Here is a 55,663-nt window from a genome sequence, read left to right on the forward strand (position 1 = left end):
CCAAGGTTGTCTCCGTCTTGGTAGAAAGCCCACAATGCGGGGAAAGGGACCCCCACTAGGACCCCAAAGGGAACAAAACCGCCGGGGAGGGAATCCCCCCCCCCCCCCCCCCCGGCTCTCGTCGTCTGTCCTCGACGTCCTCGACGTCCTCGACGTCCTCGACGTCCTCGACGGGTCCTGCGGCTCAGAACCCGCCGGTCTGCTCGTCCCGGCGGCGCTGCCAGCGCTGCTCCACCCGGTCCATCATCCCGGCCTTGCGGCCCGGGGCCGCGGCCTGCCGGGGGCCGGAGCCCTGGCCCGCGGGCGCCCGGCGCCAGCCGGTCACCGCGAACACCGCGCACCCGAGCATCACCAGGAAACCGACGACGCTGACCCAGATCTGGTCCGGAACGACCATGCCGCCCATCAGCAGGCCGATCCCCACCACGAAGCCGGCGACGGCCAGGTAGACCCGCCGACGGGTAAAGGTGCGCAGCCCGGTTCCCTCAAGCGCTGACGCGAATTTGGGATCTTCGGCATACAGCGCTCGCTCCATCTGGTCGAGCAGTCGCTGCTCGTGCTCCGAGAGCGGCACGGAGTCCTCCTACTCGTCGGTCGCGGGTGCGACCGGTCCGCCTCCCCGGTCGGGGAGGCCAGTCCAATCAGCCTTGGGCACACGGTCGGACGCCCGTGCGGGGGACCCGGCCCGTGTCGTCCATATGCCCCACGCATCCGGCTGTCATGCTTACCGGCTTTACCCAGATCATACGGTCCGTGGGCCCGTTACGGGGTGGTCTGCGCCGCGTGGGACGGGCCACTTCGACCGGGCGGGGCCGCACCCGGGTCAACGCCGGACGGCTCGGACAAGTGCCCGACCGGATGGAATCGGCCCGGAGCTGGGGAGGACCCGGAGCACACCCGGGCGAGGGGCGGGCGTCCGGGGATCGTCCGGGGGTCGTCCGGGAGTCGTCCGAGGGTCGTCCGGGGGGCGAACCGCCGCCGGACGGTGCGCGGACCGGACGGCGGCGGACGGGTGCCGCAGGGGCTCCGGGCGGGGTCAGGCCAGGGTGGCCAGCAGGTGCAGCTGGGTGGCCACGGCGTGGAAGGCGGGCTGCGCGGCGACGGCCTCCTCCAGCTTGAGCAGCGCCTCCATGGCGCCCGGCTCGGTGTCCACCAGCACCCCGGGCACCAGGTCCGCGAAGACCCGGACGCCGTGCACCGACTCCACCCGCAGGCCCGCGCCCTCGGCCAGTCGGCCCAGCTCCTCGCCGGTGAAGCGGCGCGGCATCGGGTCCTGCTCGCCCCAGCGCCCGTCCTCGGCGGAGAGCACCGTACGGGCCTCGTTGAAGTGGCCGGCCAGCGCGCGGGCCAGCACGGCGCCGTTGCGGTTGGCGGCCAGCAGGCTGACCAGGCCCCCCTTGCGCAGGGTGGCGGCCAGGCTGCCGAGCGACTCGGCCGGGTCGTCCACGACCTCCAGCACGCCGTGGCAGAGCACCGCGTCCACGGTGCCGGGGGCGACCAGCTCGGGCAGCGTCTGGGTGTCGCCCTGGACGGCCCGGACCAGGTCCGTCACCCCGGCCTCGGCGGCCCGGCGCTCCAGCGCGAACAGCGCGTCCGGGCTCGGGTCGACCACGGTGACCCGGTGGCCGAGCTTGGCCACCGGCACGGCGAAGTTTCCGGTGCCGCCGCCGGTGTCGACCACGTCGAGCACCGGCTGGTCCAGCTCGGCCGCCCGCTTCTCCAGGGCTGCCCGCACCACCTCCCAGACCACGGCGGTACGCAGGGCACTGCGGGGACGCGTCGGGTACACGGTCGGGCTCCTTGGCACGTGCAGATCGATCAGGATGCCTCCACCTTAAGCCTGCCGCGCGGCCGCTCCGCCCCCGCCGGGCAGCTCGTCCCCGTCGAGCGGCAGCCGGGGTGCGGGCGGGGCCGGGCGCAGGCCGAGGAGCCGCTCGACCAGGCGCAGGAACAGCGCGGAGTTGCGGATCAGGTCGTCGGCGTCGCGGGCGGAGGCGGCGCCCCGGATGCCGGCCTCGGCGGCGGCCCGGCGGCGGGCGCCGGCACCGTAGTAGAGCGCCCACTCGGCCAGTTCGGGGGCGACCTCGGGCAGCACCTCCCAGGCGCTGCGGATGGCTTTTCGCCTGCGCGGGTTCTTCTCCGGCCGGCCGCGGACCGCCAGCACGGCCGCCACCGTGCGCAGCGCGGCCAGGTGCGCGGTGGCGTAGCGCTCCAGCGGGTCCTCCAGCGCGCGGGCGCGGACCAGCGTGCGGTGGGCGTCGGCGAGCAGGTCGAGGGCGGCCGGCGGCGCGGCGGCCCGGCGCAGTACGGGGTGGACGTCCCCGGCGGAACGGCCGCCGGCGCGGCCCGGGGTGGTCGGGGTGTCCGGGGCGGGCGGCAGGGCGGCGGAGTGGAGGCGGGCGGTGACGGGCTCAGGATGGCTGATGGTCATGGTCTCCCCCGTTCCGAGGCAGCGCGCGGACCGGGTGGTCCGTGCTCCTCCATCGTGACCGGCACCACTGACAACCGGCCCCGGGAACGGACGCAGCGGCGGCGGGCGCGGTCCCCCCGGTCCGCACCCGCCGCCGTCTGCCGTCGCCCCGCCCACCCCCCACCGGGCGGCGGTGCGATCTCCCCCGTTCCCCCGTTCCCCCCGTTTCCCCCGTTCGGTCACCGGTCTCCCCCCGGCCCGCTCCGCCGCCCCGTGCCGGCGGTGCGGGGTCCGTGACCGGCACCCGACGCGGACCCGGCACCACCCCCCGGGCCTTCCCGGCCAGGGGGACGGACGGATCCGCCACCCGGGCGGCCGGCGCCCGACGCGCCGTCCTCCCGGGTGCCACCACTCTCCCGTCCCAGCAGGTCGGAGGCCATCCGCTGACGTACTCAACCGCGGAACTGAGTACCCGTACTCAGTCGGCCGCGGCACCCCCGGAGCGGAACCGCGGCGGCGGCCCGGGGCGTCCCGGCTCCGGGTACGGTACGGCGGGGCCGAGGCGGCCCGGACGGGGTCGCGAGGCCCGCGAGAACGAGGAGGGGGACGCGATGACGGTCCTGCCGCTGATCTTCACCAGCGGTCTGGCCAGCGGCATCAACGCGTACGCGGTGGTGCTGCTGCTCGGCCTGCTGGGCCGGTTCGCCGGCGCGGAGTCGGTGCCGCACGCGCTGGAGCGCACCGACGTGCTGGTCGCGGCGGCCGTGCTGTTCCTGCTGGAGGCGGTGGCCGACAAGATCCCGTACGTGGACACCGTCTGGGACGCCGTGCACACCGTGATCCGGCCGATCGCCGGCGCCGTCGTCGGCGTGCTGATCGCGAGCGCCGACCCGGGTTCGCTCAGCGAGGTCGCGGCCGGGGCGATGGGCGGCACCACCGCGCTGGTCACCCACCTGGTGAAGGCCTCGCTGCGGATGGCCGTGAACACCACGCCGGAACCGTTCAGCAACATCGCGATCAGCCTGACCGAGGACCTCTCGGTGGCCGGTCTGGTCACCCTGGCGATCTTCCACCCCTGGCCGGCCGCCTCGATCGCCGCCGTCCTGCTGCTGGTCGGTCTGCTGCTGGTCTGGCTGGCGGTCAGCAGGATCCGCGCCTTCCGGGCCCGCCGCCGCGAGCGCAAGGCCGCCAGGGCCCTGGCCGGAACGTACCCGGGCGGGTCCTAGGGCGGGTCTGACAATTCGCGTCGGATCAGCGTGCGGCGTTGGGGTGCGTGCATCGCAAGGCGGAGGAGGGAGTCCATGCGGAGCATCGGCGACTGACGACAACGCGGCGAGGTGCGTGCCCCGGCGTCGCGCGCCCGGCGGGAATTGTCAGACACGCCCTAGGATCGGGTCCCATGGCACGGATCGTCATCATCGGCGCAGGAATGAGCGGGCTCGCGGCGGCCTCCAGGCTGGCGACCGTCGGTCACCGGGTGACGGTCTGCGAGGCGGGCGGCGGCTACGGCGGCATGGTCGGCCGGTACGAGCGCGACGGCTTCGCCTTCGACACCGGGCCCGGCCTGCTGTCGCTGCCGGCCGTCTACCGCGACCTCGCGCTCAAGACCGGCAAGGAGCCGCTGGAGCAGCTGGTCGAGCTGGCGCCGGTGGACCCGGAGAGCCGGCACCTGTTCCCCGACGGCACCGCCGTCACCCTGCCCAACGCCTCCCGCGGCGGCGTCAGCCAGGCCCTGGACACCGCCTTCGGCGCGGGCTCCGGCGCCCGCTGGAGCGCGGTGATGAACCACGGCCGGACGGTCTGGGAGGCGACCCGCCGCCCGCTGCTGGAGGAGCCGCTCCCGGCCGACCACGCCTTCCTGGGCACCGACCCGTACCCCGTCCCGGCGCCCACCGGCCTGGCCCGGCTGCGCCGCCCCCGGCCGTGGACCCTCCGGGACGTGGCCGCCCGTGAGCTCGGCGGCCACCCCGGGCTGACCGCCCTGCTCACCGAGGCCGCCGTCCGGTACGGCTTCGCCCCCGGCGACGCCCCGGCCGGGGCCACCGTGCTGCCGTACATGGAGCAGTCCTTCGGCGTCTGGTACGTCCGGGGCGGCCTGCGGGCCCTGGCCGACGCCGTGTTCCGGCGCTGCGAGCTGCGCAAGGTCGACTTCCGCTTCGACACCCCGGTCACCCGGGTGGTCGTCGAGGACGGCCGGGCGTGCGGGGTGGAGACGGCGGACGGGCGGATCGACGCCGAGCTGGTGGTCTCCGCGATGGACGCGGGCGCGCTGCACCGCGACGGCCTCGCCGAGTGGCCCGGCCGGCCGGCCGGGCAGTGGGAGCCGCGCGGGGTGCCCGGCCGGTTCGGCGTGCTGCTGGCCCTGCGCGGGGCGCGCCCGGAGGGCGCCGCGCACCGGACGGTGGTGCACGCGGCCGACCCGGCGGCGGAGCAGGCCGCGCTGACCGGCGCCGGCCCGCTGTGCGACCGCCCTACCGTGCAGGTGCTGCGCCCGGACGACCCGGCGCTGCGCCCCGACGACGCCCACGAGTCCGTGGTGCTGACCGCGACCGTCCCGGCCCTGGACGGCTTCGACTGGACCGCCCCCGGGGTCGCCGACCGCTACGCCGACCAGCTGCTCGCCCACGTCGACGCGGCCGGTCTCGGCCTGCGCGAACGGGTCCTGTGGCGGGTTGTGCGCACGCCCGAGGACACCCAACGGGAGACCGGTGCCCCCGCCGGGGCCGTCGCCCGGCCCGCCCTGGCCGGTGCCGCGGGCCGGTGGCTGCGCACCGCCAACGAGTCGCCCGTCCCCGGCCTGCTGCTGGTCGGCGGCAACGCCCACCCGGGCGGCGGCCTGTCCCGGGCCGGCATGTCGGCCTGCATCGCCGCCGGGCTGATCGGCCCGGCCTGACACCGGCCCGGGCCGGTCAGCCCTGGTGCCAGGTGTTCTGCTGCTGGTAGCCGTAGTTCTGGTCGTAGGCCGGCTGCTGCGGGATGCCCTGGCCCTGCTGGTCGGGCTGGGGCTGCCACTGCTGCTGTTCGTGCGGCTGGTGCTGCTCGTGCGGCTGGTGCTGCTGCTGGGCGTTCGGGTCCCAGGCCGGCTGGTGCTGCTGCTGGTAGCCCGCGTACGGGTCCTGGGCCTGCTGGTAGCCGCCGTACGGGTCCTGCTGCTGTTGCGGGTAGCCGCCGTAGGACTGCTGGTCGTAGGCGTAGGCGGGCCGCTGCTGGGGCTGCCACTGCTGCTGCTCGTAGCCGGGCTGGTAGGCCGGGGCGTACGGGTCCTGCGGCTGCTGCTGGGCCTGCGGCTGCTCGTAGTACGAGGGGGCGTAGACGCCGTCCTGGGCCAGTTCCCGCATCTCGAAGGCGGCGGTCTGCTCGACCTCCGGGACGTCCTCGGCGACCGGTGCGGTGTCCGGGACCGGGGCCGGGGTCTCCTCGACCGCGCTGACCTCGCCGACCCGCTTCTCCTCGGCCGCCGCGGCCGCGACCGCCGCGCCGCCGGTCAGGGCGCCCAGCAGGGGCACCTTGGCGAGTGGACCGGGCAGGCTGCCGTCGGCCTTCCGCAGGGACCAGCCGGCCTGGTAGCCCTTCTTGACCGAGAGGGTGACGAAGGTCTGGCCGACCGCGAACAGGCCCGCTCCGGCGCCGATCACCAGGACCGAGTCGAGGCCCATGCCGACGGCCACCCCGAGGAAGCCGACCAGGGCGAGCACCCGCCAGTGCACCGGCGCCCGGTTCTGCAGCAGCACCTCGGCGACCAGCCAGAGCGCCACCACCGCCAACGCGACGTACAGCAGCAGGTATCCGATGCCCATCCGCGCGCTACCTCCAGTCGCGTGCCCGCGCGAGCCGCGCGTGTGCGGCGACTGTACCGGTTCAACGGCCGGGGTACCGCATCGCGTTCCCGCCGTCGGCGGTACCGGCCGCACACGACCGGGCCCGCCACCGGACAGCGGTGACGGGCCCGTGAACAGCGGTGATCAGCGCTGGTGCAGCCCCAGGTTCTGGTAGATCTCCAGCGTCGCCGTCGAGTGGTTGAGCGTGATGAAGTGCAGGCCGGGCGCACCCTCGGCGAGCAGCCGCTCGGCCATCGTGGTGGCGTGCTCGATGCCGATCGCGCGCAGCGCCGCCGGGTCGTCGATGACGGCCCGCAGCCGGGCCTCCAGCTCCTCCGGGAAGGCCGAGCCGCTGAGCTGCGGGAAGCGCTCCAGCTGCTTGGCGTTGGTCACCGGCATGATCTCCGGGATGATCGGCGTCGCGCAGCCCGCGGCGGCGACCCGGTCGCGGTAGCGCAGGTAGTCGTCGACCTCGAAGAACATCTGGGTGATCGCGTAGTCCGCGCCGGAGCGGACCTTGGCGACGAAGTGCCGGATGTCCTCGTCCCAGTCGGCCGAGCGCGGGTGCATGTTCGGCGAGGCCGCGACGCCGACGCAGAAGTCGCCGATGCCCTTGATCAGCTCCACCAGCTCGTAGGCGTAGGTGACGCCGTCCGGGTGACGGACCCACTCGCCCATCGGATCGCCGGGCGGGTCGCCCCGGACCGCGAGGACGTTCCGCACCCCCTGGTCGGCGTACTGGCCGATGATGTTGCGCAGTTCGGCGACCGAGTGGTCCACCGCGGTCAGGTGGGCGACCGGGGTGAGTGTGGTCTCGGTGGCGATCCGGCCGACCATGTTGACGGTGCGTTCGCGCGAGGAGCCCCCGGCGCCGTACGTCATGCAGACGAAGTTCGGGTCCAGCGGTTCGAGCCGACGGATGGCGTCCCAGAGCTTCTGCTCGCCGACCTCCGTACGCGGCGGCATGAACTCGAAGGAGAAGGAGCGCTTTCCGGCCGCCAGGAGCTCGCGGACCGTCTGTGCGCGGTCCGGTCTCGTGGAAGCGATGCCGAGTGCCATGCTGGCAGGTTATCCGGCCCCCGAAGGGGCCGGACAACTCGATTCCACGATTCGGGACAAGTAGTGGACGTGCCTCCGCTTCCGCACCGGACGCCCCGCACGCCCCCGGCCGCCCCGCTCGCACATCCGTTCCCGGCCGCCCCGCTACGCTTGCTGCACCCCAGCGAACCAGCGGAGCATCATCGTGACCTCGTCCAGCACCCGGCCGGCCAACCCCATGGACGTGGAGGACGTCCGCACCCGCGTCAACGCGGCCCTCGCCGCGTTCATGGACGGCCAGTCGGCGCTGCTCGGCACGATCTCGCCGCAGCTGGTGCCCGCCGCCGACGCCCTGCGCGACTTCCTGCTGGACGGCGGCAAGCGGCTGCGCCCGGGCTTCTGCTACTGGGGCTGGCGCGCCGCGGGCGGCCCCGCCGACGGCGAGGGGATCGCCAACGCGGCCGCCGCGCTGGAGCTGCTCCAGGCCAGCGCCCTGGTGCACGACGACCTGATGGACCGCAGCGACACCCGCCGCGGCCTGCCCTCGGTGCACCGCCGCTTCGAGGCGCTGCACCGGGACAGCGGCTGGCGCGGGGACCGCGAGCAGTACGGCGCCTCGGCCGCGGTGCTGCTCGGCGACCTGCTGCTGATCTGGTGCGACGAGCTGTTCCTGCGCTCCGGCCTGGACCCGGCCGCCGTGCTGGCCGCCAAGCCGCGGTTCGACCTGATGCGCACCGAGGTCATGCTCGGCCAGTACCTGGACGTGCTGGAGCCGGTGGCCGGCGACTCCGCCGACGAGGGCGCGCCGGAGCGGGCGCGGACCGTGCTGCACTACAAGTCGGCGAAGTACACCATCGAGCGGCCGCTCCAGGTCGGCGCCCTGCTGGCCGGGGCCGGGCCGGAGCTGGTCGAGGCGCTCGGCGCGTTCGGGCTGCCGCTGGGCGAGGCCTTCCAGCTGCGGGACGACCTGCTCGGCGTCTTCGGCGACCCGGCCGTCACCGGCAAGCCCGCCGGGGACGACCTGCGCGAGGGCAAGCGCACCCTGCTGGTCGCGCATGCGATGCGGGGCCTGCCGCAGGCCGACGCCCGGCACCTGGACGCCCGGCTCGGCGCGCCGGACCTGGCCCCCGAGGAGGTCGCCGGGCTGCGCGAGTTGGTCGCCCGCAGCGGGGCGCCGGAGCTGGTGGAGGCCCGGATCGACGAGCTGATGCGGGAGTCGCTGGCCGCGCTGGCGGCGGCGCCGCTCGCCGACGAGCGGGCCCGCACGGTGCTGCTGGCGCTGGCCGAGGCCGCCACCGTCCGCAAGTACTGAGGGACGGCGACGGCCCCGGGGGCCGTCAGCCCGCCGCGCGCACCCGGCGGGCGAGTTCGGCGGCGGCGGCCCGCGGGTCCTCGGCCGCCGTGACGGCCCGGACCACGACGATCCGGCGGGCGCCGGCGGCCAGCACCTCGTCCAGGTTGCCGAGGTCGATCCCGCCGATCGCGAACCACGGCCGGTCGGTGGCCTGCTTCGCCGCGTACGAGACCAGGCCGAGGCCCGGCGCGTGCCGGCCCGGCTTGGTCGGGGTCGGCCAGACCGGGCCGGTGCAGAAGTAGTCCACGCCGGGCTCGGCGACCGCCGCGTCCACCTCGGACTCGGCGTGGCAGGAGCGGCCGATCAGCACGTCCTCGCCGAGGATCGCCCGGGCGGCCGGCACCGGCAGGTCGTCCTGGCCGAGGTGCAGCACGTCCGGCCGGGCCGCGTGGGCGACGTCGGCGCGGTCGTTGACGGCCAGCAGCTTGCCGTGGCGGCGGCAGGCGTCGGCGAAGACCTCCAGCGCCGCCAGCTCCTGCTTGGCCTCCAGGCCCTTGTCGCGGAGCTGGACGACGTCCACCCCGCCGGCCAGTGCCGCGTCCAGGAACTCGGCCAGGTCGCCCTGCTCGCGCCGGGCGTCGGTGCACAGGTAGAGCCGGGCGTCGGCCAGGCGGGCGCGCAGCGTGTCCGCCGCCATCAGATCAGCATCGCCTGGGCGCGGCGCTTGACCTCGGTGCCGCGGTTCTCCCGGAGCGCCTGGATCGGGCTGCCGGGCAGCGACGGGTCCTCGGTGAAGAGCCACTCCAGGATCTCCACGTCGTTGTACCCGCAGTCCCGCAGCACGGTCAGGGTGCCGGACAGGTGCTTGACCAGCCCCTGGCCGTCGATGAACGCCGCCGGGACCTGCAGCGACTTGTTCGGGCCGCGCCGGACGGCGATCAGGCCGCCGTTCTTGAGCAGGTCACGCACTTCGGTGACCCGGACCCCCCACTGCTCCGAGATGTCGGGCAGGTACATCCACTCGGTGACCAGGGCTTCAATCTTGCTTTCGATCTCACTCACGCCACCAGACTGCCACCTCCGCGGCCCACCGCGCACCAAGCGCTACCCCGCGACGGCTCCCTTGAGCGCCACCGCGGGGTCCGCGGCGAGCGCCCGGTCGAGCACCGCGCCGCGTTCGATCAGCTTCCGGCCCTGGGTGAGGTCGCGCGGCCGGTCCACGGCCAGCAGCGCGCTCGGCACCCCGTCGCGCAGCCAGAGCACCGACCAGGCGGCCTCCTGCGGGCTGCCGCGCCACAGCAGTTCGTCGCCCTCGGCGTGCCGGCCGGCGTACTGGACCATCCGCCCGAACTGCTCGGACCAGAAGTACGGCACCGGGTCGTACGGTGCGTCCGCCCCGAGCACGGCGGCGGCCGCGGCGGAGCCGGACTGCAGCGCGTGGTCCCAGTGCTGGACGGCCAGCCGGTCGCCGGAGCGGGCCGACGGGTAGCTGACGCAGTCCCCGGCCGCGAACACCCCGGGCAGGCCGGTCCGCAGCCGCCCGTCCACCACGACCGCTCCGGAGGCGTCCAGCTCGACGCCCGAGCCGGCCAGCCAGCCGGTCGCGGGCCGGGCGCCGATGCCGACCACCACCTCGTCGGCCGGCAGGTGGGAGCCGTCGGCCAGCAGCACCGCCCCCGGCTCGACGGCGGCCACCCCGACCCCGCAGCGCAGGTCGACCCCGGCCTCGGCGTACCAGGCGGCCATCGCCGAGCCGACCGCGGTCGGCAGCGCGCCCGGCACCGGCGCCGGACCGGCCTCGACCACGGTGACCTCGCAGCCGGCCTGCCGCGCGGCGGTGGACACCTCGGCGCCGATCCAACCCGCGCCGACCAGCACCAGCCGCAGCCCGGGGCGCAGCAGCGCGCGCAGCGCCAGGGCGTCGTCCAGGGTGTGCAGCAGGTGGGCGCGCTCGGCCCCGGGCAGGGCGCGCGGGGTGGCGCCGGTGGCGATCACCAGCGCGTCGTACGGGAGGTCGCCGCCGTCGGTGCGCAGCACGCCCGGGGCGAGCCCGGTGGCCCGGCGGCCGGTGAGCAGCTCGATGCCGAGCCGCCCGTAGTCGATGTCCAGGGTGGTGGCGTCGGCCTTGCCGAGCAGTACGTCCTTGGAGAGCGGCGGCCGGTCGTACGGCGCGTGCCGCTCCTCGCCGACCAGGACGATCCGCCCCGGCCAGCCGCCCTGCCGCAGCTGCAGGGCGCACTGCGCCCCGGCCAGCCCGGCTCCGACGACGACGACCACCCGATCCGTTCCGCTCAGCTCTGCCACGCCCGTCACTGTACCCAGCAGCGCTGAACCGGCTCTGAGCCGCTCGCTCCCGGACCGGTCGCCCGCCCGGCGGCCGGGGCCGCCGCCCCCGTCCCACCCCTCACACGGCCCTTCGGCCGGGCCGACCCCCGGCGTTAAGGTGGACGCACCACACGGGAGCCCGGCGGACCGGGCTGAGAGGCGGGCTGGCACGGCCTGCGACCGTCCGAACCTGATCCGGGTCATACCGGCGAAGGGAGAAGAGCAGCTTTGTCACGCATGCCATCAGGCAGCCGCGCCGACGTGCTGGTGATCGGCGGGGGCGTCATCGGCCTCGCGGTCGCCTGGCGCGCCGCGCAGCGCGGGCTGCGGAACGTGATCGTGGTCGACCCCGGCCACGGCCGGGGGGCGGCCGGGGTCGCCGCCGGGATGCTCGCCCCGGTCACCGAGCTGCAGTACGGCGAGGAGCCGCTGCTGCACCTGGGGACGGCCTCCAACCGGCGGTACGGGTCCTTCGCCGCCGAGCTCACCGAGGCCAGCGGCGGCCTGGACACTGGCTACCGCCGGTGCGGCACCATCGCCGTCGCACTGGACTCCGACGACCGCGCGGAACTGCGCGAACTGCACGCCTTCCACCAGCGGCTGGGCCTGGATTCCAGCTGGCTGACCGGCCGGGAGGCCCGTCGGCTGGAGCCGATGCTCGCCCCCGGCGTGCGCGGCGGCCTGCACGTCGCGGACGACCACCAGGTGGATCCGCGCCGGCTGCTGACCGCCCTGGTCGCCGCGTGCGAGCGGGCCGGCGTCCGGCTGCACCGGGCCGAGGCCGTCGAGCTGCTGGTGGACGGCGGCCGCGCGGCCGGCGCCCGGCTGGGCGACGGGGAGTCCCTGGCCGCCGAGCAGGTGGTGCTCGCCGCCGGCCCGCACAGCCACCGGCTGCCCGGGCTGCCCGAGGGGGTGCTGCCCGCGGTGCGCCCGGTGAAGGGGCAGATCGTCCGGCTGCACGTCCCGGAGGCCTACCGGCCGTTCCTGTCCCGCAACGTCCGCGCGGTGGTGCGCGGGCAGCACCTGTACCTCGTGCCCCGGGAGAACGGCGAGCTGGTGATCGGCGCGACCACCGAGGAGCAGGGCTACGACACCACCGTCACCGCCGGCGGGGTGTACGAACTCCTGCGCGACGCGCACGAGTTGGTACCGGGCATCACCGAACTCCCGCTGCGCGAGACCTCCGCCGGGCTGCGCCCCGGCTCGCCGGACAACGCCCCGCTGCTGGGCCCGACCGCACTGCCCGGCCTGGTCGCCGCCACCGGCCACTACCGCAACGGCGTCCTGCTCACCCCGGTCACCGCCGACCTGCTCGCCGACTACCTGGCGACCGGCGAAGTCCCCGACCTGGCACGGCCGTTCACGCCGACCCGGTTCTCCCCCGAAACCCCCGTCGCGAAGGCCTGCGCATGACCGAGACCGCCCCGAACGAGACCGCCCCGAACGAGATCGCCCTGACCGTCAACGGCGAGCCCCGCCGGCTGCCCGCCGCCACCACCCTCGCCGACCTGGTGGCCACCGTCAGCGCCGCCAACTCCGGTGTCGCCGCCGCCCTCAACGAGGCCGTGGTGCCGCGCAGTTCGTGGCCCGGGACGACGCTGGACAGCGGCGACCGGATCGAGATCCTGACCGCCGTCCAGGGAGGCTGAACCATGGCCGACGACCTGCTGACCATCGCCGGGACGACCTTCTCCTCCCGGCTCATCATGGGCACCGGCGGCGCGCCGAGCCTGGAGGTCCTGGAGCGCGCCCTGCTCGTCTCCGGCACCGAGCTGACCACCGTGGCCATGCGCCGGGTGAATGCGAGCACCCAGGGCTCCGTCCTGGACGTGCTGACCCGCAACGGCATCCGGGTGCTGCCCAACACGGCCGGCTGCTTCACCGCCGGCGAGGCGGTGCTGACCGCCCGGCTGGCCCGCGAGGCGCTCGGCACCGACTGGGTGAAGCTGGAGGTGATCGCCGACGAGCGCACCCTGCTGCCGGACCCGATCGAGACCCTGGAGGCCGCCGAGACGCTGGTCGACGACGGCTTCACGGTGCTCCCGTACACCAACGACGACCCGGTGCTGGCCCGCAAGTTGGAGGACGTCGGCTGCGCGGCGATCATGCCGCTGGGCTCGCCGATCGGCTCCGGCCTGGGCATCCGCAACCCGCACAACTTCCAGCTGATCGTGGAGAGCGCGGGCGTCCCGGTGATCCTGGACGCGGGCGCCGGCACCGCCTCCGACGTCGCGCTGGCGATGGAGCTGGGCTGCGCCGCGGTGATGCTCGCCTCCGCGGTGACCCGGGCCCAGGACCCGGTGCTGATGGCCGAGGCGATGCGGCACGCCGCCGAGGCGGGCCGGCTCGCCCACCGGGCCGGGCGCATCCCGCGCCGCTTCCACGCCGAGGCCTCCTCGGCGATGGCCGGCCGGGCCGACCTGGACACCCGCGAGCGGCCGGCGTTCTGAACCCGTCGCGGATGTCACAAGCCGGTCCCGGAGGCGGTGTCCGCCGGGACCGGCCCGCGCCCGCCCCACTAGACTCCCCCGGGTGGACATGGCACTGCACGACCCCCTGATCGGTACCGTGCTCGACAACCGGTACCGGGTCGAGCAGCGCATCGCCACCGGCGGGATGTCCACCGTGTACCGGGGCACCGACACCCGGCTGGACCGGGTGGTCGCCCTCAAGGTGATGCACCCCCAGCTCGCCGGGGACGAGGGCTTCACCGCCCGCTTCATCCGCGAGGCCAAGGCGGTCGCCAAGCTCACCCACCCCAACGTGGTCAACGTCTTCGACCAGGGCGCGGACGGCGGAAACGTTTTCCTCGCCATGGAGTACGTGCCCGGCCGCACCCTGCGCGACCTGCTGCGCGACCGCGGCGCGCTGTCCGTCCGGGCCGCGCTGGACGTGCTGGAACCGGTGCTCGCCGCGCTCGGCGCCGCCCACCGGGCCGGGCTGGTCCACCGGGACGTCAAGCCGGAGAACGTGCTGATCACCGAGAGCGGCCTGGTCAAGGTCGCCGACTTCGGCCTGGTCCGGGTGCTCGGCAGCGCCGACGGCGCGCCCACCTCGACCAGCACCGCCACCGGCGGCACCGTCATGGGCACGGTCTCCTACCTCGCCCCCGAGCAGATCCTCCCGGACGCCCCCACCGACCAGCGGGTCGACGTCTACGCGGCCGGCATCCTGCTGTACGAGATGCTCACCGGCCGCCGCCCGCACACCGGCGACAACCCCGTCCAGGTCATGTACAAGCACCTGCACGAGGACGTCCCGGCCCCCTCGCTGACCGCCCCCGCCGTCGCCCCGGCGCTGGACGCCATAGTGGCCGGTGCCTGCGCCCGGGCCGCCGACGCCCGCCCGTACGACGCGGTGGAGCTGCTCGCCGCCCTCCAGCGGGTCCGCCGCACGCTCACCCCGGAGGAGCTGGACGCCGAGCCGCCGGCCTCCACCCGACCCAGCCCGCGCTACCCGACCAGCGAGCCGACCTCGGTGATCCAGCCGCTCCCCGGGCCCGCCGACGCCCCGCCGGCGGAGCGCACCAGCGTGCTGGACGTGCCGGCCGAGCTGATGGACCAGCTGCTGGTCGAGCCCCGCCCGTACGACGAGCCGACCCCGGTCCGGGCCCGCCGGCCCGGCCGCTCGCGCCGTCTCCCGCGCAAGCCGCTGCTCTGGGCGGCCGCGCTGACCGCCCTGGTGCTGGCGGTGGGCGGGGTCACCTACGGGATCTCGGAGGGGCTGTACGGCTCGGTGCCGGGCGTGCTCGGCAAGGACCGGTCGCAGGCGCAGCGGATCCTCGACGGCGAGGGCATGCACGGCCGCTTCGTCGAGGTGTTCAGCGAGTCCGTCCCGGCCGGGCAGGTGATCTCCACCGATCCCGGGGTGGGCGCGCGCACCCGCAAGAGCGACCCGGTGACGGTCACCCTCTCCAAGGGCCCCAAGCGGATCGCCGTCCCGGACGTCACCGGCAGGAGCGCGGACGACGCGGCCGCCGCCCTGGCCGGCGCCCAGCTGACCAGGGGCGGGGTGACCCAGACCTACAACGACACCGTGCCGGAGGGCTCGGTGATCAGCAGCACGCCGGCGGCCGGGCAGCAGCTGCCGGAGAACGCCGCGGTCTCGCTGGTGGTCAGCAAGGGCATGGTGCCGGTCCCGGACGTCGGCGGGATGAGCCGGGACGACGCCCAGCGGGCGCTGCAGGCGGCGGGCTTCACCATGAAGGCCGGCACGGACTGGACGCTCGGCATGGGCAAGGTCGGCAGCCAGTCCCCGGCGGCCGGCGAGCGGCGCCCGCAGAAGTCCGTGGTGACGGTCAACTTCTCGCTGTTCTGACGGGGTTCACCGCTCAGGGGTTCACCGCTCAGGGGCGCACCGCTCAGCGGAGCGGCCCGTCGCCCGGCTCCTCCTGGTAGGAGTAGCGCTGCTCGCGCCACGGGTCGGCCTGGTTGTGGTAGCCGCGCTCCTCCCAGAACCCGCGCCGGTCGGCCCGCATGTACTCGACCGCGCGCACCCACTTGGGGCCCTTCCAGGCGTACAGCCGCGGCACCACCAGGCGCACCGGGAAGCCGTGTTCGGCGGTCAGCGCCTCGCCGTTGCGGTGGGTGGCGAGCAGGGTGTGCGGGTCGGCGAAGTCGGCCAGCCGCAGGTTGGCGCTGTAGCCGTACTCGGCCCAGACCATGACGTGGGTGACGCCGGGCGCGGGGGGCACCAGGTCGAGCAGGAGCGCCGCGGGCACGCCCGTCCACTCGTTGCCGAGCATCGAGAACTTGGTGACGCAGTGCAGGTCGGCCACCACGGTGGTGCGCGGCAGGGCGGCGAAGGCCTCGAAGTCCCAGCTGTGCTTCTCCGCCGAGGCGGTGGCCCCGAACACCTGGAGGTCCCAGGTCAGCGGCTTGAAGCGGGGTACCGGTCCGTAGTGCAGGGCGGGCCAGCCGCGCTGCGCGCGCTGCCCCGGGGGGAGGGTCGGGTCAGACGGCGGAAGCGGTTCTCGTTCGGACTGACCCATGTCTCCATGGTGACAGACGGCGCCCAGGCCCCGGCGCGCGCCCCTTGGCCCGGGCGCACGCCCCGCCCGTACGGGCCAGTGGTCGATCGTGCGCCCCCACTTATCACCCAAATCGGATATTCCGACACATGTCCTAGTGAGTGTGAACTTACTGGAATTACCTCCCGATACGGTGCCAGGATGCGCAACGCAGGACTCACCGCAGGACGTAACGCAGGGAGGCAGCACCATGCAGGGCGACCCGGAGGTCATCGAGTTCCTCAATGAGCAACTCACGGCCGAGCTCACCGCGATCAACCAGTACTTCCTGCACGCCAAGATGCAGGAGAACTTCGGCTGGACGAAGCTCGCCAAGTACACCCGTCACGAGTCCTTCGACGAGATGAAGCACGCCGAGACGCTCACCGACCGGATCCTGTTCCTGGAAGGGCTGCCCAACTACCAGCGGCTGTTCCACGTCCGGATCGGCCAGACGGTCAAGGAGATGTTCGAGGCGGACCGCCAGGTCGAGGTCGAGGCGATCGACCGGCTCAAGCGCGGGATCGTCGTGATGCGGGCCAAGAACGACGTCACCTCGGCGAACATCTTCGAGTCCATCCTGGCCGACGAGGAGCACCACATCGACTACCTGGACACCCAGCTGGAGCTCCTGGAGAAGCTCGGCGAGGCGCTCTACCTCGCCCAGCTGATCGAGCAGCCGGAGTCCTGAGCCCGACGCCCCGGCAACCCGAAACCCCGGACCCGGGCGCCGCGGACTCGGGCACTCCGGACTCGGGCGTCCCCGACTCAGGCGACCCGCAGCGGGAGCACCGGGGCCACCGGCGCGATCGGGGCCGACGTGGCGGCGGCCGACGCGGGCGCGTCCTGGAGCTCCGGGTCGGCGAGGCCGAGCTTCGCGGCCAGCCGGGCGGTCGGGCAGGGCCGGGCGCCGTGCTCGCCGAGCAGGGCCTGGATCCGGCGCACGCAGGACCCGCAGTCCGTGCCGGCCTTGCAGCCCTTGGCTATCTGGCGCGGGGTGTCGGCACCGCCGTCGATCGCCTTCTTCACCTGGTCCTCGGTGACCGCATGGCACATGCACACGTACATCGCGGTCTCTCCCGGGGTGAAGCGCCGGTGGGGCGCGGAGTGGATCTTGACTAAGGGTTGCCTTAGTTCACTAAGCCTCACCTTACCCGGCGATCCGGGTGCGAAAAAGCCCCTCCGGGCTCGGGAATCCCGAATCCGGAGGGGCCTTCGTCACATCCGCCCTGCTCAGGACCTACTGGCCGCGGTACATCTCCGCCACCAGGAACGCCAGGTCCAGCGACTGGCTGCGGTTGAGCCGCGGGTCGCAGGCCGTCTCGTACCGCTGGTGCAGGTCGTCCACCAGCACCTCGTCGCCGCCGCCGACGCACTCGGTGACGTCGTCACCGGTCAGCTCCACGTGGATGCCGCCCGGGTGGGTGCCCAGCGCGCGGTGCACCTCGAAGAAGCCCTTGACCTCGTCCAGGACGTCGTCGAAGCGGCGGGTCTTGTGGCCGCTGGAGGCCTCGAAGGTGTTGCCGTGCATCGGGTCGCAGATCCACACCGGCTTGGCGCCGGAGGCGGTGACCTTCTCCACCAGGGTGGGCAGGTGGTCGCGGACCTTGCCCGCGCCCATCCGGGTGATGAAGGTCAGCCGGCCGGGCTCGCGCTCCGGGTCCAGCTTCTCGATCAGGGTGAGCGCCTCGTCCACCGAGGTGGTCGGGCCGAGCTTGACCCCGATCGGGTTGCGGATCTTGGAGGCGAACTCGATGTGCGCGTGGTCCAGCTGGCGGGTGCGCTCGCCGATCCACACCATGTGGCCGGAGACGTCGTACAGCTCGCCGGTGCGCGAGTCCACGCGGGTCAGCGCGGTCTCGTAGTCGAGGACCAGCGCCTCGTGCGAGGAGAAGAACTCGACGGTCTTGAACTCCTCCGGGGCGACCCCGCAGGCGTTCATGAACGCCAGGGCGTTGTCGATCTCCCGGGCGAGCTGCTCGTAGCGCTGGCCGGCCGGCGAGTTGCGCACGAAGTCCTGGTTCCAGGCGTGCACCTGGCGCAGGTCGGCGTAACCACCGGTGGTGAAGGCGCGCACCAGGTTCAGCGTCGCGGCGGACGCGTTGTACATCCGCTTGAGCCGCTCCGGATCCGGGATCCGGGACTCGGGGGTGAACTCGAAGCCGTTCACCGAGTCACCGCGGTAGACCGGCAGGGTGACGCCGTCGCGGGTCTCGGTCGACTTCGAGCGCGGCTTGGAGTACTGGCCGGCGATGCGGCCGACCTTCACGACCGGCACCGAGGCCGCGTACGTCAGCACGGCGGCCATCTGGAGCAGCGTCTTCAACTTGTTGCGGATGTGCTCCGCCGACACGCCGTCGAAGGCCTCGGCGCAGTCGCCGCCCTGGAGGAGGAAGGCCTCCCCGCGTGCCACGGCGCCGAGCCGGGCGCGCAGCTGGTCGCACTCGCCGGCGAAGACGAGCGGCGGATAGGAGGCGAGCTCAGCAAGGGTCTTGCGCAGAGCCTCTTGGTCCGGCCATTCAGGCTGCTGCGCCGCGGGCAGGGACTGCCACGAGTGGCCAGTCCTCGTTGTCTCAGTCGTTGCGGTCACACGGCAAGGCTACGGGGTGCCGCGAGCGTTCCGTGACCATTGCCCGATGGGTGAGACACGTCCCGGACATCTCGCGTGACCGGACTCACCCGCACGGCCCCGTCCGCTAGGCTCGACCCCATGCACGCGCCCCACAACCACTCCTGGTGGTGGGCCTCCCCCCTGGGTGGCCCACCGATCGCGCGTTCCTAGACGAACACGACGGCCGCCCCTCGGGGCGGCCGTCGTGCGTTTCGAGCAGACGGCCCTCCGGGAGCGGAACCCGCACCGCCCTCGCCATCCACCCCGGAAGGAAGCCGTACTCGTGACCACCCCCGCCGAACTGCTCGCCCGCCTCACCGCCCCCGGCGCCCCCGCCTTCGCCCTGCTGCACCGCCGCACCCCCCGGCACGCCCCGGACACCGTCGAGGTGCTGCTGGGCACCGTCGACAGCTACCCGACCCTGGCCGACCTGCCGGTCCGGTCCGGCATCCCCGCCGCCGGACCGGTCCACGACCTGCTCGCCCTGGTCCCGTACCGGCAGATCCGCGAGCGCGGCTTCGAGGCCCACGACGACGGCACCCCGCTGCAGGCCCTCGCGGTGACCGAGCAGTACGCCCTGCCGCTGGCCGCCTTCACCGCCGCCCTGCCGCAGGAGCCGGTCCGACTGTCCGGCGGCGCCTTCGACGTGGACGACGAGGCGTACGCGGCGATCGTCCGCCGGGTGATCGACGACGAGATCGGCAACGGCGAGGGCGCCAACTTCGTGATCCGGCGCGACTTCCACGCCACCCTGGAGGACTTCGGGCCGGCCCTCGCCCTCTCGCTGTTCCGCCGCCTGCTGGAGCAGGAGCGCGGCGCGTACTGGACCTTCCTGGTGCACACCGGGGAACGCCCTGCCGGAGGCGCGCCGAGTCGCATTCTGGTCGGCGCCTCCCCCGAGGTGCACGTCCGGCAGAGCGGCGGCACCGTCGTGATGAACCCGATCTCCGGCACCTACCGCTACCCGGCCGGCGGCTCCGACCTCGACTCGCTGCTGCGGTTCCTCCACGACCCCAAGGAGCTGGAGGAGCTCACCATGGTGGTCGACGAGGAACTCAAGATGATGTGCACGGTCGGCGACCTCGGCGGGCAGGTGCTCGGCCCCCGGCTCAAGGAGATGTCCCACCTCGCCCACACCGAGTACGAGCTGCGCGGCCGCACCTCGATGGACGTCCGCGAGGTGCTGCGGGAGACGATGTTCGCCGCCACCGTCACCGGCAGCCCGGTGCAGAACGCCACCCGGGTGATCCGCCGCTACGAGCCCACCGGGCGCGGCTACTACTCCGGCGCGCTCGCCCTGATCGGGCGCTCCGCGAGCGGCGGGCAGCTGCTCGACTCGCCGATCTGCATCCGCACCGCCGACATCGACCCGGCCACCGGGCGGCTGGTCGTCCGGGTCGGCGCGACCCTGGTGCGCCACTCCGTCCCCGAGTCCGAGGTCGCCGAGACCCACGCCAAGGCCGCCGGGGTGCTCACCGCGATCGGCGCCCGGCCCGCCCCCGCCCAGCTGCCGCACCCCGGCGGGCCCCGGCTCGCCGACGACCACCGGGTGCAGGCCGCGCTGGACTCCCGCCGGGCCGACCTCGCCCCGTTCTGGCTGCGGATGCAGGCGCCGTCCCGGGTCACCGAGGCCCTGCCGACCCTGGTCGTGGACGGCGAGGACACCTTCACCTCGATGCTCTCCCACCTGCTGACCTCGCTCGGCCACCAGGTCACCGTGGTCCGCTTCGACCGGCCCGGCCTGCGCGAACTGGTCGCGGCGCACCGCGGCCCGCTGGTGCTCGGCCCCGGCCCGGGCGACCCGGCGCTCGCCGACGACCCCAAGATGGCGGTGCTGCGCCCGGTCGTCGCGGACGCCCTGGCCGCCGTCCGCTCCGGCGCCCGGACGGCCCCGCTGCTCGCGGTCTGCCTCAGCCACCAGCTGCTCGCCGCCGAACTCGGGCTCGCGCTGGGCCGCAAGGCCGTCCCGTACCAGGGCGCCCAGGAGCGCATCGACCTGTTCGGCGACAAGCGGACGGTCGGCTTCTACAACACCTTCACCGCGCGCTGCTCGGAGGCCGACGCGGCCCGGCTCGCCACCGAGGGCGTCGAGGTCGCCCGGGACGCCGCCACCGGCGACGTCCACGCGCTGCGCGGCCCAGGCTTCGCGGGCCTGCAGTTCCACCCGGAGTCGGTGCTCACCCGGGACGGCGTGGACATCGTCGCCGCCCTGCTGCGCGAGGCCGCGGCCGTCCGGGGCTGAGCGTTCCCCCGCCCGGTCTTCGAACTCCCGCCCACGGGGCGGGAGTTCGGGGACCGGGCCTACAGCTCCTCGTCCAGTCCCTGCTCGATCGCGTACCGGACCAGCTCCACCCGATTGTGCAGCTGCAGCTTGCCCAGGGTGTTCTGCACGTGGTTCTGCACCGTCCGGTGCGACAGCACCAGCCGGTCGGCGATCTGCCGGTACGACAGGCCCTTGGCCACCAGCCGCAGCACCTCGGTCTCCCGGGCGGTCAGCTGCGGGACGGCCGGCGCCGAGGCCGGGGCGGGCTCGGCGGCCAGCCGGCGGAACTCGCCGAGCACCAGCCCGGCCAGGCCCGGCGTGAACACCGCGTCGCCGACGGCCGTACGGCGCACCGCGTCCAGCAGCTCCTCCCGCCCGGCCGACTTCACCAGGTACCCGGTCGCGCCGGACTTCACCGCCTCCAGCACGTCCTGGTGCTCGCCGCTCGCCGACAGCACCAGCACCCGGACCGCCGGGTCGTGCCCGACCACCTGGCGGCACACCTCGGCACCGGGCAGGCCGGGCAGGTTGAGGTCCAGCACCACCACCTGCGGCGAGCAGGCCCGGGCGCGGCGCACCGCCTCCTCGCCGTCGCCCGCCGTGGCCACCACGTCCAGGCCCGCCTCGGCCAGGTCGCGCGAGACGGCGTCCCGCCACATCGGGTGGTCGTCCACCACCATCACCCGGACCGGCCGGTCGGTGGCCTGCGGCCCGGCGGCCGGCTGGTCGGTCATCGGCTGGTCGGTCATTGTGAGGCCTTCCTCGGAACGCGCAGTTCGACCTCGACGCCCTCCCCGGGCGCCGAGTACAGCTCGGCCGTGCCGCCGAGGTCCAGCACCCGGCCGCGGATGGACTGGGAGACGCCCAGCCGCCCGGCCCGCTCCGCCTCGCCGAGCCGGCCGGGGGCGTAGCCCGGGCCGTCGTCGCGGATGCTGACCGTGACGGCCTCCGGCTCGTCCTCCACCAGGATCCAGGCCCGGGCCGACTCCCCCGCGTGCTTGCGGACGTTGTCGACGGCCGCCCCGACCGCCGCGGCGAGCTCGCCCGCCGCCGGGCCGGGCAGCAGCACCGGGGTGCCGGGGGCCGAGAGCGTGATCCGCTCGTCGGCGTAGCGGCGCAGCAGCACGGTCAGGTCGCCCGGCCCGGCCGGATCGGGCGCTTCGGCCCGGTCCGGCTCGGACAGCCGCTGGGCCGGCAGCGGGCCGCCGGTCATCAGGGCCCGCAGCGCGCGCTCCTGCTCACCGGCGAGGCGGCCCAGCTCGGCGAAGTCGGCACCGTTGACGCTGCCGCCGCTGCGGGCGCCGCCGCCCCCGCCCAGTTCGGCGCCCCGGCGCTGGACCAGGGCGAGCACCTGGAGCACGCCGTCGTGGATGTCCCGGGAGAGCCGCTCGCGCTCCCGGGTGGCCGCCTCGACCTGCAGCGCCCGGGTGAGGGTGGCCTCGCTGGCGCGGGCCAGTTCGATCACGTACCCGATGGCGCAGCCGGCCACCAGCAGCAGCACGATGTTGTGGACGTTGTCGCCGGTCGGGCCGCCGTGGCCGAGGATGTTGGCCACCCCGATCACCGCGCCGGCCGCCGCCGCCGGGCGCCAGCCGCCCTTGGCGGCGAAGCCGAGGACGGTGCCGGCCGCCCAGATGGTCGGCAGGGTGGGCGCGCCGTGGCTGATCCGGGCCGGGGCGTCGGTCATCCCGCTCATCACGATGCCGGTCACGGCCAGGGCGAGGTCGAAGCCGAGGACGTACCAGGTGCAGCGCTGCGGGTTGGCGAAGGCCCGGGTGCTGGCGAGCGTCCAGAGGATCAGCGCGCCGAAGTAGATCCAGCCCGCGACCGGGTGCAGGAAGTGCAGGTACGAGTTGAAGTACCGGAGCAGGGCGTAGCAGAGGGCCAGCACCCGGAAGTACGAGATCGCCTTCCACAGCGGGAGCTCGACGGACATGCCGCCGGCCGCCACCGCGCCGCCCACCGCGGCACCCGTTCTCGCGCCGTCCGCCATCTCCCGGCCCCTCCCCTGGACCCGACCGGGTCGGTCAGGCCGACCCGGTGTCCTTCTGCTCCTGCTGCCCGGCCTTCTCGGCCTCCGCCGCCTTCTCGGCTTCGGCGGCCTCGGCCTTCTCCGCCTTGGCGGCGGCCCGGCGCTCGGCGTCGGCCTTCTTCTTCTCGTCGGCGATCTGCCGCTTGGCGGCGGTCGCGTAGATGTCCACGTACTCCTGGCCGGAGAGCCGCATGATCTCGTACATCACCTCGTCCGTCACCGAACGGAGGATGAAGCGGTCGTTCTCCATGCCGTGGTAGCGGGAGAAGTCCAGCGGGCGGCCGATCCGGATGCCCGGGCGGATGCCGAAGTTGGGCACCACCTGGCCGGGCGGCTGCACCTTCTCGGTGTCGATCATGGCGACCGGGATGACCGGGGCGCCGGTGGCCAGCGCGACCCGGGCCAGACCGCCGACCTTGCCGCGGTACAGCTTGCCGTCGGGCGAGCGGGTGCCCTCGGGGTAGACGCCGAACAGCTCGCCGCGGTCCAGCACCGCGATGGCGCTGCGGATCGCGGCCTCGCCGGCGCCGCGCACGCCCGAGCGGTCCACCGGCAGCTGGCCGACGCCCTTGAAGAAGGCTGCGGTCAACCGGCCCTTGAGGCCCGGGGTGTTGAAGTACTCGGCCTTCGCGATGAAGGTCACCCGGCGCTTGATCAGCGCGGGGAAGAAGAACGAGTCCGAGAAGGAAAGGTGGTTGCTCGCGATGATCGCCGCACCTTCGGTGGGGATGTTCTCCTCACCCTCGATCCACGGCCGGAAGAAGATCCGAAGCAGTGGCGCGACGATCATCTTCATCAGTCGGTAGAACAACCCGGGCCTCCTGTTATGCGGACCGGTCGATCCTAATGCCCCGCGGCCACCCGCCGTGCCCGGGCCCGCCGTAGGGGGTGTACGTCCCCGCGCGGGGCGTGGGACGATGCGGATTCCTGCAGCACCCCTCTCAGCGTCCCCTCCCCCAGCGCCACCCGCCCGCGAAGGAGTCCGCCATGCCGCTGCTGCCCGGTGCCGAACCGTACCGCCACCACGGCGGACCGGTCGGGGTGCTGCTGTGCCACGGCTTCACCGGGTCCCCCCAGTCGCTGCGGCCGTGGGCCGAGGAACTGGCGGCGGCCGGGTTCACCGTCTCGCTCCCGTTGCTGCCGGGGCACGGGACCCGTTGGCAGGACATGCAGGTCACCCGGTGGGAGGACTGGTACGCGACGGTCGAGCGCGAGCTGCTGACCCTCGCCGAGGAGTGCGAGCAGGTCTTCGTCTGCGCGCTGTCGATGGGCGGCGCGCTGGCGCTGCGACTGGCCGCGCTGCACGGCACGACGGTGTCCGGGCTGGTGCTGGTCAACCCGTCGGTGCGCTCGGACAACCCCGCCGGGGTACTGCTGCCGGTGCTGCGGCACCTCGTCCCGAGCATTCCCGGGATCGCCAACGACATCCACAAGCCCGGCGCCCGGGAACTCGGCTACGACCGGACGCCGCTGCACGCCGCGTGGTCGCTGAGCCGGCTGTGGCAGGAGGTCCAGCGGCGGCTGCCCGAGGTGACCCAGCCGGTGCTGCTCTTCCACAGCCCGCAGGACCACGTGGTCTCGCCGGCCAACTCGGACCTGGTGCTGGCCCGGATATCCTCGACGGACGTGACGGAACGGCTGTGCCAGCGCAGTTTCCACGTCGCGACGCTGGACCACGACGCGGCGGAAATATTCGCGGCGAGCCTGGACTTCATCCGACGGCTGGCTCCCGCGCACGCGGCGGGCGCCGACAGGGCCGAATCCGACGATCACCATGGCTGAAGGGCCGGAAGTGCACGAGAGCAGCACGGCGGGTGGCGGGGACGACAAGCCCCGCGAGGACGGCGCGCGGACGGACGGAGCGCGCACCGACGGTGTGCCGAAGGACGCCACCGCCCAGGGGGACACCGCCGGCGGGGGGAACGCCACCGTCCACGGGGACGGCACGGTCCAGAGCGCCGGTGTCCAGGGCGGCCCGGCCGCGGGTGGTACGGAGGCCGACGGCGCCGCGCCGACCGGGCCCGCCGGGGAGGACACCGCGGCAGCGGCGGAGCCCCGCCCGCGCCGCAGCGCCCCCGAGCGCAGCCAGGCCGAGCAGGACGCGATCTTCGCGGCCCTGGTCGCCCAGTTCGACGACCCGGTCGACCTCACCAACCCCAACTGGCCCGAGGTCGAGAACCTCCGGGCGCAGAACGAACTCAAGGGCGGCTACAAGGACGGCTACAAGGACGGCGCCGGCCCCAAGGCCGGCCACGGCGACCCGGACGACCTCTCGGACCTCGCCCCGCAGCCGCGCGCCCGCTCCGGCCGCCCCGTCCTCCCGGCCTCGGCCTCGGGCCCGCGCGACTTCGAGCTGGCCGAGGACACCGACGAGGGCCACTTCGTCCCGCCGGAGCCCCCGCCGCTGCCGGCCGCCGACGCCACCGCCAAGTTCGCCTGGCTGGCCGTGCTCGGTGGCCCGGCCCTCCTGCTGATCGACGCGGTGGTGTGGCGGGAGATCTCCGGCTGGCCCGCCTGGGTCGGGGTCACCGCCTTCCTCGGCGGCTTCGTCACCCTGGTCGCCCGGATGAAGGACCGCGACGAGGACGAGCCGGAGGACCCGGACCACGGCGCCGTCGTCTAGGTGTCGCGGGCCCGGCCGGGTCCGCGACGCCGGAGCGCCGGGGCGGCCCTACGGCGCCGGGAACTCCAGTACGGCCAGCACCGGCAGGTGGTCGGTCGCGGCCCGCAGGTCGGCCCCGGTGACCCCGGGCAGCCCGTGCGGCACCCCGCAGCCGAGGACGGTGATCCCGGGCGTGGCGAAGACGGCGTCGATCCGCTGGTAGGGGTTCTCCGGGACGGACGTGAACTCGCCGCCCCAGGGCGCGGTCGGGTACCCGTCCCACATCCGGGAGGCCAGCAGCTGCCAGCCGGGCCCGTCCGGGTGCTCGTTGAAGTCCCCTGCCACGACGCCGTTTTCGGTGATCGCGAGCTGGTCGAGCAGCAGCTCGAACTGCCCGTACCGCTCCTCCGGGTCCAGGCTGAGGTGGCAGCTGGTGACGGTGAAGGGCGCGCTGCCGGGCAGCCGCAGCAGTGCGGTGGCGAAGCCGCGCGCGTGCAGGCCGCGGGTCTTGGGCAGCAGCCGGTCGTGCACGCCCAGCACCTCGACCGCGCCGGGCCGGCCGAGCAGCAGCGGTCCGGCGGCGGTGCGGCCGCCCCCGGCCAGGACGACCGTCCCGGTGTTCCGGGCCAGCCAGGCGGCCTGGCCCTCCGGGCGCCAGTAGCGCGGTGACTCCTGGACGCAGACCAGGTCGGGCGCGCAGGCCCGGATCACCCGCGCCAGCGCCCGCCGGTCGTCGCGCAGCGAACGGATGTTGTAGCTGAGCAGGCGCAGTCGGCGCGGGCCGCCCGGCGGCGGTTCGACGGGTGCGGCGGTCATGGTCCTCCCCTGGTGCGGTGTCCTGGGAAGGACGGTAGTGCGACGGCGGCGGCGCGTCCGGGATTGGTCGGGGCCCGGTCGCACCGCCGCCGGCGGGTCTGGCGAGGACGTGGCGCGGTCAGGTGCGGGCGAGGTCCGCCGCGCCGACGATGCCGGCCGCGGAGCCCATGGAGGCCAGCACGACCTCGGCGCGGGGGCGGTGCACCCCGCCGGTCAGGTAGTGCTCGAAGGCCTTGGCGACCGGGTCGAGCAGCAGCCGGCCGGAGTCGGAGACGCCGCCGCCGAGCACGAAGACGCCCGGGTCGAACAGCGCGGCGAGGTCGGCCATGCCGCGGCCGAGCCAGTCGGCCAGCTCGGCGTAGCACTCCAGGGCGAGCGGGTCGCCCTCCTCGGCCGCCTCGGTGATGTGGATGCCGCGGATGGTCTCGGCGACGCCGTCGTTGAGGTCCAGCATCCGCTTGCCGCGCACCGGGTCGGCGGCGGCCTTCTCCCGGCCGTAGCGGCGCAGCGCGCGCCCGGAGCCGTACTGCTCCCAGCAGCCCTTGCCGCCGCAGCCGCACTGGAGGCCATCCGGGACCATGTTGAGGTGGCCGATCTCGCCGGCCACGCCGAAGCGGCCGCGGTGCAGCCGCCCGTCGAGCACGATGCCGCCGCCGATGCCGGTGCCGACGGTGATCAGCACCATGTCCTGGTGGTCGGCTGCCGCGCCGAAGCGGAACTCGGCCCAGGCGGCGCAGTTGGCGTCGTTCTCGACCACTGCGGACAGGCCGGTGAGTTCCTCGATCCGGCCGCGCAGCGGCTCGTTCTCCCAGTCGATGTTGGGCGCGAAGATCACCGTGGAGCGGTTGCTGTCGACGAAGCCGGGGGCTCCGACGCCGACGGCGGTGACACCGGGGTGCTGCTCCTTGAGCTCGCGCACGGCCTGCGCGATGGCGTCGACCGCCCACTGGGGGTCGGCCGGGGTGGGCACCCGGGTCCGCGCCAGGATCGCACCCGCCTCGTCGACCACGCCTGCCGCGATCTTGGTCCCGCCGACATCGACGCCGATGGTCAGAGCCATGTGTCCCTCAGCTATTCACTCGTTCCCGCTGGACGGAACGGTACCGCCCAACCCTGCCCCCGTACACAGCCTCGCATACATTATCCGAAGACAATTCTGGGGCAGCCCGGCCGCGATGCTTCAAAAGTCGTATCGAATTTCCTTCTTCGTGACGTATCAGAGCAGCCTGATCACGCTGCGGAATATACGGATTCACTGCTTGGCGGACGGCCCGTCAGCCCCGTCGGCGCCCTCGGTCCGGCCGGGCACGTCGAGGTCGATCTTCTCCACCGGCGCCCCCTCCCCGGCCGTCCAGCGCTGCTCGTGCCCGGCCACCGCGGCGCGGTAGGCGGCCAGCAGCTCGGCACCGGCGGCGGCCAGCCCGGAGCCGGCCGCGGCGAGGTGGGAGTAGATCTCCGGCTGCTGGGTGCGCAGGCGGTCGGCCAGCCCGGAGAGGGTGATCAGGGTGGTGGCGCCGGTCTCCTGCGCCTTCTCGCCGACGGCGGTGGCGAACCGGCGCACCTCGTCCACCAGCGGGCCCAGCTCCGGTCCGAACGGGTGGGACGGCCCGCTCCCCTGCTCCGTGCCGGGCTCGGTACGGTCGTCGGTGCTGGTCATCGCGGGCGCCTCCTCAGCCGTGGCCGCACCCCGCGGCCCCGTTCGGGCCGACGCTACCCGACCGGCCGGGCCCCGAGGAAAGGCCGGAAGGCCCGTCAGCCCTGCGGCCAGAGCGAAGGGTCGGGTGCGAACCGCACCGACAGCACGCCCTCGTGCAGCCCCGCCCCGGCGACCGTGCAGCGGCGCAGCGCGGCGGGCAGCGGGAGCACCCGGCGGTGGGCACCGAGGCCGACCACCAGGTCGTCGCCCCGGCGGACCAGGTCCAGCCCGGAGCGGTCGGCGCCGGGCAGGTCGAGGTGCCAGACCAGCAGGCCGTCCTCGGCGAGCCGGTCCTCGACCGGCCAGGGCCGCGGTTCGAGCCGGTCGGGGCCGGGCCCGTCCCCGTACAGCCGGTCGGCGACGGCCTCCAGGGTGCCCTCGGCCAGGCCGGTGACCAGCACCGGGGCGTCGGTCTCGGCGGCGAGGCGGTCCAGTTCCTCCTGGCGGCGGCGGGCCAGCTCGGCCAGCCAGGGGTCGGGCGAGGCGAGCGCGGCGGGCGGCAGCGCGCCGTGCACCACGACGGCGTCCGGCCGGTGGCCGTACAGCGCGAGCCCGGCCCGGACCCGGCGCAGCTGCTCGTACGGGTGGCCGTCGGCGGAGACGACCAGGCGCACGCTGGTGCCCGGGCCGCTGATCGCGGCGCGGGACTCGGCGAGCACCGCGGCGGCCTTGGTGCGCCCCTCGTACAGCCACTCGGCGGGCATCGGGACGCCGGCCAGCCCGGCCAGCAGCGGGCGCAGCGCGCGGGCGGCCTGCCGCTGCTCGGGGACCAGCCGCTCCAGGTAGCGGGTGAGCTGCTCGGGGAGGGCGAGGGTGGCGATCAGCTCGGCGGGCGCCGGGGCGAGCACCACCAGGACGTCCTGGTCGGCGGCGGGCAGCGCGCGCAGCAGGGCGAGCCGGGCGATGCCGGGGAGGGCGGTCAGCTCCTCGGGGTCGAGCTGTTCGGCGCCGAGCAGGTCGAGGGCGGGCTTGAGCCGGCCGGTGAGCTCGCCGACGGCGTAGCGGAAGGCGGCCTGCTCGTCGATCCGGGAGACCGTCAGGCCCGGCGCGTAGCGGAGCGGTTCCGGCTCCAGCCGGGTGCCGAGCGCGGAGTCCAGGGCGCGGTGCGGGTCGTCGGCGGCCAGCAGCCAGGTGCGGTGGCCGCGCCGGGCGGCGTGCAGCGCGGTGGCGGCGGCCACGGCGGGTGCGCCCGCGTCGCCGCTGACCAGGATGGTGCGTGTCGCCGTCATGCCGTCGGCCCCCGTTCCGCCGTGCCCGGGCCCGTCAGCCCTCGACGCGCTTCTTCAAGCCGGCCAGGGCGCGGTCGATGATGACCTTCTCGGCCTTGCGCTTGATCATGCCGAGCATCGGGATCTTGACGTCCACGGCGAGCTGGTAGGTGGCCTCGGTGCGGCCGCCGGACAGCGGGGCGAGGGTGTAGGAGCCGTCCAGCGAGCGGAGCATCTGGCTGCGGACGAGGGTCCAGCTGACCTCGCGGTCGCCGTCCCAGGTGTAGGCGAGGGTGTGCTCGTCGCGGATGGCGCCGGCGTCGAGCAGCAGCCGGACCTGGGCGGCGCGGCCGTCCTCGCCGCTCTCCAGGACCTCGATCTCCTTGACCTCGCCGGTCCAGGCCGGGTAGGCGGCGAAGTCCGCGATCACGGCCATGACCGCGGCCGGGGTCGCGTCGATGATGATGCTCGACCTGGTGTGCTCCGCCATGGAAAGGCCCTCCGCCTCGTCCTTCTGCCTGCCCGGTCCGGTCGGGGCACGCTCGGCCCGATCCGCCCGGAGCAGGCTATCGCGACCGGCGATCTCCTCGGCGGCACGGGCACCGGCGACGGCGGGCGGGGCTGTCGACGGCGGTCGGGCCGGGGCGGCCCGCGGGACGGCCGCCGGGACGGTCGGCAGGGCATGCTACCGGCCGGTCACCTGTGGGCTGCCGTAGGGTGCCAGTCGAACGACCCGGTCACGGCCTGGTCCGACCCGGCCGGGTGTGACACTTCGAACACCGGGGCCGACCCCCCTGGTCGAAGCTGCCTACCGGGCAGTAACGTCCTGCCGTCCCGCAGCGTCGCGAACGAGGAGCAGTCTTGCTCGACTTCAGCCTTCCGGCCCTCTATCAGGTACCGAGCGGCGGTAACCTCTCCGACCCTGTGCACCGGAACGCCGAGGAGCACCCGGACGTCGCGGTGCTCAGCCGGAAGGTGGACGGCCACTGGCAGGAGTTGACCTCGGTCCAGTTCCTCGCCGAGGTGCACGCCGCCGCGAAGGGCCTGATCGCCGCGGGCATCGAGCCCGGCGACCGGGTGGGCGTCATGTCCCGCACCCGGTACGAGTGGACGCTGCTGGACTTCGCGATCTGGACGGCCGGCGCGATCACCGTGCCGGTCTACGAGACCTCCTCGGCCGAGCAGGTCGAGTGGATCCTCGGCGACTCCGGCGCCGTCGCCCTCGTCACCGAGACCGACCAGCACGTCAAGGTGGTCGCCGAGGTCCGCGACCGGCTGCCGGAGTTGAAGCACACCTGGCAGATCGAGGGCGGCGCGCTCGCCGCGCTCGCCGAGGCCGGCCTGGGCGTTCCGGACGCGACCGTCCAGGAGCGCCGGGCGATCGCCGGCCCCGACGACATCGCCACCATCGTCTACACCTCGGGCACCACCGGCCGTCCGAAGGGCTGCCAGCTGACCCACGGCAACTTCCTCGCCGAGTGCGGCAACGTGGTCGAGCGCCTGGCCCCGCTGTTCCGCACCGGCGAGAGCTCCGTGCTGCTCTTCCTGCCGCTGGCCCACGTGCTCGCCCGGATCGCCGAGATCGCCCCGGTGATGGCCCCGATCAAGCTGGGCCACGTCTCGGACATCAGGGACGTCACCGCCGAGCTGGCGTCGTTCCGGCCGACCCTGATCCTGGGCGTGCCCAGAGTGTTCGAGAAGGTCTACAACACCGCCCGCGCCAAGGCCCAGGCCGACGGCAAGGGCAAGATCTTCGACAAGGCCGCGGAGACCGCGATCGCCTACAGCCGGGCGCTGGACGCCGGCGGCGCGGGCCTGGTGCTGCGGCTCAAGCACGCCGTCTTCGACAAGCTGGTCTACAGCAAGCTGCGGGCCGCCCTCGGCGGCCGCGCCACCCACGCGATCTCCGGCGGCGCCCCGCTCGGCGAGCGGCTCGGCCACTTCTACCGGGGCATCGGCTTCACCGTCCTGGAGGGCTACGGCCTGACCGAGACCTGCGCGGCCACCGCCTTCAACCCGTGGGACAAGCCGAAGATCGGTACGGTCGGCCAGCCCGTCCCCGGCGCCTCGGTCCGGATCGCCGAGGACGGCGAGGTCTACTTCAAGGGCCCGCACGTCTTCACCGGCTACTGGAACAACCCGCAGGCCACCGCCGACACCCTCAAGGACGGCTGGATCGCCACCGGCGACCTCGGCGCACTGGACTCCGAGGGCTACCTGACCATCACCGGCCGCAAGAAGGAGATCATCGTCACCGCGGGCGGCAAGAACGTCGCCCCCGCCGTGATCGAGGACCGCATCCGGGCCCACGCCCTGGTCGGCGAGGTCATGGTGGTCGGCGACCGCAAGCCCTTCATCGCCTGCCTGATCACCGTCGACCCGGACTTCTTCCCGAAGTGGAAGGAGCTCAACGGCAAGCCCGCCACCGCCACCGTCGCCGAGCTCGCCGAGGACCCGGACCTGCTGGCCGCCCTGCAGTCCGCCGTGGACGACGGCAACGCGGCCGTCTCGCACGCCGAGGCGGTCAAGAAGTTCCGCCTGCTGGACACCGAGTTCTCCGAGGAGAGCGGCCACCTGACGCCCTCGCTCAAGCTCAAGCGCAACGTGGTGCTCAAGGACTACGCCGCCGAGATCGAGGCGCTGTACCGGAAGTAGGGCCGCAGCGGCGGCAGGACGGTACGCCGAAGGGCCCCGGGGGAGTCCCCGGGGCCCTTCGGCGTCGTACCGGCGTACCGGGCGTCAGCCCGCCAGCAGCGAGGTCAGCCGCCCGGCCAGCAGGTCCCAGCGCCACGAGCGCTCCACCCAGCGCCGACCGGCCTCCCCCATCCGACGGCGCAGCTCCTCGTCCCGCAGCAGCCGGACGATCCGCTCGGCCGAGGCCTCGGCCGAGCCGCCCGGCACCACGTACCCGGTCTCGCCCTCCAGCACCGCGTCCGGCGCCCCGCCGGAGTCCCCCGCGACCACCGGCAGGCCGGTCGCCGAGGCCTCCAGGTAGACGATCCCCAGGCCCTCCACGTCCAGCCCCCCGCGCCGGGTCCGGCAGGGCATCGCGAAGACGTCCCCGGCCCCGTAGTGGGCGGGCAGCTCGGCCCACGGCACCGAACCGGTGAACCGCACCGACTCCCGGACCCCCTTGGCGTCCGCCAGCTTCTCCAGATCCGCCCGGTACGGCCCGCCGCCGACGATCAGCAGCACCGCGTCCGGCACGTCGCGCAGGATCTGCGGCATCGCCTCGATCAGGGTGTCCTGGCCCTTGCGCGGCACCAGCCGGGAGACGCAGACCACCACCGGCCGGTCCGCCAGCCCCAGCCGCCGGCGCACCTCGGCGCCCCCGGAGCCGGGGTGGAAGGTCGTCTCGTCCACGCCCGGCGGCAGCTGCACCATCCGGGCCGCGGCGCGCGGCCCGACCGCGGCGGCGATCCGCGAACGGGTGTACTCGCCCAGGTAGGTGAGCACGTCGGTGCCCGCCCCGATCCGCCGCAGCAGCTGCCGGGAGCCCGGCAGCTGGGCCCAGGCGGCCTCGTGCCCGTGGGTCATGCCCAGCAGCCGCCCGGCCCCGGCCCGGCGCAGCGCGGGCGCCATCAGGCCCAGCGGGGCGGCCGCCCCGAACCAGACCGAGTCGCACTTCTCGGCGCGCAGGATCTCGGCGGCCCGCCGGGTCACCCGGGGTGTGGGAACCATCACCTTCGTGCGGTCCCGGATCACCGGGAACGGCTGCTCGGCGTCGAAGGCGCGCACCTCGGTGCCGTCCCGCCAGGTCGAGGCGTACACCACGACGCTCCCGGCGGGCTGACGGACAGCCATGTTGTGCACGAAGGCCTGGATGCCTCCCGGGCGGGGCGGGAAGTCATTGGTGACGATCAAGGTTCTGTGCATCAGGCCACGGCTCGCTCGGTCGGGGGGTGCTCGGTGTACCGCTGGGTGATCCGTACGATAGGTCAACACCATGACCCGCCGGGAACGGAACCGCGCACGGCAACCGTTTGACCCCCGGGTCAGTCCTAGTACCTAGGCCGCGGATGCGGCGGCCCGGGCGTCCGTCCGTACGACGCCTCCGGTGAGGACGTCGAGACGAACGAGGGAGCGCAGTGGAGTTGGCCCCGGCCACCGAGTCCGGTTCTTCGCGCGGCCGCCTCGGCCGCCCACTCGGGGCGCTCGCCGCCCTCGGGGCGACCTGGGTGGCCACCCGCACCGTGCTGGTGCTGCTGATGACCGGCGTGCTGAGGGCACCCGGCGGCGACGTCACCGCCGACGTCTGGATGATCTACCACGCCTGGTACGGCGTGCTGCAGACCGGCACCTTCCCGTTCGACGACGTCACCTGGCAGTACCCGCCGGGCGCCGCCCTGGTGATCCTGCTGCCGGGCCTGCTGCCCTGGTCGTACCTGACGTCGTTCTGGGTGATCTGCGGGATCGCCGACGCCGCCGCGGCCGCGCTGCTGATCCGCACCGGGCTGCGCCGGGGCCGGACCCTGACCGGCGCCTGGCTGTGGGTGGTCGCCGTACCGCTGCTCGGCCCGATGATCTACAACCGCTTCGACCTGCTGGTCACCGCGCTCGCCCTGGCCGGCCTGCTGGCACTGATCCGCCGTCCGGCGATCGGCGGGCTGCTGCTGGGCCTGGGCGGCATCGTCAAGGTCTGGCCGCTGCTGGGCCTGATCGGCACCCCGTCCGGCCGCCGCACCCGCCGCTCCTGGACGCTGGCCGCCGCCACGGCGGTCTCGGTCGGCTTCCTGCTGGCGGCCGGGATGAACGGCGCCTTCGGCTTCCTGGCCTTCCAGGGCGCCCGCGGCATCGAGGTCGAGTCGGTCGGCGCGCTGCCGCTGCACATCGCCCGGCTGGCCGGGGGCTGGGACGGCAAGGTCACCATGAACTACGGCTCCCCCGAGATGCTCGGGCCGTGGGTCAGCGTGATCAGCAAGGTGATGATGGCCGGCACCGTGCTGGGCTTCCTCTGGCTGCTGCTGTGGCGCTTCACCGCCCGTCGGCGCAACGCCGCCACCATGTACGACGCGGCGCTCTGCGCGCTGCTGATCTTCGTGGTGACCAGCCGGGTGATCAGCCCGCAGTACCTGGTCTGGCTGGTCGGCGTCGCGGCGGTCTGCCTGACCGTGCGCGGCACCAGCCAGCGGCCGGTGGCGCTGCTGGTCCTGCTCGCCTGCCCGCTCACCCTGCTCGAGTTCCCGACCATGTTCACCCAGGTCCTGAACAGCGAGCCGCTCGCGGTCGCCGTGCTGGGGCTGCGCAACCTGCTGCTGCTGACCGCCGCCGTGCTCTCCGGCATCCGGCTCTGGCGCTCCACCCGTGCCGCGACGGCCCTGGCGCCCACCGTGGTGCTGGCCGAGCCCCCGGCTCTGCCGGCCGCCTCCGCCTACCCGGTCCGCCCGGGCATCGCGTACGAGCAGGACCTGCTGGACGGCATCGACCACCCGGCCGGGCGGTAGCGGCCCGCCCCAACGGCCCGGCCCTACCGGTGCCTAGCCCTTCAAGGCCTCGACCTCGGCCAGCCAGAGCCCGGTGAACTCGGCCAGTCCGACGCCCAGTTCGGCCCGCAGCAACCGGTCCGTCCGGTGCGCCCGGTCCTCGCCCGCCCCGTCGGCCGCGCCGACCGCCCGGTAGAAGGCGACCAGCCGCTGCGCCCCGTACCGGCGGGCGATCAGCTCGCAGGCCAGCCAGGACTGCTCGTAGGCCTGGGCGATGCCGTCGGCGCCCGCGGCGAAGTCCGCGTCGGCGGGCAGCGCGGTGGGCAGCTTCCCGGCGGCGACGTCCCGGGCCAGCTCGGGGGCGATCTGCCGCGGCCGCCGGCCGGAGTCCCGGTAGGCCGTCCAGTCAGCGACGCCCTCGGAAAGCCAGAGCGGGGTCCAGGCCCGGGTGTCGGCCCGGGTCGCGACGTGGGTGGCCTCGTGGGTGACGACCACCTGGCGGCCGAAGTCGCTGAGCTTCGCGAAGGCCTCGGGGTTGATCACCACCCGGTCCGCCGGGGTGTGCCGGGGAGCGCCGGGGGCGGCCACGGTGACCGCCGCCATGCCCGTCCAGCCCGCCGGGTCGGCCTCCAGCAGCCGGGCGAACTGCTGCTCGGTGGCGGGCAGTTCCAGCAGCAGCCGGCCGGGCCAGGCGTCGCCCCAGACCGCGCTGACGGCCGGCACCGCCTTGTCCCCCACCGGGACCAGTCCGGCCGGGTCGGGCCCACCGGCCAGGCCGAGCACCAGGCAGCGGGCTCCGGCGGCGGTGCGGACGGGGCCGAGGTCCCACGGCGCCGGGGGCCCGCCGGTGCCCTCCTCGTGCTCGACCCGCCAGCCGCCCTGGTCCCGGACCAGCTCGATCCGGCGCGGGTACACCACCGGGTACTCGTCGTACCCGGCGATCCGCAGCGCCAGCTCGACGGAGGCGTCCTGCCGCTCCGGCCCGGTGGGCGGCGGGAGCACCAGGTTCCGGTACGCCGCCTCGGCCCCGGTGAGCCCCGACCAGGTGGGCAGCGAGCGCGCCCGCGCCGCCAGCAGCGCGGTGACCTCGGCCTGCCGGTCGACGGCCCGCCCGCCCGGCGGCGGGGCCACCGGGGGCAGCGAGAGCTGGACCAGCCCGCCGGCCGCCAGCAGCAGCGCGCCGCGCCGGGACAGCACCCGGCGCGCGGGGTCTATCGGATGGGGGCCGTCCGGCCCGGAGGGCGTCGCGCTCAGAGCCGGACCACTCCCGAGACCGGCATCGCGTTGACGCTCTCGTACCGGACCTTGGCGCCGGGGTACGGGGCGTGCACCATCACGCCGCCGCCGGCGTACATCCCGACGTGGTGCATGTCCCGGTAGAAGATCACCAGGTCTCCCGGCCGCGCTTCGGAGAGGCTGATCCGCTGCCCGGCGTACGCCTGGGCCTGCGAGGTCCGCGGCAGGGTCACTCCGGCCTGCCGCCAGCTGTAGTACATCAGACCGGAACAGTCGAAGGCGCGCGGCCCGGTGGATCCGTAGACGTAGGGCGAGCCGACCATCCGCACCGCGGCGGCCAGCGCCGCCGCCCCGCGCTCGGAGGCGGCCGGGGCGTTGCCGAGGTCCAGCCGGTCGGTGCCGCGGGTGGCGCGCTGCTCGGCCTCCCGGGCGTCCTGGGCGACCATCCGGTTCCGCTCGACCGCGCCCAGGCTGTTGAGCAGCTTCTGCGCCGTGGCGAGGCGCTGCTGGATCTGCTGCTTGTTGTCGGCCAGCGAGCGGCGGGCCTCGTCCAGCTCGGCGAGCTTGGCGGCGGTCTCGGTGCGGCGCTGGTCGAGCCGGCGCTGACGGGTGACCAGCTCGTGCAGGGTCTCCTGCTGGCGCTCGGCGGCCTGGCCGAGGGTGCGGGCGCGGGTGAGGTAGGCCTCCGGGTCGCTGGAGAGCATCAGCTGGGCGGTCTGGGTCATCCCGCCGCCCCGGTACTCGGCCCCGGCGACCGTGGCGAGGTCCCCGCGCAGTTCGTTGAGCTGCTCCTGGGCGGCGGCGACCTCGCCCTGGAGGATCGTGGTCTCGCCCAGCAGCCGCTTCTGCGCCTCCTGCGCGGCGTTGTACTTCTCCGAGGCCTGTTCGGCCTCGTCGTACAGCTGCTCGACCTGGGCCTTGACGTCCTTGCGGTCGGGCGCCTCCGGCCCCCCGGGGGCGGCCTGGGCGCTGCCGGCGGTCGCCACGCCCAGGGCCGTGGTGGCGGCCGCGGTCAGTACCAGCGCACGGGCGAGCAGTTGGGAACGGCGGTGCACGGGCATGGCGGCAACGGCTCCAGTCCTGCGGCGCGGCCCCGCGGCCGCGCCCCGGTGGGCGGCCGTCGAGCGGGAGTCCGGTGGCAGACGTTAGCGAGTCCGGGCAAGTGAGTCCAAACCCCTACCGACCAGAATATTTGACCCCTAATCGGACACCAGGTCGAGCCGCCGGAAAAGCCGCAGGCCCGGCCCTCCGTGACGGAGGACCGGGCCCGTGAACGCGTGGGTGGGGATCAGACCCGCACGATGGAGGTCAGCGGCATGTTGGAGACGGCCTCGTAGCGCACCGACGCACCCGGCTTGGGAGCGTGCAGCACCTGGCCGTTGCCCGCGTAGATGCCGACGTGGTGGGCGTCGCCGTAGAAGATCAGCATGTCGCCGGGCTGGGCCTGGGAGATGTCCGAGCCGATCCGGGTGCCGGCGCCGGCCTGCTCCTGCGAGGTGCGCGGCAGCGACACCCCGGCCTGGTTGAACGCCCAGACCATCAGGCCGGAGCAGTCGAAGGAGCCGGGGCCGGTGGCGCCCCAGACGTACGGGCTGCCGACCTTGGTGGCGGCGGCGGCCAGCGCGGCGGCACCGTGCGAGCTGCCCGGGGCGACCTTGACCGGCGCGGCGGTGGAGCCCGAGCCGAGGTCGCCGCGGCTGCTGTCGCGCGAGGCACGGTCCGGGGTGGCCGGCTTGGCGGCGGCGGCCTTCGCGGCGGCGTCGGCGGCGGCCTTGTCCTCGGCCGCCTTGATCGCCTGGCGCTCCTGCTCGGTCAGCGTGTTGAGCAGGTCCTGGGCGGCCTTGAGCTTGTTCTGGACCTCGTCCTTGGAGGCCTTCAGCTGCTGGGTCGTGGACTCCAGCTCGCCGAGCTTGCCCTGGGCCTCGGTGCGGTCCTGGTCCAGCTTGCGCTGCTGGTCCTGCAGCTGCTTGAGCTGGTTCTTCTGGGTGCTGCCCGCCTGGTTCAGCGCGCCGGCCTGGTTGAGGAAGTTGTCCGGGCTGGAGGACAGCATCAGCTGGACCGTCGGGGATATGCCCCCGTTGCGGTACTGCTCGCCGGCGATCTCGGCCAGGCCGCCCTGGAGGTCGGTCACCTGGGCCTGCTGCCGGGCCACCTGGTCCTGGAGGCCGGAGACCTGCTTCTCCAGCTCCTGCTGCTTCTCCTGGGCGGCGTTGTACTTCTCGGTCGCCTGCTCGGCCTGCTCGTTGAGCTGGTCGACCTGCTCCTTGACCTGGTCCTTGGTCGGCTGCGGGTCGGCGTGCGCGCCGGACTGCGCGGAGAGGGCGACGGCCGCGGCGGCGAAACCGGTCAGGATCGAGACGCGGGTGCGGCTGGCGGGCTTGGGACGACGATGGGACGCCACGAAGGCGGACTCCTTCTTCCTACCTCCGCCTACCGGGTGAGCTGACGGGTTCGGGCCGGAAGCATGCCCTACGACGCCTCACCGGCCTCACCTACGGCCGACCTGGCGCCGATTCACCCCGGAGGAACGTGTGGTTCCCCGGCTCCGCTCCGCAGCGCCCCCGACTACTGGGCTCCCCTGTCGGGCAGTCGCTTCGACCTGCCCCGCTGTTTCGCGAACTCGGCGGTAACCACCGCCGCCACCCAGGCTGGGTGATCGACTGTGCGGTGGTTCGGAGCATGACCCTAGTAACTGAACCGTGATCCGTTCAAATCCTTGTCAGAAAAAAGACGGAAGATTACCCATGTTCTTTTGTGAAAATGACTGATGGTGATCACTGCCGCACGCAAAGCTGATCGACTCTCACCGTCCGGCCCACCGGGACCGCAAACCGACGCGCCACCCCCGACCGGAGGTGGCGCGGATCACAGGGCCGGAACCGGCCCCTCGGGGAGGTGCCGGTCCGTCAGATCCGGCGGATCGTGTTGATCGACATCGCGTCGGCCTTCATCACCTTCACCACGTCACCGGTGTGCGGCGCGTGGACCACCATGCCGTTGCCGATGTACATCCCGACGTGGTGCATGTCGCCGCCGTAGATCACCAGGTCGCCCGGCTGGGCGGTGGCCAGCGTCACGGCGGTCCCGATGTGGCCCTGCTCCTGCGAGGTGCGCGGCAGCGAGACGCCGGCCTGGCCGTACGCCCAGACCATCAGGCCCGAGCAGTCGAAGGTGGAGGGCCCGGTGGCGCCCCAGACGTACGGCGAGCCCTGCTTGCTCATCGCCTTGGCCACCGCCACGGCGGCGTAGCCGCTGGCCGGCGGCAGGTTGCCGAGGTCGACCCGGTCGGCGCCGCGGGAGGCGCGGTCGTCCTGCTGCTGCTGGGCCCGGAGCGCGGCCCGGTCGGCGGCGCTGAGCGAGTTCAGCAGGTCCTGGGCGGCCTTCAACTTGGTGTTGACGTCCGCCTTGGCCTGGTTGAGGTCCTTGGTGGTGGAGTCCAGGGAGGCGAGCACGGCGGCCGCCTCGGCCTTCTCCTGGTCCAGTCGGCGCTGCTGGTCGAGCAGGCCCTTGAGCGCCTCGGTCTGGGTGGTGCTGGCCTGCTGGACGCTCGACGCCTTGTCCAGGTAGCCGGACGGGTCGGAGGAGAGCATCAGCTGGACGGACGGGTCGATGCCGCCGGTGCGGTACTGCTCGCCCGCGACCTGGGCCAGGCCCACCTGGAGCTGGCCCATCTGGTCCTGGCTGCGGGCCACCTGGTCCTGGAGCTGGTCGGCCTGCTTGCGGAGCTGGTCGGAGCGCTCCTTGGCGCCGTTGTACTTCTCGGCCGCCTGCTCCTGCTCCTGCTGGAGCTGGTCGATCTGCGCCTTGACGTCACTCTTGTTCGGCTGCGGCGCGGCATGCGCGGCGACCTGGGCGGAGAGGGCGACCGCGGTCGCAGCAGCAGCGGTGAGCACGGAGACCCGCGCGCGGCTCGGCTGCTTGGGACGGCGGTGGGAGGCCAAGGGACCGGCTCCTTCTTCCATCGGACTCACCTGATCAGGTGAGATTCCGGAAAATAGGTTTGACGCCAGACCCTAGTGAAGATCTACCCGTTTTGCCACTCCCCGAAGGCGTGAACTCCGGTTCCCCCGCTGACTTCACCGGATCCGCACACCCGCGCGGACGCCCCACTGACCTGCCGTCACCGCCCCCGGCCCCGGCTCAGGGCCGGGCCAGCCGGTTCAGCAGCAGCACCGAGGCCACCGGGCGCGCACCCGCCTTCCGCACGCCCTCGGCGACCTCCCGGTCGGTGGAGACCACCACCACCGGACGGCCCTGCGGCTCGGCCCGGACCAGACGGCGGATCAGCTCGTCCGCGGTCTCGCCGGTCCGGCTGAACCGTACCCGCACCCCGCGCGGGGGCGCCATGATGACCGGTACGTCCAGGTCCTGCCCGTCGAACACACAGGTGACCTCCGCCTGGGTGCGCTGGGCCAGCATCGCCAGCCCGCCCAGCAGCCGGATCCGCTGCTGCTCCAGCGGCAGCGCCGGATACCCGGTCTTGGTCACGTTGTAGCCGTCCACCACCAGGTGCACCTGCGGGATCGCCAGCAGCTGGTCCAGCAGCGCCGGGTCGTCCTCGGCCAGGCCGCGCCGGGCCACGTCGTGCGGCGAGGCCGCCCCCGGCACCACCGCCTCCACCAGGTCCGCCGGGCGGATCTGGGAGACCGGCAGGGCCAGTTCCCGCTGCAGGCCCTGCGCCGACTGCAGCACGGTGTCCAACAGCAGCCGCAGCCGCATGTCCTCGACGCTGCGGCCCTCCCGGGCCGAGCGGCGGCCCTGCTCGACCGCGGTCTCCAGTTCGGACACCCGGTGCCGCAGCCGTCGCGCCTCGGACTCGGCCGCGCTGCGCTCCCCGGTGGCCTGCGCCCTCGCGGCCTCCAGCTCCCCGGCCACCCGCCGGGTCTCGGCCTGCGCCCGCCGGGTGTCGCTCTCCAGCGACCGCACCTTCTTGCGCAGCGACTCGGCCTCCCGCCGGACGCCCTCGAACTCCGCGCGCTGGCGGTCCAGGTCCGCGCGCGCCGCGGCCCGCACCTCGGCCAGCTCGGCCTGGAGCTTCTCCACCAGCCGGGAGGCCTCCGCCACCGCGTCCTCGGCGCCGGCCCGCTCGGCCTCCTCGCCCGCCTCGGCGACCAGTCGGCTCCAGCCGGGCGAGCGCACCAGGTAGGCGGCGGCGGCGACGTCCATCGGATCGGCGGCGCCAGGGACGGTGCCCGACTCCAGCGCCTTCACCAGGTCCGGCTGGCCCAGCCGCAGCCGCTCCGCTATCCGCACCCGGAAGGCCGGCTCGGACTCCAGCGCCGCCGCCAGCGCGGTGGCCGCGTACTTGGCCCGCCGCGCGGGGGTGAACTTGACGTACTGACGCAGGCTCTGCGGCAGCTCCCCGGGCGGCAGCCCGCCCAGCGCGTCCGAGGCCAGCCCGACCACCCGCCGGCGCACCCCCTCGGGCAGCGGCCGGTCCAGCTTCTCGGCCGCCCGCTCGGCACCCGCGTCGGCCGGGGCCGCGCCGGGGCCCTCCGGGAGGCCGGTCTCGGACGGGACCGACTCGGCGGCCGGCTCCGGTGCCGGCGCAGCGGGCTGGAGCCCCTGCGCTTCGCCGGGCTCCCTCGCTGCGTCCACCACGTCCTCGGCTCCGATCTGGTCCAGCGGGTGCGGCCGCGGCCGCCCCTGTCGTCACGCTCCGTGCGTCTTGTCTGTATTGTCCCGTGCGGTGGACGGCGGCGTCGCGCGCCGCCCACCGCACCGGAGGGGTCAGCCCTGCGCGGCGGGGGCCTCCACGCCCTCGGCGCCGGGACGGGCCACCAGCTCGACCTGGTCCACCGCGTTGCACCAGCGGCAGCGCACCGACTCCACGGTCTCGCTGTGCACCTCGGTCTCCTCGACCCGGGATTCGCCGGCCAGGTCGAAGTGCAGGAACTCGGTCACCCGCGCGGAGCGGGTCACGTCGAAGCGGGTGAGGTTGCCGCACAGCGTGCAGCGCCAGCGCGTCTCGGCGGTCAGAGCGGGGACGGTCATCGGGGGTCCTCTCGGCTGGTCCCTGGGCGGGCTGGGCGCTCCCCCGGGGCCCCGGCGTCGGCGGCGGGAGGCGGGAATGCCCGCCCCAAGCCTATTGCCTGGGGCAACCACCAGGACCACCGGTCAGCTGAGATGACCGGAGCCCGTCCCGCCCCGCCGGACGGACCAGTAGTCCACCTGCCGTAAACCGCCGTGTCACCTGCCGCGCCCGGAGGGATGCTTGGCCGCATGGCGCTCACGGCCCCCGACCACACCGACGCGCGGGACGGCCGCCCGGCGCTGCCCGCCCCGGCGGTCACCTACGCCCTGATCGCGGTCAACACCCTGGTCTTCCTGCTCGGCCCGGCGGCCGGCCTCAACCCCCTGTACGGCACCGGCCAGGCCCGGATCTGCGCCGAGCAGCGGTACGAGCAGCGCTGGGGCGCCGTCCCCGCCGAACTGCTGACCGGCCACCCGCTGACCGCCGGGCAACTGGCCGAGGCCCCCGACCCGGTCCCCGGCTGCCCCGCCGCCCCCACCCCGGGCAAGCACCCGGCGGTGTCCGCCCTCACCGGCCTCTTCCTGCACGCCGGCTGGCTGCACCTGCTGGGCAACCTGCTCTTCCTGTACGTCTTCGGCCCGACCGTCGAACGCCGGGTCGGCCGGGCCAGGTACCTCCTCTTCTACCTGGCCGCCGGCTGCACCGCCTCGTACGGCTTCGCGCTCGCCGAGGCGCACGCGCCCGACTCCACCCGGGTCCTGATCGGCGCCTCGGGCGCGATCTCCGCCGTGCTCGGCGCCTACCTGCGCTTCCACCCGCGGGCCCGGGTGACCACCCTCGTCCCGCTGCTCCTCTTCCTCCCGCTGCGCTTCCCGGCCTGGCTGGTGCTCGGCCTCTGGTTCGCCCTGCAGTGGTGGTCGGTGCACTCGGCCGGGCCCGGGGTGGCCTACCTGGTGCACGTGATCGGCTTCTCGGCGGGCTTCCTGTACGCCTGCACCGTGGTCGGCCACCCCCCGAGACGCCCCGGCTGAGGCCCGATACGCTGGCCGCACCCCATCAAGGAGCCCGAACTGTGATCACCGCCATCGTCCTGATCAAGACCAGTGTCGACCGGATCCCCGAGATCGCCGAGGCCATCGCCGCGATCGAGGGCGTCAGCGAGGTGTACTCGGTGACCGGCGGATACGACCTGGTGGCGATGGTCCGGGTGCGCCGCCACGACGACCTGGCCGAGGTCATCCCGGGCCGGCTCAACAAGGTCCCGGGAGTGGCCCACACCGAGACCCAGATCGCCTTCCGCACCTACTCCCAGCACGACCTGGAAGCGGCCTTCGCCCTCGGCCTGGACGAGTAGGACTCAGCCCGCGCGACGCGTGTCGACGACGCAACGGCCGCCCTCGTTGCGGTAGTTCCACGCCGCGCCGTCCGTGACCAGCTCGCGGACCGCGGCCAGGAAGCGCTCGACGTGCTCGTCCGGGGTGCCGGCCCCGAAGCTCACCCGGATCGCGTTCAGGCTGCGCTCACCGGGCAGCGAGGGCTCGGGCGCCCCGCACTCGGAGGGCGCCGACTCCTCGTCCCCGAGCAGGGTGCGCACCAGCGGGTGCGCGCAGAACAGTCCGTCGCGCACGCCGATGCCGTACTCGGCGGACAGCGCGGCCGAGAAGTGCGAGCTGTTCCAGCCGCGGACGACGAAGGACAGCACGCCCACCCTGGCCGAGCCGGCCCCGAACAGGTTCAGCACCCGGACCTCGGGGATCTCCGCCAGCCCCGCCGTCAACCGCTCGACCAGCTCCCGCTCCCGGGCCTCCAGCGCGTCGAAGCCGGCCTCGGTGAGCGCCCGACAGGCCGAGGCGATCGCGTAGGCGCCGATGACGTTCGGCGAGCCGGCCTCGTGCCGGGCCGGGCCGGTGTGCCACTGCACCGCCACCGAGCCGTCCAGCTCCCGGGCCACCGTCCGGGTCGCCCCGCCGCCGGCCAGGTAGGGCTCGGCCGCGTCCAGCCAGTCGGAGCGCCCGGCCAGCACCCCGGCGCCGAACGGCGCGTACAGCTTGTGGCCGGAGAAGGCGATCCAGTCGACGTCCAGCCCGCGCACCGAGACCCGGTGGTGCGGGGCCAGCTGGGCGGCGTCCAGCACCACCCGGGCGCCGTACCGGTGCGCGGTCTCGGTCAGTTCGGCGACCGGCCACAGCTCGCCGGTCACGTTGGAGGCACCGGTGACGCACAGCAGCTTCGGGCCCTCCGGCGCCGCGGCCAGCGCCTCCTCCAGCGCGGCCACCGCCTCGGCCCGCGAGCGCGGCGCCCGCAGGTAGCCGACCTCCAGCCCGGCGTGGGCCCACGGCAGCAGCGAGGCGTGGTGCTCGGTCTCGAAGGCGAACACCCGGGTGCCGGCCGGGACGGCGGCGGCCAGCAGGTTGAGCGAGTCGGTGGTGGCGCGGGTGAAGACCACCTGGTCGCCCTCGCGCAGGTCGAGGAACTCGGCGACGGTCCGGCGGCTCTGCTCGAACAGGTCGGTGGACAGCTGCGAGAGGTACCCGGCGCCGCGGTGGACGCTGCCGTAGTAGGGGGCGTAGGCGGCGACGTCGTCCCACACCCGCTGGAGCGCCGGCGCGCTGGCCGCGTAGTCGAGCGCCGCGTAGCCGACCTTCTCACCGCTGGCGAGCGGGACCTCGACGTCGTGGCCGAGGACGGCGAGCGGGGCGGTGGTTCCGAGGGAGAGGGACATGAGGATGCACTCCTTCACGGGTAAGGGACCCCGGGAGTGCTGATCGTCCGGTGTCCGCGCTTGTCGCGCGGACGGCTTGTCCGGCGACCCGGTCCTCACCCAGGGCACCCCGCCACGGACGGAGGGTTGCCGGACAGCCAGCTGGGGCTTGACGCTGTCACTCATGACCTGGCGAAGACTCTAGGTCGGGTACGTCGGACGGTCAAACAGGCATCCACCATCCGGACAGCACTCTCGGCGCGCAGCCGAAGGGCCCGTGTCGACGAACCGACACGGGCCCTCAACTACCGCCTCAGATCCGGCTGGTGGCCTCCGACCAGCGCCGCAGCAGGTCCTGCGCCCGGCCGGAGTCGATCGCCTCGGCCGCCCGCACCATGCCCGCCGCGAGCTGCTCCGCCAGCGGGGCGTCGCCCAGGTCCAGCGCGACCAGCGCCGCCGCCGTGTTCAGCAGGACGGCGTCCCGCACCGGCCCGCGCTCCCCGGCCAGCAGCCGGCGGGCGACCTCGGCGTTGTACGCGGCGTCGGCCCCGCGCAGCGCCTCGATGCCGACCAGCTCGATGCCGACGTCCCGCGGATCGAACGTGGTCTCGGTGACCGCGCCGTCGCGCACCACCCAGACCCGCGAGGTGGTGGTGATGGTCAGCTCGTCCAGCCCGTCGTCGCCGCGGAAGACCAGCGCGGTCGCCCCGCGCCGGGCGAGCACCCCGGCGATCAGCCCGGCCAGCCGGGTGTCGAAGCAGCCGATCGCGTGCGAGGTGACCTTCGCCGGGTTGGTCAGCGGGCCGAGGATGTTGAAGGCGGTGGGCACCCCGAGGTCACGCCGCGCGGTGGCGGCGTGCCGCATCGAGGGGTGGAACTTCGCCGCGAAGCAGAAGGTGAGCCCGACCTCCTCGGCCACCTGGGCCACCCGCCGGGAGGAGAGGTCCAGCGCCACCCCGAGCTTCTCCAGCACGTCCGAGGAGCCGCTGGACGAGGAGGCCGCCCGGTTGCCGTGCTTGACCACCTTGGCCCCGGCCGCCGCGGCGACGATCGCCGACATGGTCGAGATGTTGACGGTCTTCGCCCGGTCCCCGCCGGTGCCGACGATGTCCACCGCCGGGCCGGGGATGTCCAGCGGCTCGGCGTGGTCGTACATGGCGTCCACCAGGCCGGCGATCTCGTCGACCGTCTCGCCCTTGGCCCGCAGCGCCACCATGAACCCGGCCACCTGGACGGGGGACGCCTCGCCGCTCATGATCCGGTCCATCGCCCACGCGGTGGACGAGCGGTCGAGGTCCTCCCCCTTCAACAGGGCCGCCAGCAGGTCCGGCCAGGTGCGGACCACCTGCGCGGGGTCGGTACCACCGTTCGCAGGGTTCACGTTCACCATGGCTGACTCCAGCTGTTGTCGGTTCCCCCGCACCGGGGGACGTCCGTACGGATGGAGCCAGCCTATCGAGCGGCGGGGCGCCCACGGCGCCGTCGTCTCCAGTACTGAGACGGCACCGCTCAACGCGCGGCCGGGGCCCGCTTCGCCAGCCGGGCCCGCAGCAGGGTGGCGACCGCCTCGGCCAGCGCCACCGGTTCGACCGGGTGGGAGATCGCGGCATCGGCCCGGCTCCAGGCGGCGAGCCAGGAGTCCTGCGGCCGGCCGATCAGCACCAGCACCGGCGGGCACCCGTAGATCTCGTCCTTGAGCTGGCGCCCGAGGCCGAGGCCGCCGGCCGGCACCGCCTCGCCGTCCAGCACGCAGAGGTCGACGCCACCCTTCTCCAACGCCTTGAGCACCGCGGGGGTGGTCGCGCATTCGAGGTAGGACAGCTCCGGAAGATCCTCGGCGGGGCGACGGCCGAGCGCCGTCAGCACCTGCTCGCGGGTGTTGCGGTCGTCGCTGTAGACGAGGACGGTGAGCGTCTCGTCGGTCGTGTACGCCATGGACCCTGCTCCCTCAAGTGTGATCCGGACCACGTTCACCTGATCCGGATGCTACTCCCGTTTCCCCCGTCGCCGGTCCCCCTCGCGCACGTTCCCCCTCAAGCCGCCGCGCCCGTGGCTCACCCGCTCGGAGGACGGCCCGTCACCCGGACCCTCCCGGTCCACCCGGACGGCCGATGCGGCATCCCGTCCCCTTACGGCAGGACACTGGGCCGACCGTGCAACGACGCGCCGGGCAACGGGGTCGCGGGCCCCTCCGAGGAACCGTCAGAAAAGGGACACGCCGCTGCTCAGCCTCCGTCCGGACCCCCCGTCGCCCTTCAAGGGGGCATACCGCACGCACCGGACACTCCGAGGGACACCCCCCGACGTGAAGACGGAATAAGGGACCGACATAATGTCCGTCGTGGCGACAGCAACAGCAACAGAAACCGGGCACGCGCACGGATCGGTCAATCGACCGAACATGGTCAGCGTCGGAACGATCGTCTGGCTCAGTTCCGAGCTGATGTTCTTCGCGGCCCTCTTCGCGATGTACTTCACGCTCCGCTCCGTCAAGGGAGCCGAGTTCTGGGCCGAGAAGGCGCACGCCCTCAACGTGACGTTCTCCTCGGTCAACACCACGATCCTGGTGCTCTCCTCGCTCACCTGCCAGCTCGGCGTGTTCGCCGCCGAGCGCGGTGACGTGAAGAAGCTCCGCGGGTGGTTTGCCCTCACGTTCTTCATGGGCGCGATCTTCATCGGCGGCCAGGTCTACGAGTACACCGAGCTGGTCAAGAACGACGGCCTCTCGCTGTCCTCGGACCCGTACGGCACGGTGTTCTACCTGACCACCGGCTTCCACGGTCTGCACGTGACGGGCGGTCTGATCGCCTTCCTGCTGGTCCTGGGACGGACGTACGCAGCCAAGCGCTTCACGCACGAGCAGGCCACCGCCGCGATCGTCGTGTCCTACTACTGGCACTTCGTCGACGTCGTGTGGATCGGCCTGTTCGCGACCATCTACCTGATCAAGTAACCAGCTGATCAGGTCGCTGGCCACCGGCAGCGGCCCCCGCCCTCACCGGCGACGGGCCGCTTCTGCCGGTGCCGACGCTCCCACCGACCGACCGCGCGCGCAGCCTTGGACAGGCAACCTCGTGCCGGCCAGACCGGCCGCCGGGTGCACCCACCAGTCGACCAGATCCTGACACCGGGGTTATTCCGTGAAAAAGCTCTCCGCACGACGGCGCCACCCATTGGCGGCGCTGGTCGTCCTACTTCTCGCCCTGGCGGCAACCGGGGGGCTGTACGCCGCGTTCGCGCCCGCCGACAAGGCGCAGGCCGACGTCGCCGCGCAGTCGCTCGCGATCGATGAGGGCAAGAAGCTCTTCGCCGTGGGCTGCTCCTCCTGCCACGGCCTGAACGGCCAGGGCGGCAGCGACGGTCCGAGCCTGGTCGGCGTGGGCTCCGCCGCTGTCGACTTCCAGGTCGGCACCGGTCGCATGCCGGCCCAGCAGCCCGGTGCCCAGGTGCCGCGCAAGAAGGCCATCTACAGCCAGAGCGAGATCGACCAGCTCGCCGCGTTCGTCCAGTCCCTCGGCCCCGGCCCGATCACGCCGGACGCGAAGCAGTACACCTCGACCGACCCGGACGACATCTCCAAGGGTGGCGAGCTGTTCCGCACCAACTGCGCCCAGTGCCACAACTTCGCCGGCCAGGGCGGTGCCCTGACGAAGGGCAAGTACGCCCCGTCGCTGGAGGGCGTGGACGCCAAGCACATCTACGAGGCCATGCAGACCGGCCCGCAGAACATGCCGTCGTTCCCGGACAGCACCATGCCCGAGGAGCAGAAGAAGCAGATCGTGGCCTTCGTCCGCCACACCACCAACGATGAGCCCAACCCCGGCGGTCTCACCCTGGGCAGCCTCGGTCCGGTGACCGAGGGTCTGTTCGGCTGGATCTTCGGCCTCGGCACGCTCATCGCGGTCGCGATCTGGGTCGCCGCCCACACCACCAAGGCCAAGAAGTCATGAGCCACGACATGTCAGAAGAGAAGCTCCCGGAGCCGCACGGCTCCGCCGGCGAGGTGGCCGACCACGGCAACCCGTTCGCCGACCCGGGCCTGCCGGCCCACGAGCCCCGTCGCACCGACATCGACGAGCAGGCCGCCAAGCGGGCCGAGCGTCAGGTCTCGCTGATGTTCGTGGTCTCGATGCTCGCGACGATCGGCTTCATCGCCTCGTACGTGGCCATCGACCCGGACAAGATCGTCTACATCTTCCCGCTGGGCCACGTCAGCGCGCTGAACTTCGCGCTCGGCCTGACCCTGGGCGTCGCGCTGTTCATGATCGGCGCGGGCGCGGTCCACTGGGCCCGCACCCTGATGTCGGACGTCGAGCTGCCGGCCGAGCGTCACCCGATCGAGGCCGACGACGAGGTCCGCAACGACGTCATCGAGCAGTTCAAGACCGGTGCCGCCGAGTCCGGCTTCGGCCGCCGCAAGATGATCCGCAACACCCTCATCGGGTCGATGGCGCTGGTCCCGCTCTCCGGCGTGGTCCTGCTCCGTGACCTGGGCCCGCTGCCGGAGAAGAAGCTCCAGGAGACGGGCTGGAAGGAGGCCACCCCGGCCAAGCCGCTGCAGCTCGTCAACATGAGCACCATGCAGCCGATGAAGCCCGAGGACCTCGTGATCGGCTCGCTGACCTTCGCGATGCCGGAGGGGCTCACCACCCACGACGAGGACTTCCAGCAGCGCATCGCCAAGGACGCCCTGATGCTGGTGCGCATCGCGCCGGAGGACATCAAGGACGACAAGTCCAAGGAGCTGGGCTTCGAGGGCATCCTCGCCTACTCCAAGATCTGCACCCACGTCGGCTGCCCGATCAGCCTGTACGAGCAGCAGACCCACCACGCGCTCTGCCCCTGCCACCAGTCGACCTTCGACCTGGCGGACGGCGCGCGCGTCATCTTCGGCCCGGCCGGCCACCCGCTGCCGCAGCTGAAGATCACCACTGACGACAAGGGCAACCTGATCGCCACCGGCGACTTCGAGAAGCCTGTCGGCCCGAGCTTCTGGGAGCGTGCTCGATGAGTAGCGCGAGCAGCACCAAGACCGGTGCCGCCAAGCCCTCCAGCACGCGCGCGAACCCCGCCAACAAGTGGGAGTCCGCGGCTGACTGGACGGACGGCCGGCTGGGGATCTACTCCCTCGCCAAGGCCAACCTGCGCAAGATCTTCCCGGACCACTGGTCCTTCATGCTGGGCGAGATCTGCCTCTACACCTTCGTCATCATCATCCTGACCGGTGTCTACCTGACGCTGTTCTTCAAGCCGTCGATGGCCGAGGTCGTCTACAACGGCTCGTACGTGCCGCTCAAGGGCATCGGGATGTCCGAGGCGTACGCCTCGACGGTGGACATCAGCTTCGAGATCCGCGGCGGTCTGCTGATCCGCCAGATCCACCACTGGGCCGCCCTGGTCTTCGTGGCCGCGATGCTCGTGCACATGATGCGCGTGTTCTTCACGGGCGCGTTCCGCAAGCCCCGCGAGATCAACTGGGTCTTCGGCTTCCTGCTGCTGGTCCTCGGCATGTTCGACGGCTTCTTCGGCTACTCGCTGCCGGACGACCTGCTGTCGGGCACCGGTATCCGCTTCATGGAAGGCGCGATCCTCGCGGTCCCGCTGGTCGGCACCTACATCCAGATGTTCCTGTTCGGGGGCGAGTTCCCCGGCCACGACATCGTGCCGCGGTTCTTCACCATCCACGTCCTGCTGATCCCGGGCATCATGCTCGGCCTGCTGGTCGCGCACCTGATCCTGGTCTTCTACCACAAGCACACCCAGTGGGCGGGCCCGGGCAAGACCGAGAAGAACGTCGTCGGCATGCCGCTGATGCCGGTCTACATGGCCAAGGCCGGTGGCTTCTTCTTCCTGGTCTTCGGCATCATCGCCGCCATCTCGGCGATCGCCACGATCAACCCGATCTGGGCGTACGGCCCGTACCGTCCGGACCAGGTGTCGACCGACGCCCAGCCCGACTGGTACATGGGCTTCTCCGAGGGTCTGATCCGCGTCATGCCGGGCTGGGAGATCAGCCTGTGGGGCCACACCCTGAACCTGGGTGTCTTCGTCCCGCTGATGATCTTCCCGCTGGTCCTGGTCGCGATCGCGGTCTACCCGTTCATCGAGGGCTGGATCACCGGCGACAAGCGCGAGCACCACATCCTGGACCGCCCGCGCAACGCCCCGGTCCGCACCGCCCTGGGTGCCGCCTGGATCAGCCTGTACCTGGTGCTGCTGGTCGGTGGTGGCAACGACCTGTTCGCCACCCACCTGCACCTGTCGATCAACTCGATCACCTACTTCGTGCGCGCCGGCTTCTTCCTGGTGCCGGTCATCACCTTCATCGTCACCAAGCGCTGGTGCCTCGGCCTCCAGCGCCGCGACAAGGAGAAGGTGCTGCACGGCCGCGAGACCGGCGTCATCAAGCGCCTGCCGCACGGTGAGTTCATCGAGGTGCACGCCCAGCTGCCCGCGAAGGACCTGCACACCCTCACGGCGCACGAGCAGAACCAGCCGGTCGAGCTGCCGGCCCAGACGGACGAGAACGGCGTGGCCCGCAAGGCCGGCGCCCTCACCCGCACCCGGGCCAAGCTCTCCCGCGGCTTCTACGGCGAGGGCAGCCAGATCCCCAAGCCCACCGCCGAGGAGCACCACGAGATCACCAGCGGCCACGGCCACCACTGATCCCGTACGCGCCCGCGTCATCCCGAGGGCCGCTGACCAGAGTTCATCTGGTCGGCGGCCCTCGGGCTTTGCCCTCATCCGCCAGCCCCGCACCCGCCGCGCCCCAGGAGCCACCCGTGCAGCTGTCCGTCGACCCCGCCGCCGCCACTCCCCCGTACGAGCAGATCCGCGCCCAGATCGCCGAGCGGGCCCGCTCCGGCGCGCTGCCGACCGGACTGCGGCTGCCCACCGTCCGGGCCCTGGCCGAGGAGCTGGGGCTGGCCGCCGGAACGGTCGCCCGGGCCTACAAGGAGCTGGAGGCGGACGGCGTGGTGGAGACCCACGGCCGGCGCGGCACCCTGATCGCGGCCACCGGGGACGCCGCCCACCGGCTGGGCGCCGAGGCCGCCGCCGAGTACGCCGAACGCGCGAGCCGGCTGGGCCTGTCCCACCCGGACGCCCTGGCCGCCGTGGTCACCGCGCTGGGCCTGGCCTACCCCGAGGCCTGAGGGCCCGCCCGAGCCACCGGGCGGGCCCAGGAGGCGCCTTAGACCTCGGGCCGCATCATCCCCGCGGCGGGGGCCTGGCCGGCCGGGACGGTGGTGCTGAGGGGCTGTCCGAGGGCGCTGTGCTTGACCCAGTCCGTCCAGGAGACGTTCCAGTCCCCGAAGCCGTTGCCGAAGGGCTCCATGGTGGCGCCGCGGCTGTTCACCACCGTCACCAGGTCCCCCACCCGGGTGTTGTCGTAGAACCACTTGGCGTTGTCGGTGCTCATCCCGGTACAGCCGTGGCTGACGTTCTCGTAGCCCTGCGAGCCGACCGACCAGGGCGCCGCGTGGACGTACTCGCCGCTCCAGGTCACCCGGGTGGCCCACAGCACGTCGAGGTCGTAGGCCTCGGAGCTGCCGGCCGCTATGCCGATCGTCTCGCCGTTCATCCGGACGGAGCGCTCCTGGCCGAGCACCACCTTGATGCCGTTGCGGGTGTCGAAGCCGGGCTTGCCGGTGGTGACCGGGACGGTCCGGACCGCCTCGCCGTCACGCTTGAGGGTGAGTTCGTGGGCGGCCGCGTCGATCACCGACTCGACCCGCTCGCCGATCCGCAGCCGCAGCGCGCTGCGGTCGCCGCCGTAGAGGCCGTCCGAGATCCGGCTGCCGGTGCCGTCGAAGGCCAGCGAGACGGTCGTGCCGGTCGGCCAGTAGTCCTCCGGACGGAAGTGCAGGTTCTTGTCGTCCACCCAGTACCAGGCGCCGGTGACAGCCGGCTGGGAGGCCACGGTCAGCGCCCGTTCGACCTCCTGGCGGGCCTGGGGGTCCTTCACCGCCTCGGAGAGCTGCACGGTGAGCGGCTGGCCCACCCCGTAGACGCCGCTGCCCGAGGAGTCCGGGCCGAGCTTGGCGGTGAGCAGGCGCTGGGCGGCCAGGGTGGAGAAGTTCTGGGTGGTGTCGCCGCGCCCGTTCCGGCCGTCGTCGGCGGAGATCCGCACGGCGTACGCGGTGTTCGCCTTCAACCGGCCGGTGGTCTGCCAGCTGTGCTGGTCGTCGGCGAGCCTGCCCTCCACCACCCGGCCGTCCGGGCCGACCACGGTGACGTCGGTGAGCCGGCTGCCCGCCACCGCGGTGACGGTGACCGGCTTGGAGGGGTCGACCTTGCCCTCGGCCGAGAGGTGGACGAGGGGGCCCGCGTCGATCCGGTGCGGCCCGACGGCCTCGTCCCCGCCGGACGAGCAGGCGGCCAGCGGCGCCAGTACTGCCAGGGCCAGCGAGATGCTGCCGATGCCTGCGATTCCGCGCCTGTCGGCCATGACCGCCTCCGAGGGGTTCGCACGATTCGTACGATTGATCAGATCGTAGGAACGCCCTGGAGCGAGCGACATCCGAGCGGCCCCGCGTTCACCCGGGTGAGTGAGGCGGTCACCCCCGGGACGCAGCAGGGCCGGTCCTCCCGTCACGGGAGGACCGGCCCTGTCGCCGGAGGCGGAACCTACTGGTTCTGGTTCTCGCCCCGGTAGAACTCGAAGACCCATCCGAAGATGCCGATCAGGATGATCGGGGCGGCCCAGAACATCAGCCACCAGCCGAAGATCACGCCCAGGAAGGCGAGCGCGCCACCGAGCGCCAGCGAGAGCGGCTGCCAGCTGTGCGGGGCGAAGAAGCCCAGCTCGCCGGCGTCGTCCGCGACCTCGGCCTCGGGGTTGTCACCCGCGCCGCTGTCCACCCGGCGGGCGGTGAAGGCGAGGTAGTACCCGATGAAGGCGCAGAGGCCGAAGGCCAGGAACAGCGCGGTGGTACCGGCGGCCTCGAGGCCCGGGCCGTCCTTCGCGTTGTTGGTCCACAGGCCGTACGTGATGGCCATCGCCAGCACGAAGACCGACAGGCCCAGGAAGATCTTTCCCTGTTCCTTCATCAGGCGTCACCCTCCTGCTTGCCCTTGCCCAGCTTCGGGGCGTCGTACTTCGCCGGGGTCACACCCGCGAGGTGCTTGGCCGGCTCGCCGTGGTTCTCCAGGTAGTCCAGCGCGGCGATCTCCGGGTGGTGGAGGTCGAAGGCCGGGGATTCGGAGCGGATCCGGGGCAGCGTGAGGAAGTTGTGCCGCGGCGGCGGGCAGGAGGTCGCCCACTCCAGGGAGCGGCCGAAGCCCCACGGGTCGTCCGCGGTGACCTTCTCGCCGTACTTGGCGGTCTTCCAGACGTTGTAGAGGAACGGCAGGATCGACAGGCCGAGCACGAAGGAGCCGATGGTCGAGACGGTGTTCAGCGTGGTGAAGCCGTCCGAGGCCAGGTAGTCGGCGTACCGGCGGGGCATGCCCTCGGCGCCCAGCCAGTGCTGCACCAGGAAGGTGGTGTGGAAGCCGAAGAACAGCGTCCAGAAGGTGATCTTGCCGAGGCGCTCGTCCAGCATCTTGCCGGTCATCTTCGGCCACCAGAAGTGGAAGCCGGCGAACATCGCGAAGACGACGGTGCCGAAGACCACGTAGTGGAAGTGGGCGACGACGAAGTACGAGTCCGAGACGTGGAAGTCGATCGGCGGCGAGGCCAGCAGGACACCGGTCAGACCACCGAAGAGGAAGGTGACCAGGAAGCCGACCGTCCAGAGCATCGGCGTCTCGAAGCTCAGCGAGCCCTTCCACATGGTGCCGACCCAGTTGAAGAACTTCACACCGGTCGGGACCGCGATCAGGAAGGTCATGAAGGAGAAGAACGGCAGCAGCACCTGTCCGGTGACGTACATGTGGTGCGCCCACACCGTCACCGACAGACCGGCGATCGCGATGGTGGCCGCGATCAGGCCGGAGTAGCCGAACATCGGCTTGCGGCTGAACACCGGGATGATCTCCGACACGATGCCGAAGAACGGCAGCGCGATGATGTACACCTCGGGGTGGCCGAAGAACCAGAACAGGTGTTGCCACAGCATCGCCCCGCCGTTGGCGGGATCGAAGACGTGGGCCCCGAACTTGCGGTCCGCCTCCAGGGCGAACAGCGCGGCGGCCAGCACCGGGAAGGCCAGCAGGACCAGCACCGAGGTCAGCAGGACGTTCCAGACGAAGATCGACATCCGGAACATCGTCATGCCCGGAGCGCGCATGCAGATGATCGTGGTGATGAAGTTGACCGCACCGAGGATCGTGCCGAAGCCGGAGAAGGCCAGACCCATGATCCACATGTCGCCGCCGACGCCGGGCGAGTGCACCGCGTCCGACAGCGGGGAGTAGGCGAACCAGCCGAAGTCGGCGGCGCCGTTCGGGGTCAGGAAGCCGCAGACCGCGATGGACGAACCGAAGAGGTACAGCCAGTACGCGAACATGTTCAGACGCGGGAAGGCCACGTCCGGGGCGCCGATCTGGAGCGGCATGATCCAGTTCGCGAAGCCCGCGAACAGCGGGGTCGCGAACATCAGCAGCATGATCGTGCCGTGCATCGTGAACGCCTGGTTGAACTGCTCGTTCGACAGGATCTGGGTCCCGGGACGAGCCAGCTCGGCGCGCATGACCAGGGCGAGGATGCCACCGATCAGGAAGAAGGCGAACGACGTGCCCAGGTACAGGGTGCCGATCGTCTTGTGGTCGGTGGTGGTCAACCACTTGATGATGGTCGAACCCGGCTTGCGGGTCCGCTGCGCGCCGACCGTGACGGCCTCGGCGCCCCCGCCGGCCGCGGCGGGCTCGTTGAGGATGGTCACTTCTCTTCACTTCCCATGCTGATGAGGCCGGAAGGCACCGCACCGTTCTGACCCTTGGCGCGAAGCTCGGCCAGGTGCTTGTCGTAGTCGGCGCGGTCGACGACCTTGACGTTGAACAGCATGCGCGAGTGGTCGACGCCGCAGAGCTCGGCGCACTTGCCCATGTAGTCACCCTTGACGGTCGGGGTGACCTCGAACTTGTTCACCACGCCCGGCACGACGTCCATCTTCATCATGAAGTTGACGGGCCAGAAGTCGTGGATGACGTCCCGAGAGGTGAGCCGGAACTGCACCGTCTCGTTGACCGGCAGCCAGAGCGTCGGAGCGTCCTTGGGCGTACCGACCTCGTACGCGGCGTCCTTGTTGGCCGGGTCGGGGGTCT

The 55,663-nt window shown here is 73.2% G+C and carries 53 protein-coding genes and 3 riboswitches (1 of these 56 only partly in view); of the genes, 20 read left to right on the top strand and 33 right to left on the bottom strand.

The features are described from left to right. Nucleotides 1–184 precede the first annotated feature (184 nt). From ACZ58X_RS21660 to ACZ58X_RS21670, 3 genes are all read right to left on the bottom strand, one after another. Entirely contained in the window at nt 185–574 is a 390-nt protein-coding gene (locus ACZ58X_RS21660) for a DUF3040 domain-containing protein (RefSeq protein WP_470335236.1), read from the bottom strand. 462 nt (nt 575–1,036) lie between these two features. Next, nucleotides 1,037–1,789, bottom strand: coding sequence for a methyltransferase domain-containing protein (locus ACZ58X_RS21665; RefSeq protein ID WP_470335237.1), 753 nt, complete (start codon nt 1,787–1,789; stop codon nt 1,037–1,039). 45 nt (nt 1,790–1,834) lie between these two features. Further along, nucleotides 1,835–2,431 (bottom strand): SAV_6107 family HEPN domain-containing protein, encoded by a 597-nt coding sequence (locus ACZ58X_RS21670; protein ID WP_470335238.1) that lies wholly within the window; start codon nt 2,429–2,431, stop codon nt 1,835–1,837. Between the two features lie 590 nt (nt 2,432–3,021). On the opposite strand from ACZ58X_RS21670, the gene ACZ58X_RS21675 reads away from it, so the two are divergent. After that, entirely contained in the window at nt 3,022–3,636 is a 615-nt protein-coding gene (locus ACZ58X_RS21675) for a DUF4126 domain-containing protein (protein ID WP_470335239.1), read from the top strand. A gap of 173 nt (nt 3,637–3,809) precedes the next feature. Then, a complete protein-coding gene (locus ACZ58X_RS21680; RefSeq protein WP_470335240.1) occupies nt 3,810–5,303 on the top strand; it encodes a phytoene desaturase family protein in 1,494 nt (497 codons plus the stop codon). Between the two features lie 16 nt (nt 5,304–5,319). On the opposite strand, the gene ACZ58X_RS21685 is transcribed toward ACZ58X_RS21680, so the two are convergent. Continuing rightward, complete coding sequence (locus tag ACZ58X_RS21685; protein ID WP_470335241.1) at nt 5,320–6,207, bottom strand: hypothetical protein; 888 nt, start codon at nt 6,205–6,207, stop codon at nt 5,320–5,322. Between the two features lie 165 nt (nt 6,208–6,372). After that, nucleotides 6,373–7,287: a methylenetetrahydrofolate reductase [NAD(P)H] gene (gene metF / locus ACZ58X_RS21690; RefSeq protein ID WP_470335242.1), complete on the bottom strand. Its 915-nt coding sequence runs from the start codon at nt 7,285–7,287 to the stop codon at nt 6,373–6,375. A gap of 184 nt (nt 7,288–7,471) precedes the next feature. Between metF and ACZ58X_RS21695 the strand changes: the two genes are divergently transcribed. Next, complete coding sequence (locus ACZ58X_RS21695) at nt 7,472–8,578, top strand: polyprenyl synthetase family protein (RefSeq protein WP_470335243.1); 1,107 nt, start codon at nt 7,472–7,474, stop codon at nt 8,576–8,578. 25 nt (nt 8,579–8,603) lie between these two features. On the opposite strand, the gene thiE is transcribed toward ACZ58X_RS21695, so the two are convergent. From thiE to ACZ58X_RS21710, 3 genes are read right to left on the bottom strand one after another with little or no spacing between them, the layout of a single operon-like run. After that, nucleotides 8,604–9,257 carry a thiamine phosphate synthase gene (gene thiE, locus ACZ58X_RS21700; protein WP_470335244.1) on the bottom strand — a complete coding sequence of 218 codons (654 nt, stop codon included), beginning with the start codon at nt 9,255–9,257 and terminating at the stop codon, nt 8,604–8,606. Then, nucleotides 9,257–9,622, bottom strand: coding sequence for an Rv2175c family DNA-binding protein (locus ACZ58X_RS21705; protein WP_470335245.1), 366 nt, complete (start codon nt 9,620–9,622; stop codon nt 9,257–9,259). Before ACZ58X_RS21705 ends, thiE begins: the two co-directional genes overlap by 1 nt. 42 nt (nt 9,623–9,664) lie before the next feature. Further along, nucleotides 9,665–10,864, bottom strand: coding sequence for an NAD(P)/FAD-dependent oxidoreductase (locus ACZ58X_RS21710; RefSeq protein ID WP_470335246.1), 1,200 nt, complete (start codon nt 10,862–10,864; stop codon nt 9,665–9,667). Nucleotides 10,865–11,006: 142 nt separating this feature from the next. After that, a riboswitch (TPP riboswitch) is annotated at nt 11,007–11,119 on the top strand. A 3-nt stretch (nt 11,120–11,122) separates the two neighbouring features. On the opposite strand from ACZ58X_RS21710, the gene thiO reads away from it, so the two are divergent. The 4 genes from thiO (at nt 11,123) to pknB (ending at nt 15,202) form a co-directional block, all read left to right on the top strand. Continuing rightward, nucleotides 11,123–12,298 (top strand): glycine oxidase ThiO, encoded by a 1,176-nt coding sequence (thiO, locus tag ACZ58X_RS21715; protein WP_470335247.1) that lies wholly within the window; start codon nt 11,123–11,125, stop codon nt 12,296–12,298. Beyond that, nucleotides 12,295–12,534, top strand: a complete 240-nt coding sequence (gene thiS / locus ACZ58X_RS21720; protein ID WP_470335248.1) for a sulfur carrier protein ThiS — start codon at nt 12,295–12,297, stop codon at nt 12,532–12,534. The genes thiO and thiS overlap by 4 nt, the downstream gene beginning before the upstream one ends. Nucleotides 12,535–12,537: 3 nt before the next feature. After that, complete coding sequence (locus tag ACZ58X_RS21725; RefSeq protein WP_375893256.1) at nt 12,538–13,335, top strand: thiazole synthase; 798 nt, start codon at nt 12,538–12,540, stop codon at nt 13,333–13,335. Nucleotides 13,336–13,417: 82 nt separating this feature from the next. After that, on the top strand, nt 13,418–15,202 hold the full coding sequence (gene pknB / locus ACZ58X_RS21730; protein ID WP_470335249.1) for a Stk1 family PASTA domain-containing Ser/Thr kinase: 1,785 nt from the start codon (nt 13,418–13,420) through the stop codon (nt 15,200–15,202). A gap of 43 nt (nt 15,203–15,245) precedes the next feature. Here pknB and ACZ58X_RS21735 read toward each other — a convergent pair whose 3' ends face one another. Then, nucleotides 15,246–15,875, bottom strand: coding sequence for a sulfite oxidase-like oxidoreductase (locus ACZ58X_RS21735; RefSeq protein WP_470335250.1), 630 nt, complete (start codon nt 15,873–15,875; stop codon nt 15,246–15,248). Nucleotides 15,876–16,104: 229 nt separating this feature from the next. Here ACZ58X_RS21735 and bfr point away from each other — a divergent pair, with 229 nt between their 5' ends. After that, nucleotides 16,105–16,584: a bacterioferritin gene (gene bfr / locus ACZ58X_RS21740; RefSeq protein WP_375893260.1), complete on the top strand. Its 480-nt coding sequence runs from the start codon at nt 16,105–16,107 to the stop codon at nt 16,582–16,584. Between the two features lie 77 nt (nt 16,585–16,661). On the opposite strand, the gene ACZ58X_RS21745 is transcribed toward bfr, so the two are convergent. Both ACZ58X_RS21745 and ACZ58X_RS21750 read right to left on the bottom strand, forming a co-directional pair. Continuing rightward, on the bottom strand, nt 16,662–16,961 hold the full coding sequence (locus tag ACZ58X_RS21745; protein ID WP_470335251.1) for a (2Fe-2S)-binding protein: 300 nt from the start codon (nt 16,959–16,961) through the stop codon (nt 16,662–16,664). 172 nt (nt 16,962–17,133) lie between these two features. Continuing rightward, the gene (locus ACZ58X_RS21750; protein ID WP_375893264.1) at nt 17,134–18,483 is read right to left on the bottom strand and encodes a class II 3-deoxy-7-phosphoheptulonate synthase; all 1,350 of its coding nucleotides are present in this window, start codon (nt 18,481–18,483) and stop codon (nt 17,134–17,136) included. A 304-nt stretch (nt 18,484–18,787) separates the two neighbouring features. Here ACZ58X_RS21750 and ACZ58X_RS21755 point away from each other — a divergent pair, with 304 nt between their 5' ends. Continuing rightward, nucleotides 18,788–20,746, top strand: a complete 1,959-nt coding sequence (locus ACZ58X_RS21755) for an anthranilate synthase family protein (RefSeq protein ID WP_470335252.1) — start codon at nt 18,788–18,790, stop codon at nt 20,744–20,746. Nucleotides 20,747–20,805: 59 nt separating this feature from the next. Here ACZ58X_RS21755 and ACZ58X_RS21760 read toward each other — a convergent pair whose 3' ends face one another. From ACZ58X_RS21760 to ACZ58X_RS21770, 3 genes are read right to left on the bottom strand one after another with little or no spacing between them, the layout of a single operon-like run. Further along, nucleotides 20,806–21,516, bottom strand: coding sequence for a response regulator transcription factor (locus tag ACZ58X_RS21760; protein ID WP_360227845.1), 711 nt, complete (start codon nt 21,514–21,516; stop codon nt 20,806–20,808). Further along, nucleotides 21,513–22,760, bottom strand: a complete 1,248-nt coding sequence (macS, locus tag ACZ58X_RS21765; RefSeq protein WP_470335253.1) for a MacS family sensor histidine kinase — start codon at nt 22,758–22,760, stop codon at nt 21,513–21,515. The genes ACZ58X_RS21760 and macS overlap by 4 nt, the downstream gene beginning before the upstream one ends. A gap of 34 nt (nt 22,761–22,794) precedes the next feature. Beyond that, nucleotides 22,795–23,610 carry a lysophospholipid acyltransferase family protein gene (locus ACZ58X_RS21770; protein ID WP_470335254.1) on the bottom strand — a complete coding sequence of 272 codons (816 nt, stop codon included), beginning with the start codon at nt 23,608–23,610 and terminating at the stop codon, nt 22,795–22,797. 176 nt (nt 23,611–23,786) lie between these two features. Between ACZ58X_RS21770 and ACZ58X_RS21775 the strand changes: the two genes are divergently transcribed. Continuing rightward, nucleotides 23,787–24,581, top strand: a complete 795-nt coding sequence (locus ACZ58X_RS21775; protein ID WP_470335255.1) for an alpha/beta hydrolase — start codon at nt 23,787–23,789, stop codon at nt 24,579–24,581. A 10-nt stretch (nt 24,582–24,591) separates the two neighbouring features. Next, the gene (locus ACZ58X_RS21780) at nt 24,592–25,422 is read left to right on the top strand and encodes a hypothetical protein (protein WP_470335256.1); all 831 of its coding nucleotides are present in this window, start codon (nt 24,592–24,594) and stop codon (nt 25,420–25,422) included. Nucleotides 25,423–25,470: 48 nt separating this feature from the next. Here the strand turns inward: ACZ58X_RS21780 and ACZ58X_RS21785 are convergent, their stop codons facing one another. The 5 genes from ACZ58X_RS21785 to ACZ58X_RS21805 all read right to left on the bottom strand — a co-directional run bounded on the left by ACZ58X_RS21785 (nt 25,471) and on the right by ACZ58X_RS21805 (nt 29,611). Then, a complete protein-coding gene (locus ACZ58X_RS21785; RefSeq protein WP_470335257.1) occupies nt 25,471–26,217 on the bottom strand; it encodes an endonuclease/exonuclease/phosphatase family protein in 747 nt (248 codons plus the stop codon). Nucleotides 26,218–26,335: 118 nt separating this feature from the next. Next, nucleotides 26,336–27,277 (bottom strand): ROK family glucokinase, encoded by a 942-nt coding sequence (locus tag ACZ58X_RS21790; RefSeq protein WP_360227862.1) that lies wholly within the window; start codon nt 27,275–27,277, stop codon nt 26,336–26,338. Nucleotides 27,278–27,469: 192 nt separating this feature from the next. Next, entirely contained in the window at nt 27,470–27,874 is a 405-nt protein-coding gene (locus ACZ58X_RS21795; protein WP_470335258.1) for a DUF5304 family protein, read from the bottom strand. A 95-nt stretch (nt 27,875–27,969) separates the two neighbouring features. After that, nucleotides 27,970–29,142, bottom strand: a complete 1,173-nt coding sequence (locus ACZ58X_RS21800) for an ArsA family ATPase (RefSeq protein ID WP_470335259.1) — start codon at nt 29,140–29,142, stop codon at nt 27,970–27,972. A 34-nt stretch (nt 29,143–29,176) separates the two neighbouring features. Then, the gene (locus tag ACZ58X_RS21805) at nt 29,177–29,611 is read right to left on the bottom strand and encodes an SRPBCC family protein (protein WP_360227871.1); all 435 of its coding nucleotides are present in this window, start codon (nt 29,609–29,611) and stop codon (nt 29,177–29,179) included. 371 nt (nt 29,612–29,982) lie between these two features. Between ACZ58X_RS21805 and ACZ58X_RS21810 the strand changes: the two genes are divergently transcribed. After that, nucleotides 29,983–31,776: an AMP-dependent synthetase/ligase gene (locus tag ACZ58X_RS21810; protein WP_470335260.1), complete on the top strand. Its 1,794-nt coding sequence runs from the start codon at nt 29,983–29,985 to the stop codon at nt 31,774–31,776. 84 nt (nt 31,777–31,860) lie between these two features. Here ACZ58X_RS21810 and ACZ58X_RS21815 read toward each other — a convergent pair whose 3' ends face one another. Next, nucleotides 31,861–32,997, bottom strand: coding sequence for a glycosyltransferase family 4 protein (locus ACZ58X_RS21815; protein WP_470335261.1), 1,137 nt, complete (start codon nt 32,995–32,997; stop codon nt 31,861–31,863). A gap of 212 nt (nt 32,998–33,209) precedes the next feature. Here ACZ58X_RS21815 and ACZ58X_RS21820 point away from each other — a divergent pair, with 212 nt between their 5' ends. After that, entirely contained in the window at nt 33,210–34,565 is a 1,356-nt protein-coding gene (locus tag ACZ58X_RS21820; RefSeq protein ID WP_470335262.1) for a glycosyltransferase 87 family protein, read from the top strand. A gap of 33 nt (nt 34,566–34,598) precedes the next feature. Here ACZ58X_RS21820 and ACZ58X_RS21825 read toward each other — a convergent pair whose 3' ends face one another. The 6 genes from ACZ58X_RS21825 to ACZ58X_RS21850 all read right to left on the bottom strand — a co-directional run bounded on the left by ACZ58X_RS21825 (nt 34,599) and on the right by ACZ58X_RS21850 (nt 41,774). After that, a complete protein-coding gene (locus ACZ58X_RS21825; RefSeq protein WP_470335263.1) occupies nt 34,599–35,741 on the bottom strand; it encodes a hypothetical protein in 1,143 nt (380 codons plus the stop codon). 53 nt (nt 35,742–35,794) lie between these two features. Continuing rightward, nucleotides 35,795–36,841: a C40 family peptidase gene (locus ACZ58X_RS21830; protein ID WP_470335264.1), complete on the bottom strand. Its 1,047-nt coding sequence runs from the start codon at nt 36,839–36,841 to the stop codon at nt 35,795–35,797. A 227-nt stretch (nt 36,842–37,068) separates the two neighbouring features. Further along, on the bottom strand, nt 37,069–38,181 hold the full coding sequence (locus ACZ58X_RS21835; RefSeq protein WP_470335265.1) for an NlpC/P60 family protein: 1,113 nt from the start codon (nt 38,179–38,181) through the stop codon (nt 37,069–37,071). An 11-nt stretch (nt 38,182–38,192) separates the two neighbouring features. Next, nucleotides 38,193–38,348, bottom strand: a riboswitch (cyclic di-AMP (ydaO/yuaA leader). Nucleotides 38,349–38,686: 338 nt separating this feature from the next. Beyond that, nucleotides 38,687–39,721 carry a C40 family peptidase gene (locus ACZ58X_RS21840; RefSeq protein ID WP_470335266.1) on the bottom strand — a complete coding sequence of 345 codons (1,035 nt, stop codon included), beginning with the start codon at nt 39,719–39,721 and terminating at the stop codon, nt 38,687–38,689. A gap of 199 nt (nt 39,722–39,920) precedes the next feature. Further along, nucleotides 39,921–41,222 carry an NYN domain-containing protein gene (locus ACZ58X_RS21845; protein WP_470335313.1) on the bottom strand — a complete coding sequence of 434 codons (1,302 nt, stop codon included), beginning with the start codon at nt 41,220–41,222 and terminating at the stop codon, nt 39,921–39,923. A 288-nt stretch (nt 41,223–41,510) separates the two neighbouring features. Next, a complete protein-coding gene (locus ACZ58X_RS21850) occupies nt 41,511–41,774 on the bottom strand; it encodes a hypothetical protein (RefSeq protein ID WP_470335267.1) in 264 nt (87 codons plus the stop codon). 228 nt (nt 41,775–42,002) lie between these two features. On the opposite strand from ACZ58X_RS21850, the gene ACZ58X_RS21855 reads away from it, so the two are divergent. Both ACZ58X_RS21855 and ACZ58X_RS21860 read left to right on the top strand, forming a co-directional pair. Next, a complete protein-coding gene (locus tag ACZ58X_RS21855) occupies nt 42,003–42,785 on the top strand; it encodes a rhomboid family intramembrane serine protease (protein WP_470335268.1) in 783 nt (260 codons plus the stop codon). Nucleotides 42,786–42,826: 41 nt separating this feature from the next. Next, nucleotides 42,827–43,108: an Lrp/AsnC ligand binding domain-containing protein gene (locus tag ACZ58X_RS21860; protein WP_030240061.1), complete on the top strand. Its 282-nt coding sequence runs from the start codon at nt 42,827–42,829 to the stop codon at nt 43,106–43,108. A gap of 3 nt (nt 43,109–43,111) precedes the next feature. Here the strand turns inward: ACZ58X_RS21860 and ACZ58X_RS21865 are convergent, their stop codons facing one another. The 3 genes from ACZ58X_RS21865 to ACZ58X_RS21875 form a co-directional block, all read right to left on the bottom strand. Next, on the bottom strand, nt 43,112–44,476 hold the full coding sequence (locus ACZ58X_RS21865) for an aminotransferase class V-fold PLP-dependent enzyme (RefSeq protein WP_470335269.1): 1,365 nt from the start codon (nt 44,474–44,476) through the stop codon (nt 43,112–43,114). Between the two features lie 51 nt (nt 44,477–44,527). Continuing rightward, nucleotides 44,528–44,645, bottom strand: a riboswitch (SAM riboswitch). Between the two features lie 123 nt (nt 44,646–44,768). Further along, nucleotides 44,769–45,845, bottom strand: coding sequence for an anthranilate phosphoribosyltransferase (gene trpD / locus ACZ58X_RS21870; RefSeq protein ID WP_470335270.1), 1,077 nt, complete (start codon nt 45,843–45,845; stop codon nt 44,769–44,771). Nucleotides 45,846–45,964: 119 nt separating this feature from the next. Beyond that, complete coding sequence (locus tag ACZ58X_RS21875; RefSeq protein ID WP_402223459.1) at nt 45,965–46,390, bottom strand: response regulator; 426 nt, start codon at nt 46,388–46,390, stop codon at nt 45,965–45,967. A gap of 397 nt (nt 46,391–46,787) precedes the next feature. Between ACZ58X_RS21875 and ctaE the strand changes: the two genes are divergently transcribed. The 5 genes from ctaE (at nt 46,788) to ACZ58X_RS21900 (ending at nt 51,609) form a co-directional block, all read left to right on the top strand. Next, nucleotides 46,788–47,408 (top strand): aa3-type cytochrome oxidase subunit III, encoded by a 621-nt coding sequence (gene ctaE / locus ACZ58X_RS21880; RefSeq protein WP_360227907.1) that lies wholly within the window; start codon nt 46,788–46,790, stop codon nt 47,406–47,408. A gap of 187 nt (nt 47,409–47,595) precedes the next feature. Continuing rightward, nucleotides 47,596–48,405 (top strand): cytochrome bc1 complex diheme cytochrome c subunit, encoded by an 810-nt coding sequence (qcrC, locus tag ACZ58X_RS21885; RefSeq protein ID WP_470335271.1) that lies wholly within the window; start codon nt 47,596–47,598, stop codon nt 48,403–48,405. 8 nt (nt 48,406–48,413) lie between these two features. Further along, a complete protein-coding gene (qcrA, locus tag ACZ58X_RS21890) occupies nt 48,414–49,466 on the top strand; it encodes a cytochrome bc1 complex Rieske iron-sulfur subunit (RefSeq protein ID WP_470335272.1) in 1,053 nt (350 codons plus the stop codon). After that, nucleotides 49,463–51,121, top strand: a complete 1,659-nt coding sequence (qcrB, locus tag ACZ58X_RS21895; RefSeq protein ID WP_470335273.1) for a cytochrome bc1 complex cytochrome b subunit — start codon at nt 49,463–49,465, stop codon at nt 51,119–51,121. The genes qcrA and qcrB overlap by 4 nt, the downstream gene beginning before the upstream one ends. Before the next feature lie 116 nt (nt 51,122–51,237). After that, nucleotides 51,238–51,609 carry a GntR family transcriptional regulator gene (locus ACZ58X_RS21900; RefSeq protein WP_470335274.1) on the top strand — a complete coding sequence of 124 codons (372 nt, stop codon included), beginning with the start codon at nt 51,238–51,240 and terminating at the stop codon, nt 51,607–51,609. A gap of 38 nt (nt 51,610–51,647) precedes the next feature. Here the strand turns inward: ACZ58X_RS21900 and ACZ58X_RS21905 are convergent, their stop codons facing one another. The 4 genes from ACZ58X_RS21905 to ctaC all read right to left on the bottom strand — a co-directional run. Next, the gene (locus ACZ58X_RS21905; protein ID WP_470335275.1) at nt 51,648–52,904 is read right to left on the bottom strand and encodes a L,D-transpeptidase; all 1,257 of its coding nucleotides are present in this window, start codon (nt 52,902–52,904) and stop codon (nt 51,648–51,650) included. 179 nt (nt 52,905–53,083) lie between these two features. Beyond that, nucleotides 53,084–53,506 carry a cytochrome c oxidase subunit 4 gene (locus ACZ58X_RS21910; RefSeq protein ID WP_360227923.1) on the bottom strand — a complete coding sequence of 141 codons (423 nt, stop codon included), beginning with the start codon at nt 53,504–53,506 and terminating at the stop codon, nt 53,084–53,086. Further along, nucleotides 53,506–55,281 carry an aa3-type cytochrome oxidase subunit I gene (gene ctaD / locus ACZ58X_RS21915; protein WP_350504562.1) on the bottom strand — a complete coding sequence of 592 codons (1,776 nt, stop codon included), beginning with the start codon at nt 55,279–55,281 and terminating at the stop codon, nt 53,506–53,508. Before ctaD ends, ACZ58X_RS21910 begins: the two co-directional genes overlap by 1 nt. Beyond that, nucleotides 55,278–55,663, bottom strand: the end of a protein-coding gene (gene ctaC, locus ACZ58X_RS21920; RefSeq protein WP_380405952.1) for an aa3-type cytochrome oxidase subunit II. It continues 469 nt past the right edge of the window; 386 of the gene's 855 nt are visible here — the last part of the coding sequence; its start codon lies beyond the right edge, outside the window; it ends in the stop codon at nt 55,278–55,280. The genes ctaD and ctaC overlap by 4 nt, the downstream gene beginning before the upstream one ends.

This window comes from Kitasatospora sp. NPDC040550 (genome assembly GCF_055594965.1).

Bases quoted from the DNA above. Each gene is read 5' to 3' on its own strand.
- ACZ58X_RS21670 (WP_470335238.1), bottom strand. From the start codon at position 2,431: ATGACCATCAGCCATCCTGAGCCCGTCACCGCCCGCCTCCACTCCGCC.
- ACZ58X_RS21675 (WP_470335239.1), top strand. From the start codon at position 3,022: ATGACGGTCCTGCCGCTGATCTTCACCAGCGGTCTGGCCAGCGGCATC.
- ACZ58X_RS21680 (WP_470335240.1), top strand. From the start codon at position 3,810: ATGGCACGGATCGTCATCATCGGCGCAGGAATGAGCGGGCTCGCGGCG.
- ACZ58X_RS21685 (WP_470335241.1), bottom strand. From the start codon at position 6,207: ATGGGCATCGGATACCTGCTGCTGTACGTCGCGTTGGCGGTGGTGGCG.
- metF (WP_470335242.1), bottom strand. From the start codon at position 7,287: ATGGCACTCGGCATCGCTTCCACGAGACCGGACCGCGCACAGACGGTC.
- thiE (WP_470335244.1), bottom strand. From the start codon at position 9,257: ATGGCGGCGGACACGCTGCGCGCCCGCCTGGCCGACGCCCGGCTCTAC.
- thiO (WP_470335247.1), top strand. From the start codon at position 11,123: ATGCCATCAGGCAGCCGCGCCGACGTGCTGGTGATCGGCGGGGGCGTC.
- thiS (WP_470335248.1), top strand. From the start codon at position 12,295: ATGACCGAGACCGCCCCGAACGAGACCGCCCCGAACGAGATCGCCCTG.
- ACZ58X_RS21725 (WP_375893256.1), top strand. From the start codon at position 12,538: ATGGCCGACGACCTGCTGACCATCGCCGGGACGACCTTCTCCTCCCGG.
- ACZ58X_RS21735 (WP_470335250.1), bottom strand. From the start codon at position 15,875: ATGGGTCAGTCCGAACGAGAACCGCTTCCGCCGTCTGACCCGACCCTC.
- bfr (WP_375893260.1), top strand. From the start codon at position 16,105: ATGCAGGGCGACCCGGAGGTCATCGAGTTCCTCAATGAGCAACTCACG.
- ACZ58X_RS21745 (WP_470335251.1), bottom strand. From the start codon at position 16,961: ATGTACGTGTGCATGTGCCATGCGGTCACCGAGGACCAGGTGAAGAAG.
- ACZ58X_RS21760 (WP_360227845.1), bottom strand. From the start codon at position 21,516: ATGACCGACCAGCCGATGACCGACCAGCCGGCCGCCGGGCCGCAGGCC.
- macS (WP_470335253.1), bottom strand. From the start codon at position 22,760: ATGGCGGACGGCGCGAGAACGGGTGCCGCGGTGGGCGGCGCGGTGGCG.
- ACZ58X_RS21775 (WP_470335255.1), top strand. From the start codon at position 23,787: ATGCCGCTGCTGCCCGGTGCCGAACCGTACCGCCACCACGGCGGACCG.
- ACZ58X_RS21785 (WP_470335257.1), bottom strand. From the start codon at position 26,217: ATGACCGCCGCACCCGTCGAACCGCCGCCGGGCGGCCCGCGCCGACTG.
- ACZ58X_RS21790 (WP_360227862.1), bottom strand. From the start codon at position 27,277: ATGGCTCTGACCATCGGCGTCGATGTCGGCGGGACCAAGATCGCGGCA.
- ACZ58X_RS21795 (WP_470335258.1), bottom strand. From the start codon at position 27,874: ATGACCAGCACCGACGACCGTACCGAGCCCGGCACGGAGCAGGGGAGC.
- ACZ58X_RS21800 (WP_470335259.1), bottom strand. From the start codon at position 29,142: ATGACGGCGACACGCACCATCCTGGTCAGCGGCGACGCGGGCGCACCC.
- ACZ58X_RS21805 (WP_360227871.1), bottom strand. From the start codon at position 29,611: ATGGCGGAGCACACCAGGTCGAGCATCATCATCGACGCGACCCCGGCC.
- ACZ58X_RS21815 (WP_470335261.1), bottom strand. From the start codon at position 32,997: ATGCACAGAACCTTGATCGTCACCAATGACTTCCCGCCCCGCCCGGGA.
- ACZ58X_RS21830 (WP_470335264.1), bottom strand. From the start codon at position 36,841: ATGCCCGTGCACCGCCGTTCCCAACTGCTCGCCCGTGCGCTGGTACTG.
- ACZ58X_RS21850 (WP_470335267.1), bottom strand. From the start codon at position 41,774: ATGACCGTCCCCGCTCTGACCGCCGAGACGCGCTGGCGCTGCACGCTG.
- ACZ58X_RS21855 (WP_470335268.1), top strand. From the start codon at position 42,003: ATGGCGCTCACGGCCCCCGACCACACCGACGCGCGGGACGGCCGCCCG.
- ACZ58X_RS21865 (WP_470335269.1), bottom strand. From the start codon at position 44,476: ATGTCCCTCTCCCTCGGAACCACCGCCCCGCTCGCCGTCCTCGGCCAC.
- trpD (WP_470335270.1), bottom strand. From the start codon at position 45,845: ATGGTGAACGTGAACCCTGCGAACGGTGGTACCGACCCCGCGCAGGTG.
- ACZ58X_RS21875 (WP_402223459.1), bottom strand. From the start codon at position 46,390: ATGGCGTACACGACCGACGAGACGCTCACCGTCCTCGTCTACAGCGAC.
- ctaE (WP_360227907.1), top strand. From the start codon at position 46,788: ATGTCCGTCGTGGCGACAGCAACAGCAACAGAAACCGGGCACGCGCAC.
- qcrA (WP_470335272.1), top strand. From the start codon at position 48,414: ATGTCAGAAGAGAAGCTCCCGGAGCCGCACGGCTCCGCCGGCGAGGTG.
- qcrB (WP_470335273.1), top strand. From the start codon at position 49,463: ATGAGTAGCGCGAGCAGCACCAAGACCGGTGCCGCCAAGCCCTCCAGC.
- ACZ58X_RS21905 (WP_470335275.1), bottom strand. From the start codon at position 52,904: ATGGCCGACAGGCGCGGAATCGCAGGCATCGGCAGCATCTCGCTGGCC.
- ACZ58X_RS21910 (WP_360227923.1), bottom strand. From the start codon at position 53,506: ATGAAGGAACAGGGAAAGATCTTCCTGGGCCTGTCGGTCTTCGTGCTG.